Source organism: Blastococcus sp. SYSU DS0619 (assembly GCF_054051035.1).
In genome coordinates, this window is the sequence record NZ_JBJHAM010000002.1 from 340,570 (window position 1) to 397,186 (window position 56,617).

The 56,617-nt window shown below is 74.6% G+C and carries 54 protein-coding genes and 1 tRNA gene (2 of these 55 running past the window's edge); 11 read left to right on the forward strand and 44 right to left on the reverse strand.

Annotated elements, in window-relative coordinates:
* Positions 1-1,083, reverse strand: the beginning of a protein-coding gene (locus ACI79T_RS04185) for a putative bifunctional diguanylate cyclase/phosphodiesterase (RefSeq protein ID WP_456608788.1). The gene continues 1,452 nt to the left of window position 1, outside the view; the window shows 1,083 of its 2,535 coding nt (coding positions 1-1,083); it begins with the start codon at positions 1,081-1,083; its stop codon lies off the left edge, out of view.
* Positions 1,084-1,717: 634 nt separating this feature from the next.
* Here ACI79T_RS04185 and ACI79T_RS04190 point away from each other — a divergent pair.
* Positions 1,718-2,149, forward strand: coding sequence for a pilus assembly protein TadG-related protein (locus ACI79T_RS04190; RefSeq protein ID WP_456608789.1), 432 nt, complete (start codon positions 1,718-1,720; stop codon positions 2,147-2,149).
* Between the two features lie 59 nt (positions 2,150-2,208).
* Here ACI79T_RS04190 and ACI79T_RS04195 read toward each other — a convergent pair.
* Positions 2,209-2,290, reverse strand: a tRNA-Tyr gene (locus ACI79T_RS04195).
* A 105-nt stretch (positions 2,291-2,395) separates the two neighbouring features.
* Here ACI79T_RS04195 and ACI79T_RS04200 point away from each other — a divergent pair.
* Positions 2,396-2,887: a YajQ family cyclic di-GMP-binding protein gene (locus ACI79T_RS04200; RefSeq protein WP_456608790.1), complete on the forward strand. Its 492-nt coding sequence runs from the start codon at positions 2,396-2,398 to the stop codon at positions 2,885-2,887.
* A 71-nt stretch (positions 2,888-2,958) separates the two neighbouring features.
* On the opposite strand, the gene htpX is transcribed toward ACI79T_RS04200, so the two are convergent.
* The gene (gene htpX, locus ACI79T_RS04205) at positions 2,959-3,837 is read right to left on the reverse strand and encodes a zinc metalloprotease HtpX (RefSeq protein ID WP_456608791.1); all 879 of its coding nucleotides are present in this window, start codon (positions 3,835-3,837) and stop codon (positions 2,959-2,961) included.
* Positions 3,838-4,017: 180 nt separating this feature from the next.
* Here htpX and ACI79T_RS04210 point away from each other — a divergent pair, with 180 nt between their 5' ends.
* Positions 4,018-5,988: a 2-oxoacid:acceptor oxidoreductase subunit alpha gene (locus ACI79T_RS04210; protein ID WP_456608792.1), complete on the forward strand. Its 1,971-nt coding sequence runs from the start codon at positions 4,018-4,020 to the stop codon at positions 5,986-5,988.
* On the forward strand, positions 5,985-7,076 hold the full coding sequence (locus ACI79T_RS04215) for a 2-oxoacid:ferredoxin oxidoreductase subunit beta (protein ID WP_456608793.1): 1,092 nt from the start codon (positions 5,985-5,987) through the stop codon (positions 7,074-7,076). The genes ACI79T_RS04210 and ACI79T_RS04215 overlap by 4 nt, the downstream gene beginning before the upstream one ends.
* A 150-nt stretch (positions 7,077-7,226) precedes the next feature.
* Here ACI79T_RS04215 and pdxR read toward each other — a convergent pair whose 3' ends face one another.
* Complete coding sequence (gene pdxR / locus ACI79T_RS04220) at positions 7,227-8,714, reverse strand: MocR-like pyridoxine biosynthesis transcription factor PdxR (RefSeq protein ID WP_456608794.1); 1,488 nt, start codon at positions 8,712-8,714, stop codon at positions 7,227-7,229.
* A gap of 80 nt (positions 8,715-8,794) precedes the next feature.
* Here pdxR and ACI79T_RS04225 point away from each other — a divergent pair, with 80 nt between their 5' ends.
* Complete coding sequence (locus ACI79T_RS04225; protein WP_456608795.1) at positions 8,795-9,481, forward strand: pyridoxamine 5'-phosphate oxidase family protein; 687 nt, start codon at positions 8,795-8,797, stop codon at positions 9,479-9,481.
* Here ACI79T_RS04225 and ACI79T_RS04230 read toward each other — a convergent pair.
* The 20 genes from ACI79T_RS04230 to ACI79T_RS04325 all read right to left on the reverse strand — a co-directional run bounded on the left by ACI79T_RS04230 (position 9,465) and on the right by ACI79T_RS04325 (position 32,955).
* A complete protein-coding gene (locus ACI79T_RS04230; RefSeq protein ID WP_456608796.1) occupies positions 9,465-10,652 on the reverse strand; it encodes a PQQ-dependent sugar dehydrogenase in 1,188 nt (395 codons plus the stop codon). The genes ACI79T_RS04225 and ACI79T_RS04230 overlap by 17 nt on opposite strands.
* Positions 10,653-10,674: 22 nt before the next feature.
* Complete coding sequence (locus tag ACI79T_RS04235) at positions 10,675-11,730, reverse strand: polyprenyl synthetase family protein (RefSeq protein WP_456608797.1); 1,056 nt, start codon at positions 11,728-11,730, stop codon at positions 10,675-10,677.
* The gene (gene nuoN / locus ACI79T_RS04240; RefSeq protein WP_456608798.1) at positions 11,730-13,271 is read right to left on the reverse strand and encodes an NADH-quinone oxidoreductase subunit NuoN; all 1,542 of its coding nucleotides are present in this window, start codon (positions 13,269-13,271) and stop codon (positions 11,730-11,732) included. The genes ACI79T_RS04235 and nuoN overlap by 1 nt, the downstream gene beginning before the upstream one ends.
* Positions 13,268-14,872 carry an NADH-quinone oxidoreductase subunit M gene (locus tag ACI79T_RS04245; protein ID WP_456608799.1) on the reverse strand — a complete coding sequence of 535 codons (1,605 nt, stop codon included), beginning with the start codon at positions 14,870-14,872 and terminating at the stop codon, positions 13,268-13,270. The genes nuoN and ACI79T_RS04245 overlap by 4 nt, the downstream gene beginning before the upstream one ends.
* A 124-nt stretch (positions 14,873-14,996) precedes the next feature.
* Positions 14,997-16,892: an NADH-quinone oxidoreductase subunit L gene (nuoL, locus tag ACI79T_RS04250; protein ID WP_456608800.1), complete on the reverse strand. Its 1,896-nt coding sequence runs from the start codon at positions 16,890-16,892 to the stop codon at positions 14,997-14,999.
* A 16-nt stretch (positions 16,893-16,908) separates the two neighbouring features.
* A complete protein-coding gene (gene nuoK / locus ACI79T_RS04255) occupies positions 16,909-17,208 on the reverse strand; it encodes an NADH-quinone oxidoreductase subunit NuoK (protein WP_269192765.1) in 300 nt (99 codons plus the stop codon).
* Positions 17,205-18,059: an NADH-quinone oxidoreductase subunit J gene (locus ACI79T_RS04260; RefSeq protein ID WP_456608801.1), complete on the reverse strand. Its 855-nt coding sequence runs from the start codon at positions 18,057-18,059 to the stop codon at positions 17,205-17,207. Before ACI79T_RS04260 ends, nuoK begins: the two co-directional genes overlap by 4 nt.
* Positions 18,056-18,700 (reverse strand): NADH-quinone oxidoreductase subunit NuoI, encoded by a 645-nt coding sequence (gene nuoI, locus ACI79T_RS04265; protein ID WP_456608802.1) that lies wholly within the window; start codon positions 18,698-18,700, stop codon positions 18,056-18,058. Before nuoI ends, ACI79T_RS04260 begins: the two co-directional genes overlap by 4 nt.
* Positions 18,693-20,180, reverse strand: a complete 1,488-nt coding sequence (gene nuoH, locus ACI79T_RS04270; protein WP_456608803.1) for an NADH-quinone oxidoreductase subunit NuoH — start codon at positions 20,178-20,180, stop codon at positions 18,693-18,695. The genes nuoI and nuoH overlap by 8 nt, the downstream gene beginning before the upstream one ends.
* Positions 20,177-22,672 (reverse strand): NADH-quinone oxidoreductase subunit G, encoded by a 2,496-nt coding sequence (locus ACI79T_RS04275; protein ID WP_456608804.1) that lies wholly within the window; start codon positions 22,670-22,672, stop codon positions 20,177-20,179. The genes nuoH and ACI79T_RS04275 overlap by 4 nt, the downstream gene beginning before the upstream one ends.
* Positions 22,669-23,997, reverse strand: coding sequence for an NADH-quinone oxidoreductase subunit NuoF (nuoF, locus tag ACI79T_RS04280; protein WP_456608805.1), 1,329 nt, complete (start codon positions 23,995-23,997; stop codon positions 22,669-22,671). Before nuoF ends, ACI79T_RS04275 begins: the two co-directional genes overlap by 4 nt.
* Before the next feature lie 3 nt (positions 23,998-24,000).
* Positions 24,001-25,020: an NADH-quinone oxidoreductase subunit NuoE gene (gene nuoE / locus ACI79T_RS04285; RefSeq protein WP_456608806.1), complete on the reverse strand. Its 1,020-nt coding sequence runs from the start codon at positions 25,018-25,020 to the stop codon at positions 24,001-24,003.
* Positions 25,020-26,351 carry an NADH-quinone oxidoreductase subunit D gene (locus ACI79T_RS04290; protein WP_456608807.1) on the reverse strand — a complete coding sequence of 444 codons (1,332 nt, stop codon included), beginning with the start codon at positions 26,349-26,351 and terminating at the stop codon, positions 25,020-25,022. Before ACI79T_RS04290 ends, nuoE begins: the two co-directional genes overlap by 1 nt.
* A gap of 76 nt (positions 26,352-26,427) precedes the next feature.
* The gene (locus tag ACI79T_RS04295) at positions 26,428-27,177 is read right to left on the reverse strand and encodes an NADH-quinone oxidoreductase subunit C (RefSeq protein WP_456608808.1); all 750 of its coding nucleotides are present in this window, start codon (positions 27,175-27,177) and stop codon (positions 26,428-26,430) included.
* Between the two features lie 100 nt (positions 27,178-27,277).
* Positions 27,278-27,952 (reverse strand): NuoB/complex I 20 kDa subunit family protein, encoded by a 675-nt coding sequence (locus ACI79T_RS04300; RefSeq protein WP_456608809.1) that lies wholly within the window; start codon positions 27,950-27,952, stop codon positions 27,278-27,280.
* A gap of 13 nt (positions 27,953-27,965) precedes the next feature.
* Positions 27,966-28,331 (reverse strand): NADH-quinone oxidoreductase subunit A, encoded by a 366-nt coding sequence (locus ACI79T_RS04305; protein WP_456608810.1) that lies wholly within the window; start codon positions 28,329-28,331, stop codon positions 27,966-27,968.
* Between the two features lie 90 nt (positions 28,332-28,421).
* Positions 28,422-29,693, reverse strand: coding sequence for a geranylgeranyl reductase family protein (locus ACI79T_RS04310; protein ID WP_456608811.1), 1,272 nt, complete (start codon positions 29,691-29,693; stop codon positions 28,422-28,424).
* Between the two features lie 87 nt (positions 29,694-29,780).
* Positions 29,781-30,440 (reverse strand): phosphoribosyltransferase, encoded by a 660-nt coding sequence (locus tag ACI79T_RS04315; RefSeq protein WP_456608812.1) that lies wholly within the window; start codon positions 30,438-30,440, stop codon positions 29,781-29,783.
* Positions 30,441-30,633: 193 nt separating this feature from the next.
* Entirely contained in the window at positions 30,634-32,160 is a 1,527-nt protein-coding gene (locus ACI79T_RS04320; protein ID WP_456608813.1) for a DUF222 domain-containing protein, read from the reverse strand.
* A 75-nt stretch (positions 32,161-32,235) separates the two neighbouring features.
* Positions 32,236-32,955 carry a demethylmenaquinone methyltransferase gene (locus tag ACI79T_RS04325; RefSeq protein ID WP_456608814.1) on the reverse strand — a complete coding sequence of 240 codons (720 nt, stop codon included), beginning with the start codon at positions 32,953-32,955 and terminating at the stop codon, positions 32,236-32,238.
* Between the two features lie 35 nt (positions 32,956-32,990).
* Between ACI79T_RS04325 and ACI79T_RS04330 the strand changes: the two genes are divergently transcribed.
* Both ACI79T_RS04330 and ACI79T_RS04335 read left to right on the forward strand, forming a co-directional pair.
* Complete coding sequence (locus tag ACI79T_RS04330; protein ID WP_456608815.1) at positions 32,991-34,235, forward strand: isochorismate synthase; 1,245 nt, start codon at positions 32,991-32,993, stop codon at positions 34,233-34,235.
* Between the two features lie 513 nt (positions 34,236-34,748).
* The gene (locus ACI79T_RS04335; RefSeq protein WP_456608816.1) at positions 34,749-34,886 is read left to right on the forward strand and encodes a hypothetical protein; all 138 of its coding nucleotides are present in this window, start codon (positions 34,749-34,751) and stop codon (positions 34,884-34,886) included.
* 106 nt (positions 34,887-34,992) lie between these two features.
* Here ACI79T_RS04335 and ACI79T_RS04340 read toward each other — a convergent pair whose 3' ends face one another.
* The 3 genes from ACI79T_RS04340 to ACI79T_RS04350 all read right to left on the reverse strand — a co-directional run bounded on the left by ACI79T_RS04340 (position 34,993) and on the right by ACI79T_RS04350 (position 38,054).
* Positions 34,993-35,199: a hypothetical protein gene (locus ACI79T_RS04340; protein ID WP_456608817.1), complete on the reverse strand. Its 207-nt coding sequence runs from the start codon at positions 35,197-35,199 to the stop codon at positions 34,993-34,995.
* Positions 35,200-35,400: 201 nt separating this feature from the next.
* Entirely contained in the window at positions 35,401-37,092 is a 1,692-nt protein-coding gene (gene menD, locus ACI79T_RS04345) for a 2-succinyl-5-enolpyruvyl-6-hydroxy-3-cyclohexene-1-carboxylic-acid synthase (protein ID WP_456608818.1), read from the reverse strand.
* Positions 37,089-38,054 (reverse strand): o-succinylbenzoate synthase, encoded by a 966-nt coding sequence (locus ACI79T_RS04350; RefSeq protein ID WP_456608819.1) that lies wholly within the window; start codon positions 38,052-38,054, stop codon positions 37,089-37,091. Before ACI79T_RS04350 ends, menD begins: the two co-directional genes overlap by 4 nt.
* A 41-nt stretch (positions 38,055-38,095) precedes the next feature.
* On the opposite strand from ACI79T_RS04350, the gene menE reads away from it, so the two are divergent.
* The gene (gene menE, locus ACI79T_RS04355; RefSeq protein WP_456608820.1) at positions 38,096-39,247 is read left to right on the forward strand and encodes an o-succinylbenzoate--CoA ligase; all 1,152 of its coding nucleotides are present in this window, start codon (positions 38,096-38,098) and stop codon (positions 39,245-39,247) included.
* 2 nt (positions 39,248-39,249) lie between these two features.
* Positions 39,250-40,119, forward strand: a complete 870-nt coding sequence (locus ACI79T_RS04360; RefSeq protein ID WP_456608821.1) for a 1,4-dihydroxy-2-naphthoate polyprenyltransferase — start codon at positions 39,250-39,252, stop codon at positions 40,117-40,119.
* A 4-nt stretch (positions 40,120-40,123) separates the two neighbouring features.
* Here ACI79T_RS04360 and ACI79T_RS04365 read toward each other — a convergent pair whose 3' ends face one another.
* Together ACI79T_RS04365 and ACI79T_RS04370 are read right to left on the reverse strand one after the other, a co-directional pair.
* Positions 40,124-40,447: a DUF4229 domain-containing protein gene (locus ACI79T_RS04365; protein WP_456608822.1), complete on the reverse strand. Its 324-nt coding sequence runs from the start codon at positions 40,445-40,447 to the stop codon at positions 40,124-40,126.
* Positions 40,440-41,000, reverse strand: a complete 561-nt coding sequence (locus ACI79T_RS04370; protein ID WP_456608914.1) for an Lrp/AsnC family transcriptional regulator — start codon at positions 40,998-41,000, stop codon at positions 40,440-40,442. The genes ACI79T_RS04365 and ACI79T_RS04370 overlap by 8 nt, the downstream gene beginning before the upstream one ends.
* On the opposite strand from ACI79T_RS04370, the gene ACI79T_RS04375 reads away from it, so the two are divergent.
* On the forward strand, positions 40,975-41,187 hold the full coding sequence (locus ACI79T_RS04375) for a hypothetical protein (RefSeq protein ID WP_456608823.1): 213 nt from the start codon (positions 40,975-40,977) through the stop codon (positions 41,185-41,187). The two genes, ACI79T_RS04370 and ACI79T_RS04375, sit on opposite strands and share 26 nt — an antisense overlap.
* 51 nt (positions 41,188-41,238) lie before the next feature.
* On the opposite strand, the gene ACI79T_RS04380 is transcribed toward ACI79T_RS04375, so the two are convergent.
* From ACI79T_RS04380 to ACI79T_RS04450, 15 genes are all read right to left on the reverse strand, one after another.
* Positions 41,239-41,529 carry a hypothetical protein gene (locus tag ACI79T_RS04380; RefSeq protein ID WP_456608824.1) on the reverse strand — a complete coding sequence of 97 codons (291 nt, stop codon included), beginning with the start codon at positions 41,527-41,529 and terminating at the stop codon, positions 41,239-41,241.
* A gap of 124 nt (positions 41,530-41,653) precedes the next feature.
* Positions 41,654-42,610, reverse strand: coding sequence for a c-type cytochrome biogenesis protein CcsB (ccsB, locus tag ACI79T_RS04385; protein ID WP_456608825.1), 957 nt, complete (start codon positions 42,608-42,610; stop codon positions 41,654-41,656).
* Positions 42,603-44,222: a cytochrome c biogenesis protein ResB gene (resB, locus tag ACI79T_RS04390; RefSeq protein WP_456608826.1), complete on the reverse strand. Its 1,620-nt coding sequence runs from the start codon at positions 44,220-44,222 to the stop codon at positions 42,603-42,605. The genes ccsB and resB overlap by 8 nt, the downstream gene beginning before the upstream one ends.
* Positions 44,219-45,058, reverse strand: coding sequence for a cytochrome c biogenesis CcdA family protein (locus ACI79T_RS04395; protein ID WP_456608827.1), 840 nt, complete (start codon positions 45,056-45,058; stop codon positions 44,219-44,221). Before ACI79T_RS04395 ends, resB begins: the two co-directional genes overlap by 4 nt.
* A gap of 3 nt (positions 45,059-45,061) precedes the next feature.
* Positions 45,062-45,691: a TlpA family protein disulfide reductase gene (locus ACI79T_RS04400; RefSeq protein WP_456608828.1), complete on the reverse strand. Its 630-nt coding sequence runs from the start codon at positions 45,689-45,691 to the stop codon at positions 45,062-45,064.
* Positions 45,688-46,320, reverse strand: coding sequence for a histidine phosphatase family protein (locus ACI79T_RS04405; RefSeq protein ID WP_456608829.1), 633 nt, complete (start codon positions 46,318-46,320; stop codon positions 45,688-45,690). Before ACI79T_RS04405 ends, ACI79T_RS04400 begins: the two co-directional genes overlap by 4 nt.
* The gene (gene hemL / locus ACI79T_RS04410; protein WP_456608830.1) at positions 46,317-47,684 is read right to left on the reverse strand and encodes a glutamate-1-semialdehyde 2,1-aminomutase; all 1,368 of its coding nucleotides are present in this window, start codon (positions 47,682-47,684) and stop codon (positions 46,317-46,319) included. Before hemL ends, ACI79T_RS04405 begins: the two co-directional genes overlap by 4 nt.
* Positions 47,681-48,163, reverse strand: a complete 483-nt coding sequence (locus ACI79T_RS04415) for a hypothetical protein (protein WP_456608831.1) — start codon at positions 48,161-48,163, stop codon at positions 47,681-47,683. The genes hemL and ACI79T_RS04415 overlap by 4 nt, the downstream gene beginning before the upstream one ends.
* Positions 48,164-48,186: 23 nt before the next feature.
* Complete coding sequence (gene hemB / locus ACI79T_RS04420; RefSeq protein ID WP_456608832.1) at positions 48,187-49,191, reverse strand: porphobilinogen synthase; 1,005 nt, start codon at positions 49,189-49,191, stop codon at positions 48,187-48,189.
* A complete protein-coding gene (locus ACI79T_RS04425) occupies positions 49,188-50,732 on the reverse strand; it encodes a uroporphyrinogen-III synthase (protein ID WP_456608833.1) in 1,545 nt (514 codons plus the stop codon). Before ACI79T_RS04425 ends, hemB begins: the two co-directional genes overlap by 4 nt.
* Before the next feature lie 121 nt (positions 50,733-50,853).
* The gene (gene hemC, locus ACI79T_RS04430; protein ID WP_456608834.1) at positions 50,854-51,834 is read right to left on the reverse strand and encodes a hydroxymethylbilane synthase; all 981 of its coding nucleotides are present in this window, start codon (positions 51,832-51,834) and stop codon (positions 50,854-50,856) included.
* Entirely contained in the window at positions 51,831-53,183 is a 1,353-nt protein-coding gene (locus ACI79T_RS04435; RefSeq protein ID WP_456608835.1) for a glutamyl-tRNA reductase, read from the reverse strand. The genes hemC and ACI79T_RS04435 overlap by 4 nt, the downstream gene beginning before the upstream one ends.
* Positions 53,180-53,839: a redox-sensing transcriptional repressor Rex gene (locus ACI79T_RS04440; RefSeq protein ID WP_456608836.1), complete on the reverse strand. Its 660-nt coding sequence runs from the start codon at positions 53,837-53,839 to the stop codon at positions 53,180-53,182. The genes ACI79T_RS04435 and ACI79T_RS04440 overlap by 4 nt, the downstream gene beginning before the upstream one ends.
* A 231-nt stretch (positions 53,840-54,070) precedes the next feature.
* Positions 54,071-54,319, reverse strand: a complete 249-nt coding sequence (locus ACI79T_RS04445; protein WP_456608837.1) for a glutaredoxin family protein — start codon at positions 54,317-54,319, stop codon at positions 54,071-54,073.
* Positions 54,312-55,970 carry an AMP-binding protein gene (locus ACI79T_RS04450; RefSeq protein ID WP_456608838.1) on the reverse strand — a complete coding sequence of 553 codons (1,659 nt, stop codon included), beginning with the start codon at positions 55,968-55,970 and terminating at the stop codon, positions 54,312-54,314. Before ACI79T_RS04450 ends, ACI79T_RS04445 begins: the two co-directional genes overlap by 8 nt.
* A gap of 201 nt (positions 55,971-56,171) precedes the next feature.
* Here ACI79T_RS04450 and ACI79T_RS04455 point away from each other — a divergent pair, with 201 nt between their 5' ends.
* A protein-coding gene (locus ACI79T_RS04455) for a sigma-70 family RNA polymerase sigma factor (RefSeq protein WP_456608839.1) crosses the window boundary here: on the forward strand, positions 56,172-56,617 show its 5' portion. It continues 322 nt past the right edge of the window; 446 of the gene's 768 nt are visible here — the first part of the coding sequence; it begins with the start codon at positions 56,172-56,174; its stop codon lies beyond the right edge, outside the window.

The window sequence follows — 56,617 nt, forward strand, 5'->3', positions numbered from 1 at the left end:
ATAGCCCGGTTCACCGGCGGCCGTGGTCACCGGCGCGCCCAGCAGCTCGGACACGCCCCGGCGGGCCAGCGCGGCGGTCTCGCCCTCGTCGGCGCGGCCGACCGAGACGCGGATCGCCCCGCCGGTGGAGGCGACCGCGCGGCGGCGCAGCGGGTCGTCGGAGTCGCCGGGCCCGTCGTACCAGTCGGCGCCGTCCTCGGTGGCCACCACGAGCCGGGGCCCCTCGTCGAGGTAGGGCGGCAGCCAGAGGGCCACCCGCTCGGCGTTGAGCAGCTCGCGCACGGCCTGGACGATCTGCCGCGTGCCGGCGTCGTCGGGCTCCACCTGCTCGACCCGGCGGGCGAACTCGTAGACCCGCTCGAGGGAGTGGCTCTCGCGGGTCACCCCGGCGAAGCGGCGGTAGACCAGCACCAGCGCGAGGGCCAGGGGGGCGATGAGCACCCAGGACCACAGGGTGGCGTGCAGGAGCAGCAGGATCGCCAGGCCCACGAGCACGGCCACCGGCCCGACCACGAACACCGGGATGGTGAGGCTGCTCCAGTACCGCCGTCCCGGATAGCCCTGGGTCGCGGTGATGGCCGCGGCGATCAGCGCTGCGGAGGCGAGGTTCGCGGCCAGGACGGCCACCAGGCAGGAGAGCCACGTGGCCGGCGACGTCACCGCCGGGGTGGGGAGGACGGCCAGGACGCCGACGGCCACGGCCGTCTCGATGATCGCCACGGCGACGTTGAAGACGATCTTCGCCGAGGGGAGGCGCTGGGCGAGCAGGAAGACCGCCACCGCCACCGCCCGGGTGACCGCCGTCCAGGTCCCGCCCACCTCGAGCAGCGCGATGACGAAGGTGAGCTCGCTGGCCGAGCTGTGGAAGCTCTGCCGCCGGAACTCGACGTGCACGTTGATCGACTCGGCCGCGATGGCCGCCAGGAGGACCGCGACGAGCACGGGGACGGCCGTCTCGCGCACGCCGGACCCGAGCAGCGCGACGAACAGCGGCAGGGCCAGGCCGAGGCCGAGCGCGGCCACGGTCCAGGGGCTGCGCACGGCACGCGGCCGACGCGGCACACGGACGTCCTGCTCAGCCACCTGCAACTGCTCTCTCCCGGGTCATAGGGCGGGCGAAGGCTAACAGCGACATCAGTCACCACCAGCCCCATCCGCCCCGGAAGAGTCAGTAGGCCCAGGAGCGAAACACGCCGTTCACCGGGGGGGACGGCGCAGGGCAGCCGTTCCGCGGAACGACTGCCCTGTGCCGGTGCACGTGGGGACGGTCAGGCCGCCTGACGCGTCCACTTCAGACCACGGGTCCACTTGAGTCCACGAGCTCGCTGATCGGTGCTGTTCATGGCGCCTCCCTCTGGGCATGACTGATTGGCTGTAGCGGCAGCCATCCACGCGCGGGGGCAGAGCGTCGTCGAATACGGACCGCGCGGGAGACACTCCTTCCCGTCACGACCGGCCACAAGCATGTCGCGGCTGACACGCCGTGCTCGTCGTCATGTCGTGACCAACCGCCACAGTCGTCACACGATTAGTGATATGGGCGCGCGACAGGGAGGGGTCTCATGCGGGGTTGCGCCACCCTGCCGCCGTCCTGCCCTGGGCCGTCGTCCACAGGCATCCCCCGGGCGTGCGCCGGACGGGTGAACCGCCGTCCACAGTGTCCACAGATCGTGTCCACAGGTGGTGGACGACGGTCGCCGGGTGCTTACGCTGCCGCGTGCACCCCGGCCAGGACGACCGCGAACGCGGCTCGACGCTGCCCTTCGTCCTGGTGTGCTGGCTGATCGCCGCGCTGATGACCTTCGGCGCCATCGCCGCCTCCGACGCCTTCCTGGAGCAGCAGGAGGTCCAGTCGGTGTGCGACGGCGCCGCCCTCGCCGCGGCGAACCAGGCCGACGAGGCCGTCGTCTACGCCCGGGGGGTCGGTACGGAGCTGCCGCTCACCCGCGCCGCGGCGCAGGCCGCCGTCGCCGACCAGCTGGCCGACGGCGGGCTGCGGCTGGACAGCTGGGGGGCCGAGACCGACGGCGCCGAGGTGACCGTGCGGTGCACCCGCTACGTCGACATCGCCTTCGGCTGGCTGTTCCTCGGCGGGCAGCAGCTGGAGCGGACCGCCGTCTCCAGCGCCCGGGCGCCCACGCTGCCCTGACCCCGGGCCGGAACGGCGACGGCCCCCGACCTGGTGGTCGGGGGCCGTCGTACCGGGCGTGGCGGGTGAAGGATTCGAACCTTCGTAGGCTAAGCCGACGGATTTACAGTCCGCTCCCATTGGCCACTCGGGCAACCCGCCGCGATTGGTACGCGGGAGAGAGTAACAAGACGAAGGGCCCCGGCACGGAACGGGTCCCCACCGACGGGCCGCTGCGGCGGGCCGTCCCGCACGGAGAGGAACGACATGGCCGACGCATCCTTCGACGTCGTGAGCAAGGTCGACCGGCAGGAGGTCGACAACGCCCTCAACCAGGCGGGCAAGGAGCTCTCCCAGCGCTTCGACTTCCGCGGCACCAACGCCACCATCGCCTGGGCCGGGGAGGAGGGCGTCACCCTCCAGGCCGACACCGAGGAGCGGGTCGCCGCGGCGCTCGAGGTCTTCAAGGAGAAGCTGATCAAGCGCGGCATCTCGCTGAAGGTGCTCGACGCCGGCGAGCCGCAGTCCTCGGGCAAGGGCTACAGGATCGGTGCGACGATCAAGCAGGGCATCGAGTCCGACACCGCCAAGAAGATCGCCAAGCTGATCCGCGACGAGGGCCCCAAGGGCGTCCAGGCGCAGATCCAGGGCGACCAGCTGCGGGTGAGCGGCAAGAAGCGCGACGACCTGCAGGCGGTGCAGCAGCTCCTGCGCGGGGCGGACCTCGACGTCGCCCTGCAGTTCGACAACTACCGGTGACCTGACGGGACGGCCCCCGCCCGGAGTCCCACCACGAGCGTGCGAGTGGTGCGCGGGACGGGGGTCCTCCCTCAGCGCTGGCCGAGCTCGCGGGCCATCTGCTCCAGGCGGGCGATCCGCTCCGGCATCGGCGGGTGGCTGGCGAACATCGACGCCATCCCCTGACCGCGGAACGGGTTGGCGATCATCAGGTGGCTCTGGGTGACCAGCCGCTCCTCCTGCGGCAGCGGCCGGGCGGCGGTCCCCCGCTCGATGATGCGCAGCGCGTCGGCCAGCGCCAGCGGGTCCTGCGACAGCGCGGCGCCCGACGCGTCGGCCTGGAACTCGCGGCTGCGGCTGACCGCCATCTGCACCAGCCCGGCGGCGAGCGGGCCCAGCAGCATGAGCAGCAGCCCGCCGATCATGTTGCCGCCGCCGCGGTCCTCGTCCGACCGCCCGCCGAACAGCGACGCGAACATCGCCATGTGCGCCAGGTAGGTGATCACCGTGGCCATGGCGGCGGCGACCGAGCTGATCAGGATGTCGCGGTTGTAGACGTGCGAGAGCTCGTGGGCGAGCACACCGCGCAGCTGCCGGCGGTCCAGCAGCTCCAGGATTCCCTGGGTGACGCAGACGGCGGCGTTGCGCGGGTTGCGACCGGTGGCGAAGGCGTTGGGCTGCGCCGTCGGGCTGACGTAGAGCCGCGGCATCGGCTGCCGCGCCTCGGTGGCCAGCTCGCGGACGATCGCGTAGAGCGCGGGCGCCTGGGTCTGCGTGACCGGGAAGGCCCGCATCGACCGCAGCGCCAGCTTGTCGGAGTTGAAGTACGCGTAGCCGTTGACGCCGAGCGCGATCACCAGCGCGATGAGCAGGCCACCGCGCCCGCCGATGAGCGCACCCGCCATCAGGATCAGCCCACCCATGAGGCCCAGGAGCAGGGCGGTCTTCAGTCCGTTGTTCCAGCGATGCACGTCCGCTCCAACGTCGTCCTCCGGGCCCCCGTTCCCGCCGTCCCCCGGTGGAATGACGGGGCCACCGGCACGGTTGTCACCCCCGAACGCGGTGAAATCGTCGCCGCTGCAGCGTGTCCGGTTGCACAGCCCGGCCGCCGACACACGCACGTAACCTCGCCCGGTGGAGGTAGACCGCTGATGACTGGCACCAACCCGACCGTCGCGCCCTCGGACTCGAACGGCGCCCTGGCCACCACGGTGTCCAGCTCGGCCCCCGGCGGGCTCCTCAAGAGCGTCGTGGAGCTCGACCGCGTCGTCATCCGGCTGGCCGGTGACTCCGGCGACGGCATGCAGCTGACCGGCAACCGCTTCACCAGCGAGACGGCGTCCTTCGGCAACGACCTGAAGACGCTGCCCAACTTCCCCGCCGAGATCCGGGCGCCGACGGGCACCCTGCCGGGTGTCAGCTCCTTCCAGCTGCAGTTCGCCGACCACGACGTCATGACGCCGGGCGACGCCCCGGACGTCCTCGTGGCGATGAACCCGGCCGCGCTCAAGGCCAACCTCGGCGAACTCCCCGGTGGTGGCCTGCTGATCGTCGACTCCGACGAGTTCACGCCGCGCAACCTGGCCAAGGTCGGCTACGCCACCAACCCGCTCGACGACGGCTCGCTCGAGGGGTGGCAGACCGTCAGCGTGCCGCTGACGTCGATGACCCTGGACGCGCTCGCCGACTCCGGCCTGGGCAAGAAGGAGGCCGAGCGCAGCAAGAACATGTTCACGCTCGGCCTGCTCTCGTGGATGTACCACCGCCCCACCGAGGGCACGATCCGCTTCCTCGAGCGCACCTTCCGCCGGAAGCCGGAGATCGCCGCGGCCAACATCGCCGCGTTCCGCGCCGGCTACAACTACGGCGACACCACCGAGGCCTTCGCCGTCTCCTACGAGATCAAGCCGGCCCCGATGAAGCCGGGCCGCTACCGGAACATCTCGGGCAACCAGGCGCTCGCCCTGGGGCTCGTGACCGCCGGCCAGCGCGCCGGGCTGCCGGTGTTCCTCGGCGCCTACCCGATCACCCCGGCGTCGGACATCCTCCACGAGCTGTCCCGGCACAAGGCGTTCGGCGTGCGCACCTTCCAGGCCGAGGACGAGATCGCCGGCATCGGCGCGGCCCTCGGCGCCTCCTTCGGCGGCGCGCTGGGCATCACGACGACGTCGGGTCCCGGGGTGGCGCTCAAGGCCGAGACGATCGGCCTCGCCGTCATGACCGAGCTGCCGCTGGTCATCGTCGACGTGCAGCGCGGTGGCCCCTCCACCGGTCTGCCGACGAAGACCGAGCAGTCGGACCTGCTGCAGGCGATGTTCGGCCGCAACGGCGAGGCCCCGGTGCCGGTCATCGCCCCGCGCTCCCCCGGCGACTGCTTCGACGCCGCCGTCGAGGCGGCGCGGATCGCGCTGACCTACCGGACGCCGGTCATGCTGCTCTCGGACGGCTACCTCGCCAACGGCGCCGAGCCGTGGGCGATCCCGGCCACCGACTCGCTCCCCGACCTCAGCGGCGCGGCGGGCTTCGCCACCGAGCCCAACGGCGAGGACGGCGAGTTCCTCCCCTACCTGCGCGACCCCGAGACCCTGGCCCGGGCCTGGGCCATCCCGGGCACCGCGGGCATGCAGCACCGCATCGGTGGGCTGGAGAAGGCCGACCGGACCGGCAACATCTCCTACGATCCGGCCAACCACGACTTCATGACCCGCACCCGGCAGGCCAAGATCGACGGCATCGCCGCGTCCATCCCGGCCACCGACGTCGAGGACCCCGACGGCGACGCGCGCGTCGCCGTCATCGGGTGGGGCTCCACCTACGGCCCCATCGGCGCCGCCTGCCGGCGGATCCGGACCTCCGGCCGGAAGGTCGCCCAGATCCACCTGCGGCACATCAACCCGTTCCCGGCCGACCTCGGCGAGGTCCTGGCCCGGTACGACCGGGTGATCTGCCCGGAGATGAACCTGGGCCAGCTGGCGCTGCTGCTGCGCGCCAAGTTCCTCGTCGACGTGCAGAGCCACACCCAGGTGCGCGGGATGCCGTTCCGCTCCGCCGAGTTGGCCGCCGTCATCCAGGACGCCATCGACACCGGAAAGCCCGCCGCTGCGAACGGAGCACCCCAGTGACCACCATCGACCTCGGCATGCCCACCGAAGGCCCGATCGCGGACGCCATCGCCGCCTCCGTCGAGAGCCAGGGCGAGAAGCAGACCACGCTCAAGGCCAAGGACCTCAAGACCGACCAGGAGGTCCGCTGGTGCCCCGGGTGCGGTGACTACGTCATCCTCAACGCGGTCCAGAGCTTCCTGCCCAGCCTCGGCATCGCCCGCGAGGACATGGTCATCGTGTCCGGCATCGGCTGCTCGTCGCGCTTCCCGTACTACATGAACACCTACGGGATGCACTCGATCCACGGCCGCGCGCCGGCGATCGCCACCGGCCTGGCCGCCTCGCGCCCCGACCTCTCGGTCTGGGTCGTCACCGGGGACGGCGACGCGCTCTCCATCGGCGGCAACCACCTGATCCACGCGCTGCGGCGGAACGTGAACATGACGATCCTGCTGTTCAACAACCGGATCTACGGGCTGACCAAGGGCCAGTACTCGCCCACCTCCGAGGTCGGCAAGGTCACCAAGTCCACCCCGATGGGCTCGCTGGACCACCCGTTCAACCCGGTCTCGCTGGCCCTCGGCGCCGACGCCACCTTCGTGGGCCGGGCGATGGACTCCGACCGCAAGGGGCTCACCGAGGTGCTGCGGCAGGCCGCCGAGCACCAGGGCACGGCGCTGGTGGAGATCTACCAGAACTGCAACATCTTCAACGACGGCGCGTTCGACCTGCTCAAGGACTCCTCCACGGGCCCGATGTGGACGATCCCCCTGGAGCACGGCAAGCCGCTGGTGTTCGGCCCGGACGGCGCCTCCTGCGTGGTCCGCGACGACTTCGGTGGCCTGCGGATCGCCGAGAGCAACCAGGTCGACGCGAGCGAGATCGTCGTCCACGACGCCACCCGTGAGGACCCGTCCTACGCGTTCGCGCTGTCCCGGCTGTCCTCGCAGGACCTCCGCTACAGCCCGATGGGCGTCTTCCGGTCGGTGCGCAAGCCGACCTACGAGCAGATGATGGCCGAGCAGCTGCACGAGGCGCGCCTCCAGGGCCCCGGCGACCTCGACGCGCTGCTCGCCGGCGGCGACACCTGGACCGTCGGGCAGTAACACCGTCGTCCTCCGGACGACAGCCGTCGGGCCCGTCTCCTCCCCAGGAGGCGGGCCCGACGCCGTTGCGAGGATGCTGGTGGCATGGAGCGGTACGAGCGGGAGCCCCTCTCGCCCGCCGGTCAGATCGACCAGTGGGGCGACCTGGCGTCAGGGCTGCGGTCGAACAGGCGCGGCAGTCGTCGTGCCCTGCGCATGCTGCTGTGGCTCGCGGTGGTCGTCCTGCTCGGCACCGGGTTGGTCGCCCTGCTGACCTGACCCTCGCCCGGCGTGCTCGGCGAGCAGCGCGGTGAGCACGGGCAGCACCCGGCGCAGCTCCGCCCGGGTCGGCGCCGCGAAACCCAGCACCAGCCCCGCCCGGCGGCCGTCGTCGCCGTCGAGGTGGTGCCGGCCGAGACCGTCCAGGGCCACGCCGTGCCGCGCGGCCGCCGCCAGGACGGCGTGCTCCACGGTGACGCCCCGCAGCGGCACGAGCACGTGGGCACCGGCGGGGTCGCCCTCGGCGACGACCCCGGCCGCGGCCACCGCCGCCCGGACCTCCGCCCGCCGTCCCGCCAGCTCCTTGCGCAGCCGGCGCAGGTGGCGGGCCAGGTCGCCGGAGGTGGCGAGCGCGGTCAGCACCCGCTGCCCGGCCCGGGACGGGCGGATACCGGTGGCGGTGCGGCGGGCCAGCAGGTCCACCCGGAGCGCATCCGGCGCCACGAGCCAGCCGATCCCGAGCGTGGGGCTGAGGATCTTGCTCGTCGTGCCCAGGTGGACCACGACGTCGGGGCCGAGCGCACCCAGCAGCGGCAGCGGGGCGACGTCGTAGCGCAGCTCGCCGTCGTAGTCGTCCTCGAGCACCCACCACCCCTCGGCGCGGGCCCGGGCCACCAGCTCCAGCCGTCGCGCGGCGGACATCCGCCGACCGAGTGGGTACTGGTGCGCCGGCGTGCAGTAGACCGCGGCCAGGCCGGCGGGCAGCGCGTCGACGACCAGGCCGTCGTCGTCGACGGGGACCGGCACGACCTGCACGCCCGTGGCGCGGAGCGCGCCGGCGACCCGCTGGTAGCCGGGGTCCTCCACGGCCACCCGGCTGCCCGGCGGCAGCGTGCGCGCCACCTCGCCCACCGCCGCCGAGGTGCCCCCGGTCGCGAGCACGTCGTCCGGGCCGGCGACCAGCCCGCGGTGCCGGAGCAGGTGCTCCCCCACCGCCCGCCGGAACGCCGGATCACCCGCGGCGTCCGAGCCGGCGTCCGGCGGCGCGTCGCCGGCCGCCCGCCAGGCACGCCGCCAGACCGCCCGGTCCAGCACCTCGAGGCAGGGCGACCCGGCGCGCAGGTCGACCAGCGCAGGGACGGCGGGCCCCCGTCGCGGCGGGGGCGCGGCGGCCGCCGGCGACGACGGCGCCGCGCCCAGCACGAACGTGCCCACGCCCCGCCGTCCTCCGGCCCATCCCTCGGCCAGCAGCTGGTCGTAGGCGGCGGCGGTGACCGTGCGGCTGACCCGGAGCGCACCGGCGAGCTCACGCGTCGACGGCAGCCGGTCACCGGGGCGCAGCGTCCCCTCGGCGGCGGCGGCCCGCAGGGCGTCGGCGAGCTGCACCGACAGCGGGGTGCCCGACGCGCGGTCCAGCAGCAGGGGCGGGATGCCGCTCACGGTCCTCCTCCAGGTGGCCTGCCGGAAAGCTAGCGCATTGGCCGTTCCGGAGGGCCACCACGGGGACGCAGGATCGACGCATGGACGCCGCCACCCCGCTCTCCCCCACCGCCCGCAGCACCGTGCGCCGCGGCAGCAAGCGTGCGCGCATCGACCGCGCCGACCTGCACGCCGTGCTCGACGCCGGGCTGATCGGCCACCTCGGGATCGAGCTCGGCGGGGCGCCGGTCGTGCTGCCCACCGGCTACGGGCGGCACGGCGACACCCTCTACCTGCACGGCTCGACGGGCGCCGCGACGCTGCGGGCGGCCGCGGCCGGGGCGCCGGTGTGCTTCACCGTCACCCACCTGGACGGGGTCGTGTACGCCCGCTCCGCCTTCCACCACTCGGTCAACTACCGGTGCGCCGTCGTCCACGGCCGCGCCCGGCTGGTCGAGGACGACGACGAGCGGCTGCTCGGCCTCCGGGTGCTGACCGAGCAGCTGGCCCCCGGCTCCTGGACGGCGACCCGCCTGCCCGACCGCAAGGAGCTCGCCGCGACCGCGGTGCTCGCCCTCGACCTCACCGAGGCCAGCGTGAAGATCCGCACCGGCCCGCCCGGCGACGACGAGCGCGATGTCGAGGGCCCCGAGGTGCCGGACCCGGTCTGGGCGGGGGTGCTGCCGCTGCGCACGGTGGCCGGGGAGCCGGAGCCCTGCCCGCTGCTGCCCGCCGGCGTCCCCGTGCCGGCGCGGGTCCGCGACCGGTTGCTCAGCCGGCCGGCGTGACGCGGAGCAGCCGGTCGTCGTCGCCGTTGTCGGTGGTCACGTACAGCGCACCGTCGGTGCCCTGCTCGACGGTGCGGATCCGCCCGTAGGTGCCGTCCAGCTCCGGCAGCCTGAACTGCTCGACCAGGGAGCCGGACTCGTCCAGGCGGAGGGCCACGACGTGCTGCCCCCGGAGCGCACCGAGCAGGAGGAGCCCGTCGTAGTCGCCCCACCGGTCGCCGTCGAGGAAGGTGCCGTCGCTCGGCGCGATGGGCGGAGCGCCGGAGTCCCAGACCGCCGGCACCGCCGCCTCGATCTCCGGGTCGGTCATCGGGACGCTCTCGTCGTAGACCCCACTGCCCACCGGGTCCCAGCCGTAGTTGCCACCGGGTCGCAGCAGGTTGACCTCGTCGTTGCGGTCGGGGCCGTGCTCGACCGAGTAGATCTGCTCCGTGCCGGGCCGGACGGCCAGCCCCTGCACGTTGCGGTGCCCGTAGGTGTAGATCAGGTCGTCCGCGCCGTCGTCGGGGGCGGCGAACGGGTTGTCCGGCAGCGCCTCCCCCGTGGCCGGGTCCGCGCGGAGCACCTTGCCGGCCAGCGAGCCGAGGTCCTGCGGCGTGGTGCCGACCGCGTTGTCGCCGGTGCCGACGAGCAGCGCGCCGTCCGGGCCGAACTCGAGCCGGCAGCCGCCGTGCCGCCCGGAGCCCTCGTTGACCGGGATGCCGCCGATCAGCGGGTCCTGGACCCGGGTGGCCGAGGTCCAGTCGTCGGCGACGGTCCAGGAGATCACCTCGATCCCCGCGCCGTCGCCGTCCTCGACGCCCTGGCACGTGTAGAAGGTGCGGTTCGCGGCGAAGTCCGGGTCCAGCGCCAACCCCATCAGGCCGGTCTCCCCCGTCGCGAACAGGTCGCCGAAGTCGGCCCGCACCTCCTGGACGGTGCCGTCGGGGAGCACCGCGGTGAAGCCACCCGCGCGCTCGTCGACCAGCAGCGTGCCGTCCTCGGTCTGCGCGACGTCCCACGGGTGGTCGAGCCCGTCGGCCACCACCTCGACCTCCAGCGCGGGCGCCCCGGTGGGGGCCGAGGTCGTCGGCGGCACCGCGACGGAGCCGGCGTCCTCGTCCGACGCCCCGCTCGAGCAGGCGGCGAGCAGAAGGGTCGGCGCCAGGATGCCGGCGAGGGGGGACCGCATGCCTTCCCGGTGCCCACCTCGCTCAGCTGGTACGCGTCACCACGTAGTCGCAGAGCGCGGACAGCGCCTCCCGGACGTCGCCCTCCGGAACGGCGTCCAGCCGCGCCCGGGCCCGGTCCGCGTACTGCCGCAGCACCTCGGTGGCCCGCTCGAGCGACCGGGACGCCCGCAGCAGCGTCAGCGCCTCGGCGTGCTCGGCGTCGTCGGTGACGGGCCCGGCCACCAGCTCGCGCAGGCGGGCCTCCGCGGGGTCGTCGCCGGCGAGCGCGAACAGCACCGGCAGCGTGGCGATGCCCTCGCGCAGGTCGGTGCCGGGCGACTTCCCCGAGACGCCGACGCGGCTGACGATGTCGATCAGGTCGTCAGAGATCTGGAAGGCGACGCCGACCTCCTCGCCGAACTCGGTCAGCGCGGACACCAGTCCGGCGTCCACGCCGGCGAAGGAGGCGCCGAAGCGGGCGGACGTCGCCACCAGCGAACCGGTCTTGTCGGCCAGCACGTCGAGGTAGTGGGCGATGGGGTCCTCGCCGGGCTGCGCGCCGACGGTCTCCTTGATCTGCCCGGTGACCAGCCGCTCGAAGGTGCGGGCCTGCACCCGCACGGCCTCGGGGCCGAGGTCGGCCAGGATGTCCGACGCCCGCGCGAAGAGCAGGTCACCGGTGAGGATCGCGATGCTGTTGCTCCACCGGCTGTTGGCGCTCGGCGCCCCGCGGCGGACGGCGGCCTCGTCCATGACGTCGTCGTGGTAGAGCGTCGCCAGGTGGGTGAGCTCGCAGACCACCGCGCCCTGGGTCACCTCCGGGGCGGCCGGGTCGCCGAGCTGGGCGGCGAGCAGCGCCAGCATCGGGCGGAACCGCTTGCCCCCGGCGGCCATCAGGTGACCGGCGGCCTCCCGCACGAACGGGTGCTCGCTGCCCACGGCCCGGGCCAGCTCGGACTCCACTCGGGAGAGCCCGTCCGCCAGCGCCTCCCCGAGCTCGCCCTCGGGCAGCCATGGGCCGATGGTCGACGCCGGCGTGGAGCTCCGGTGCCAGACCTCGGTGGGAGTGCCGTCGACTGCGGCACGGGCTCCGGTCATCAACCGACGAAGATAGCCGCCTGCCGCGCGAGGTCGAGCACCGCCCCGGGCAGGATGCCGAGCGCCAGCGTCGCCGTGGCCGTCACCGCCAGCACCACGGTCGTGGGCAGGCCGGGCACCCCCACGGTGGGCCCGTCCGCGGCCGGCTCGGAGAAGTACATGAGCACGATGACCCGCAGGTAGAAGAAGGCGGCCACCGCGCTCGCCAGCAGGGCCACCACGACCAGCGGCCACGCCCCCTGCTCGATCGCCGCCCGGAAGACGGCGAACTTCCCGGTGAACCCGGCGGTGAGCGGGATGCCGGCCAGCGCGAGCAGGAACAGGGTCATCACCGCGGCGGTGACCGGGGACCGGGCGCCCAGACCGGCCCACTGCGAGAGGTGGCTCGCCTCGCCGTCGCCGTCGCGCACGAGCGTGAGGACGGCGAACGCCCCGAGCGTGGTGAAGCCGTACGTGAGCAGGTAGAACATCGTCGCCGAGAGGCCGGAGCCCCCGCCGTCGGCGCCGAGCCCGATGACGCCGGTGAGCAGGAAGCCGGCGTGCGCGACCGAGGAGTAGGCGAGCAGCCGCTTGAGATCGGTCTGGGTCAGGCCGAGGACCGCGCCCACCACCATCGAGACGATGGCCACGGCGTAGACCAGCGGCCGCCAGGTCCACTCGGCGGTGCCGAACGCCACGTAGAGCAGCCGCAGGATCGCGCCGAACGCCGCGACCTTGGTGCAGGCGGCCATGAAGGCGGTGACCGGGGTCGGGGCGCCCTGGTAGACGTCCGGCGTCCACGAGTGGAACGGCGCGACGCTGGCCTTGAAGAGCAGCCCGACGATCAGCAGGGCGAGGCCGAGGACCAGCAGCACGCCCCCGCCGTCGACGGTGACCGCCGCGCGGATGTCGGCGAGCCGCACGCTGCCGGTGGCGCCGTAGACCAGCGCGAGCCCGTAGAGGAAGAACGCCGAGGCGAAGGCGCCCAGCAGGAAGTACTTGACGGCCGCCTCCTGGGAGAGCAGCCGGCGCCGCCGGGCCATCCCGCTGAGCAGGTACAGCGGCAGGCTCAGCACCTCCAGCGCCACGAACATGACCAGCAGGTCGTTCGCCGCGACGAACAGCATCATGCCGCCGATGGCGAACAGCGCCAGCGGGTAGACCTCGGTCTGCACCCGGGGCACCGTCGTCAGCTCGCGGTCCCGCGGGCTGCCGGCCGGGACGGCGGCGCTCACCACGAACGCCGACCGCGCGGGGTCCAGCGCACGCTCGGCGAACAGCAGCATCGCCAGCGCGCCGAACCCCGCGATCATGGCCTGCAGGAACAGCGCGGGTCCGTCGACGGCGAGCGCACCCACCGCGGTCACCTCGTCCGGCTCGCCGGCGAGCAGCAGCGTCGCGACGAGCCCGCCGACGGTGCCGGCCAGGGCCAGGCCCACCTGCACCGGGTGCCGCGACTCGCGGGGCACGAATGCCTCCACCAGCACCCCGACGCAGGCCGCGCCGAAGACGATCAGCAGCGGCGCGAGCGCCGCCCAGGAGAGGTCGGGCGCCTCGATCATCGGTCGGTCCCTCCGGGGACGCCCAGGTCGCCGAGGGTGGCGACGACGGCGGGTTCGATCAGGTCGATCAGCGGCTGCGGGTAGACGCCCAGCGCGATGATCAGCGCCACCAGGGGCGTGACCACGGCCAGCTCGCGCCGGCTCAGGTCGAGCACCCGGAGCGTGCGGTGCGGCGCGGTGCGCGTGGCGGTCGCGGTGGCGCCGCCGCCACCGGGCAGGGGGTCCGCGCGCAGGGGCTCGGCGGGGTCCTCCTGCAGCAGCACGCCGCGGGCCGGCCCGTGCATGGTCCGCTGGTACATCAGCAGCACGTAGAGGGCGGCCAGGATGATGCCGAGCGTGGCCAGGATGGTGAACACCGGGCGCTCGGGGAACGAGCCGATGAGCACGAGGAACTCGCTCACGAAGCTGTTGGTGCCGGGCAGCGCCAGCGACGCCAGCCCCGCCACCAGGAAGGCGCCGGCCAGCAGCGGCGCCTTCGCCGCGACGCCGCCGTAGTCGCGGATCTGGCGCGAGCCGCCCCGGCTGATCAGCATGCCGACGACGAGGAACAGCAGACCCGTCGCCAGGCCGTGGTTGACCATGTAGAGCACCGCGCCGGTGGCCGCCTCGGTGGTGAAGGCGAAGATGCCCAGCGCGATGAAGCCGAAGTGCGAGATCGAGGTGTAGGACACCAGCCGTTTCATGTCGCTCTGCCCCATGGCCAGCAGCGCGGCGTAGAGGATGCCGACCACCGCCAGGACCAGCACGAACGGCGCGAGGTCACGGGAGGCGTCGGGGAACAGCGGCAGGCAGTAACGCAGGAAGCCGAACGTGCCGACCTTGTCGAGGACGCCGACCAGCAGCACCGCCCCGCCGATCGGCGCCTCGGCACCGGAGTCGGGCAGCCAGGTGTGGAACGGCACCAGCGGCGCCTTGATGGCGAAGGCGATGAAGAAGCCGAGGAACAGCAACTTCTGCACGTCGGGGTCGATGTCGAGCTGCCGGAGGGCGTCGAAGGCGAAGGTGCCCTCCCCCAGCTGGCTGGTGCTCACCACGTACAGCCCGATGACCGAGGCGAGCATCACCAGCCCGCCGACCAGGCTGTACACGAAGAACTTCACCGCGGCGTACTGCCGGCGAGGCCCCCCGAAGCTGCCGATCAGGAAGTACATCGGGACGAGCATCGCCTCGAAGAAGACGTAGAAGAGCAGCACGTCGGTCGCGGCGAAGACGCCGACCATCATCGCCTCGAGCAGCAGCAGCCAGGCGAAGAAGATCCGGACCGGCCGGGCCCCGGCGTCGGCCTCGTGCCAGGAGGCGGCGACCACCAGCGGCACCAGCACGCCGATGAGCAGCAGCATCACCAGCGCGATGCCGTCGACACCGAGGGCGAACTCGGACCCGAAGTCGGGGATCCAGGACACCGACGTCGTCAGCTGGAACCGCTCGCCGTCGACGTCGAACGCGACCGTGGTGAGCACCGCCAGCAGCAGGACCACGAGGCTGACGCCGAGCGCCACCTGCTTCGCCAGCAGGTCGCGCCCGCGGGGCAGCGCGGCGACGACCGCGGCACCGACCGCCGGGACCGCGATCATCGCCAGCAGCCAGGGGAAGTCGCTCACCGCAGCACGTCCTCTCCGAAGGTGTGACTCGTGGCCATCGGCCCGCTCATCGTCATCGGCTCGCTCCCGCGGAGCGCTCCGCTCCTCGCTCGTTCCTCGCTGCGATGCTCACGCCCCTGCCCGCTCATCCCGTCGTCACCGCCAGCAGCGCACCGGCCACGACGACCGCGCCGCCGAGCATCCCGAGCGCGTAGGTGCGCACGAAGCCGGTCTGCGCGCGGCCCAGCCGGGACGACGACCCGCCGAGCCCGGCGGCCAGGCCGTTGACCGCGCCGTCGACGCCGCGGTTGTCGACCCAGACCAGGGCGCGGGTGAGCCACTGGCCCGGGCGCATGAACAGCGACTCGTTGACCGCGTCGGCGTAGAGGGCGTTGCGGGCCGCCCGCGTCACCGGGGAGACCCGGACCGGTGCGGTCACCGGCACCTCGCGACGGCCGACGAACAGCCACGCGACCAGGACGCCCAGCACCATCACGGCGGTCACGACCAGCCCGACGACCGCCGGGGCGACGACGTGCACGGCCTCCTCCGGCTCGCCGAACACCGGCGCCAGCCAGCCCGAGAGCGGGAACACCGAGACCAGCAGCGCGCCCGCGAACACCGAGCCGAACGCCAGCACGACCATCGGCGCGGTCATCACCGCGGGCGACTCGTGCGGGTGCACGCCGTCCTCCCACCGGGCCCGGCCGAAGAAGGTCATGAGCATCAGCCGGGTCATGTAGAAGGCGGTCAGCCCGGCGCCGAGCACCGCCACGCCGCCGAGCACCCACCCCCAGACGTCGTCGCGGTCCAGCGCCACCTCGATGATCGCGTCCTTGGTGAAGTAGCCGGACAGGAACGGGAAGCCGATCAGCGCCAGGTAGCCCAGCCCGAAGGTGACGAAGGTGACCGGCAGCCGCTTCCAGAGCGCGCCGAACCGCCGCATGTCCACGTTGTCGTTCATGGCGTGCATGACCGATCCGGCACCGAGGAACAGCCCGGCCTTGAAGAAGCCGTGGGCCAGCAGGTGCGCCAGCCCGGCCACGTAGCCGGCGGGGCCGAGCCCCACGGCCAGGAACATGTAGCCGATCTGGCTGACCGTCGAGTAGGCCAGCACCTTCTTGATGTCGTCGTAGGCGCACCCGGCGATCGCACCGATCAGCAGGGTCACCGCGCCGACCGCGAGGACGACGGCCCGCGCCGTCGGCGTCAGGTCGTAGATCGGGGCGGAGCGGGCGATCAGGTACACGCCCGCGGTGACCATGGTCGCGGCGTGGATGAGCGCCGAGACCGGGGTGGGGCCCTCCATGGCGTCCGGCAGCCACGCCTGCAGCGGGAACTGGCCCGACTTGCCGCAGGCGCCCAGCAGCAGGAGCAGCCCGATGGCGGTGATCGTCCCGCCCGCGAGGGTGCCCACGGAGCCGAAGACGCCGGCGTAGGACGTCGTCCCGAGCTGGGCGAACATCAGGAAGATCGCCAGGGCCAGACCGACGTCGCCGACCCGGTTCATGATGAACGCCTTCTTCGCCGCCGTGGCCGCGGCCGGGCGGGTGTACCAGAACGCGATGAGCAGGTAGGACGCCAGGCCGACGCCCTCCCAGCCCACGTAGAGCGCCACGAAGCTGTTGCCGAGGACCAGCAGGAGCATCGCCGCGACGAAGAGGTTCAGGTAGGCGAAGAACCGGCGGCGCGCGGGGTCGTGCGCCATGTAGCCGATCGAGTAGACGTGGATGAGCGAACCGACGCCGGTGATCAGCAGGACGAACACCGCCGCCAGCGGGTCGTAGAGCAGGCCGGCGGTGACGTCGAGCTCGCCGGTGGAGATGAACGTGAACAGCTCGACGTCGGCCGCGCGCTCGTCGAGGCCGGCCAGCTGGGCGGTGCACGCCACGGCGAGGACGAAGGCCGCGACCACCGTCGCCGTCCCCAGCCAATGACCCCAGCGGTCGGTGCGCCGGCCACCCAGCAGCAGCACCGCGGCACCGGCCAGCGGCAGCGCGATCAGCAGCCAGGAGGCGGCCAGGAGCCCTTCAGCAGGCACTGCAACCCCGTCCCGGTCAGTACTTCAGCAGGTTGGCGTCGTCGATCGACGCGGACCGGCGGGTCCGGTAGATCGACATGATGATGGCGAGGCCCACGACCACCTCGGCGGCGGCGACGACCATCACGAACAGCGCGATGATCTGGCCGTCGACGGTCCCGGTGGACCGGGCGAAGGTGATCAGCGTCAGGTTCACCGCGTTGAGCATCAGCTCGATGCACATGAAGACGACGATCGCGTTGCGCCGCACCAGGACGCCGACGGCGCCGATCGTGAACAGGATCGCGGCCAGCACCAGGTAGTAGGACAGCGTCATCGGTGCTCGCCTCCCCTCCGGCCGCCCGGGGTGTCGCTGAGCGTGGGCTCGAGGGACCCGAGCGCGGCGTCCGGGGAGCCGAGCTGCTCGCGGCCGGTCGGTCGGGGCATCTGCTCCACCTGCTCCGGCTCGATCCCGGTGCCGAAGCTGTCCTCGGCGAGGCTGCCGTCGGGCAGCAGCGCCGGCGCACCCACGGAGGTGGCGCGGGCGTGCACGCCGGGGCCGGGCAGGGTCTGCGGGCGGTCGGTGAGGAAGCGGGCCCGGGACCGTTCCTTCTGCGTCTGCTTGGTGCCCGGTTCCCGCTCCACGTGGGTGAGCAGCAGCGCGCCGACCGCCGCGACGATGAGCAGCGCGCCGGTGACCTCGAAGGCGAGCAGGTAACGGGTGTAGAGCAGCCCGGCGATCGCCTCCACGTTGCCCGACGCCGGGCCGCGCACCCCGCCCTGCACCGCCTCGAGGCCCGCGACGGGCAGGTCCTGGGTGGCGCGGGCGATGCCGGCGCCGACCAGGGCGGCGAAGCCGGCGCCCAGCGCCAGGGCCGCCACCCGCTGCCCGCGCAGCGTCTCGACCACCGAGTCGGAGGAGTCGCGGCCGACCAGCATCAGCACGAAGAGGAACAGGATCATGATCGCCCCGGTGTAGACGATCACCTGCACCGCACCGAGGAAGGGCGCCTCCTGGACCACGTAGAAGACGCCCAGCGAGAGCATCGTCAGCACCAGCCACAGCGCGGAGTGCACCGCGTTGCGGCTGAGCACCATGCCCAGCGCCCCGGCCAGGGCGAGCGGGCCGAGGATCCAGAAGACGACGGCCTCGCCGGTGCCGATGACGACGGTCTCCAGCCCGTTCACACCGTCTCCTCGACGACCGGTTCCGCGGTCGAGCCCTTCTCGGGCACGCGCACGTAGTAGTCCTTCTCGTCGTCGCCGAGCCGCATGGGGTGCGGCGTGGGTTCCATGCCGGGCAGCAGCGGAGCCATGAGCTGCTCCTTGGTGTAGATCAGATCCTGCCGGTTGTCGTCGGCCAGCTCGAAGTCGTTGCTCATCGTCAGCGACCGCGTGGGGCAGGCCTCGATGCACAGCCCGCAGAAGATGCAGCGCAGGTAGTTGATCTGGTAGACCGCGCCGTACCGCTCACCGGGCGAGAAGCGGGCGTCCTCGGTGTTGTCGCCGCCCTCCACGTAGATGGCGTCGGCCGGGCAGGCCCACGCGCAGAGCTCGCAGCCGACGCACTTCTCCAGGCCGTCGGGGTGCCGGTTGAGCACGTGCCGGCCGTGGTAGCGCGGCTTGGTGACCTTCGGCTCGAACGGGTACTGCTCGGTGGTCACCGTGCGGAAGATCTGCGCGAAGGTGACGCCGAATCCCTGCACCGCGGCGGGCAGCAGGCTGTCGCGGACCGCCGGGCGCTTCCGGCCGCCCCCGGGCGAGCGCTCGACCTCACCGGCCGTCCGGCGCACCATGTCCTGCTCGCCGGGCTTGCTGGGCTCAGACATCGCCGTCCTCCTGTGAGCTGCTGGTGGCGCCGCGCCGTCCGGTGCCGACGACCGTTCCCGGGACCGGCTCGCCGTCGGGGGCCACCGGCTGCCGGCGCAGCCGCGGCGACGGCGGGACGACGAGGTCCATCGGCGGGACCGGGAAGCCGCCCTCGGCCCGGCTGGGACCTCCGGTGGGCCGCCGGCGCGGCCCGGCCGGGGGCAGCACCTCGGGTTCGGTCTGCGTCGGGTGGTTGGAGCCGGCGGCCGCCTCGACCGCGGCCAGCCGGGTGTCGCGGTGGCCGGCGCGGCCGGCCAGCCAGAGGCCCACCAGCAGCACGATCGCGATCGGCACCCCCACGTAGAGCGCCACCTCTCCGGCGGTGAGGTCGGCCTCGCGGGACACGGTCCGCATCGTGGCGACGACGAGGATCCACACCAGCGAGACCGGCACCAGCACCTTCCAGCCGAACCGCATGAACTGGTCGTACCGGAGCCGGGGCAGCGTGCCGCGCAGCCAGATGAAGACGAACAGCGCGGCGACGACCTTGAGGAAGAACCACAGCAGCGGCCACCAGCCGCTGTTGGCGCCGTCCCAGATGGAGATCGGCCAGGGCGCCCGCCAGCCACCCAGGAAGAGGGTCGCGGCCAGCGCGGAGACGGTGACCATGTTGATGTACTCGGCCAGGAAGAACAGCGCGAACTTCAGCGACGAGTACTCGGTGTGGAAGCCGCCGACCAGCTCGCTCTCGGCCTCCGGCAGGTCGAACGGCGCGCGGTTGGTCTCCCCCACGACGGCGATCGCGTAGATGACGAAGGAGACCGGCAGCAGCACGATGTACCAGCTGGGGCCGGTGAACTCCCACCCGAAGAAGGACAGCTGCGACCCGTCGGCCTGGGCGGCGACGATCTCCGACGTCGACATCGTCCCGGCGTAGAGGAACACCGCGACCAGGGACAGCCCCATCGCGATCTCGTAGCTGATCATCTGGGCAGCGCTGCGCAGGCTGCCCAGCAGCGGGTACGTCGAGCCGGAGGCCCAGCCGCCCAGGACGATGCCGTAGATGCCCATGGCCGACATCGCCAGGATGATCAGCACCCCGATCGGGGCATCGGTGAGCTGCAGCGGCGTCTGCTGGCCGAAGATGCTCACCACCGGTCCCAGCGGGATGACCGAGAAGGCGACGAACGCCGGGATCGTGGCGATCACCGGGGCCAGGAAGTACACCGGCTTGTCCGCGAGCGCCGGCATGATGTCTTCCTTGAACGCCAGCTTCAGCCCGTCGGCGAGGCTCTGCAGGTAGCCGCGCGGCCCGACCCGGTTGGGGCCGATCCGCTGCTGCATGCGCGCGACGACCTTGCGCTCGAACACGATCGCGAACAGCGTCATCAGCACCAGCACCGCGAAGACGCCGACGACCTTGATCAGGACGATCCACCAGACGTCCTGGCCGAAGTCGGCCAGCGTCGGCTGGTCGGCCTCGAGGGCCCACACGGTCATCGCCCGCCCTCCCCTGCGCCGGCGCCCGTGCGGGACAGCCGCACGACGCTCCCGGGTCCGGCGCCCAGCGCCGTCCGGATCTCGCTGCCGGGCGAGCGCATCGGCAGCCACACCACCTGGTCGGGCATCGGGGTGATCCGCACCGGCAGGCTGACCGAGCCGGTGGCCCCGCTGACGGTGAGCCGGTCGCCGTCGGCGAGGCCGAGCCGGGCGGCCGCCTCGGCGCCGATCCGGGCGACCGGGTGCCGGGCGGTGCCGGCGAGCTCGGGCTCGTCCCGCTGCAGCGTGCCGACGTCGAGCAGCTGCCGCCACGACGCGAGGACCGCCTCGTCGGCGCGCAGCACCGGCGCGGCCGGCGGCGCGACGTCCGGCGCGGGCCCCTCGGCGGCGGACCGCCGGGCGCCCAGGGCGGCCAGCGCGGCGCGGGCGACCTCGGGCGTGGGCAGCCGCAGGTCGACGTCCATCTCGTCGGCCAGACCGTGCAGCACCCGGCCGTCGGAGAGCCGGCCGGTGTCGTGGAGGGTGGCGTCGAAGGGGCGCAGCCGGCCCTCCCAGTCGAGGTAGCTGCCCGCCTTCTCCGACGCCGCGGCGACCGGCAGGACGACGTCGGCGCGCTCGGTCACCTCGCTGGGGAACATCTCCAGGCTGACGACGAACGCCGCGGCGTCCAGCGCCGCCCGCGCCAGCGCGGGGTCGGGCAGGTCGGCCGGGTCGACGCCACCGACCAGCAGCCCCGGCAGCCGGCCGGCGCGGACCGCGGTCAGGATGCCGGTGACGTCCCGGCCGGGGGCGGCGGGCACGTCGGCGGGGTCGATGCCCCACACCCCGGCCACCTCGGCGCGGGCGGCGTCGTCGTCGACGGCGCGGCCGCCGGGCAGCAGGGTCGGCAGCGCACCGGCCTCGACGGCGCCCCGCTCACCGGCGCGGCGCGGCACCCAGGCCAGCCGGGCGCCGGTGGCGCGGGCGAGCTCGAGCAGCGCGGTGAACGCGCCGGGCACCTCGGCCAGCCGCTCACCGGCGAGGAGGACGGCACCGGGCCGGCGCAGCGCCTCGACGGCGGGCCCGCCCCAGCTGCCTTCGGCGAGCGCCAGCAGCGACCGGGCCTCGGCGCCGGGGAACGTGGTCAGCACGGTGGCCTGCAGCTTCTCGGCCGCGCGAGTGGCGAACGGGGCCAGGTCGAACACCGCGAGGTCGCCGGTGCGCACCGCCCGGCGCAGCCGCAGGAACAGGATCGGCGACTCCTCCTCCGGCTCCAGGCCGGCGAGCAGCACCGCGGGCGCGGAGCCGACGTCGTCGTAGGTGACGCCGCCGGTCGCCGGGCCGGTGCCGGCGATCGCCGTCCCGAGGAAGGCCAGCTCCTCGGCCGAGTGCGCGCGGGCGCGGGCGTCGACGTCGTTGGTGCCCAGCGCCACCCGGGCGAAGGTGGCCCAGGCGTAGGCGTCCTCCAGCGTGAGCCGGCCACCGGGGAGCACGCCGACGCCGCCCTCGGCCCGCGCCTGGAGCAGACCCGCGGCGGCCGCGGCCCAGGCCTCGGGCCAGGAGGCGGGCGCCAGCCGGCCGTCGGCCCCCCGCACGAGCGGGGTGGTCAGCCGCTCGTTGGCGGTGACGTAGCGGAACGCGTAGCGGCCCTTGTCGCAGGTCCACTCCTCGTTGACCGCAGGGTCCTCCCCGGCCAGCCGCCGGGTGACCTTGCCGCGCCGGTAGTCGGTGCGCATCGCGCAGCCCGAGGCGCAGTGCTCGCAGACGCTCGGCTCGCTGCGCAGGTCGAACGGGCGGGCGCGGAACCGGTACTGGGCGCTGGTGAGGGCGCCGACCGGGCAGATCTGGGTGGTGTTGCCGGAGAAGTAGGACTCGAACGGCTCGTCCTCGTAGATCGCCACCTGCTCCAGCGCGCCGCGCTCAAACAGCTCGATGAACGGATCGCCGGCGACCTGCTGGGAGAACCGGGTGCACCGGGCGCAGAGCACGCACCGCTCCCGGTCGAGCAGGATCTCGCTGCTGATCGGCAGCGGCTTGGGGTAGGTGCGCTTCTCGTCGACGAACCGGCTCTCGGCACGGCCGTTGCTCATCGCCTGGTTCTGCAGCGGGCACTCGCCGCCCTTGTCGCAGACCGGGCAGTCCAGCGGGTGGTTGATCAGCAGCAGCTCCATCGTGCCCTGCTGCGCCTTGTCGGCCACCGGGCTGGTCAGCTGCGTCTGCACGACCATGCCCTCGGTGACCGGCATGGTGCAGGAGGCGGCCGGCTTGCGCTGGCCCTCCACCTCGACCAGGCACTGACGGCAGGCGCCGATCGGCTCCAGCAGCGGGTGGTCGCAGAACCGCGGGATCTGGATGCCGACCATCTCGGCGGCGCGGATGATCAGCGTCCCCTTCGGCACGGCGACGTCGAAGCCGTCGATCGTGCAGTGGACGGCGTCCGGCGGGGTGTGCGGTCCGGGGGCGCCCGGGGGCACCGCGGGGGCGGGTGGCGGGTTGGTGGGCGTGAGCGTCATGACGCGGCTCCGACCGGCTCGAGGCGGAGGGAGCGGCCGAGCCGGGCCTGCTCCTCGGGTGGCAGCAGGGCGATGTAGTCGTCCTTGAAGTACTTGAGCGAGCTGGTGATGCAGCTGGTGGCGCCGTCACCCAGGGCGCAGAACGAGCGGCCGAGGATGTTGTCGCAGGTGTCGACCAGGACGTCGAGGTCCTGCGCGGTGCCCCGGCCGTGCGCGATCCGCTCCAGGATCTGCACGAGCCAGTAGGTGCCCTCCCGGCAGGGGGTGCACTTGCCGCAGCTCTCGTGCGCGTAGAACTCGGTGAACCGCAGGGTGGCCTCGACGATCGAGTCGGTCTCGTCGAACACCATGAGCGCGGTGGTGCCGAGCATCGAGCCCGCGGCGGCCACCGAGTCGAAGTCCAGCGGGACGTCGAGGTGCTCGGCGGTGAAGTACGGGGTCGACGAGCCGCCCGGCGTCCAGAACTTCAGCTCGTGGCCGGGGCGGACGCCGCCGGCCATCTCGAGCAGCTCGCGCATCGTCGTCCCCATGGGGGCCTCGTACTGGCCCGGCCGGACGACGCGGCCTGAGAGCGAGTAGATCTTCGGGCCGGGCGACTTCTCCGGGCCAAAGGCCTTGAACCACTCGGCCCCGCCGCGGACGACGAACGGCACGCTGGCCAGCGTCTCGACGTTGTTGATGACCGTCGGTGCGCCGTACAGGCCGGCGACGGCGGGGAACGGCGGCTTGAGCCGCGGCTGGCCGCGGTAGCCCTCGAGCGAGTCGAGCAGCGCCGTCTCCTCGCCGCAGATGTACGCGCCGGCGCCGGCGTGCACGATCAGGTCGAGGTCGTAGCCGGAGCCGAGGATGTCCGAGCCGAGGTAGCCGGCGGCGTAGGCCTCGCCCACGGCATTGAGCAGCCGCCGGTGGGCGTGCACCGCCTCACCGCGGACGTAGATGACGGCCAGCTTCGACCGGATCGCGTAGGACGAGATGATCACGCCCTCGATCAGCGAGTGCGGGTCGGCCATCATCAGCGGGAGGTCCTTGCAGGTGCCCGGCTCGCCCTCGTCGGCGTTGACCACGAGGTACTTGGGCATCGCCGCGGGGCCGGTGGGCTCCTCCCCCGGCTTCGGCTGCGGGATGAAGCTCCACTTCATGCCGGTCGGGAAGCCGGCGCCGCCGCGGCCGCGCAGGCCGGAGTCCTTGACCAGGGTGACCAGCTCGTCGGGCTGCATCGACAGCGCGGTGCGCAGCGCGGCGTAGCCGTCGAGCCGCTCGTAGGTGGACAGCCGCCACGAGTGCTCGGCGCCCCAGCGGGTGGTGAGGACGGGGGTGAGGGGCATGGCTCAGGCCTTCCCGGGACCCTGGCCGGAAGTCCCCGGCTCGGACCCCGCAGGGGTGTCGGTGCCGTCGTCCTGGTCGGCCAGCGACCGGCCGGACGGCTCGGGGGCGTCGGGGTGCGAGCCTGCGGCGCCCGCCTTCTCCGCCGGGCTGTCCGCGGCGGCGACGCGGGCGTCGGCCGCCTCCTGACCGGGCGTCTCGCCGGTGGTCCCGGACGGCCGCACCGTCTCGCGGGGCTCACCGGTGTCGGCCGGCTCCGGCTCGGGGCCGCGCATCGGCGGCGCCGAGTCACCGCGCTCGGCGGCCAGCCGCAGCCCGCGCAGCGTCGGCCCGTAGTCGCCCGGCGCGTCGACGGCGGCGGCCGCGGCTTCGACATCCGGGTGCTGGGAGAACCCGGCCAGCTGGCGGGAGATCCCGCGGAAGTCCGTCAGCGGTGCACCGCGGGTGGGCAACGGCTTCTCGCCGCGGCGCAGCGCCGCCACGAGCTCGCGGGCGCTGCCGACGTCCTGCTGGTCGTAGAACTCGTAGTCCACGGTGACCACCGGCGCGTAGTCGCAGGCGGCGAGGCACTCGGCGTGCTCGAGGGTGATCGAGCCGTCGGCGGCGGTCTCGTCGTGGTGGACGCCGAGGTCCGCCGACAGGGCGTCCATGATCCGCTGCCCGCCGAGGACGGCGCACAGCGTGTTGGTGCAGACGCTGACCAGGTGCCGCCCGGTCGGCCGGCGCTTGTACATCGTGTAGAAGGTCGCGACCGCGCCGACCTCGGCCTTGGTCAGCCCGAGCTCCTCGGCGCACAGCGCTACGCCCTCGGGAGTGACGTAGCCCTGGTAGCTCTGCACCAGGTGCAGCATCGGCAGCAGCGCCGACCGGGCGACCGGGTAGCGGGCGATGATCTCCCGCGCCTCGATGCGGGCCTGCTCGGTCAGCGGCGGCAGCTGCGCCAGCGTCTCGGGCGAGGCGTCGACCGGGGTCGAGACGAGCCCGGTGACGGCGGTGCCTTCTGCGGATCCGGGAAGCGCACTCATCAGCGATCCACTCCCCCCATGACGGGGTCGATCGAGGCGATCGCGGCGATGACGTCGGCGATCATGCCGCCCTCGCTCATCGCCGCCGTGGCCTGCAGGTTCACGAAGCTGGGGTCGCGCACGTGGACCCGCCACGGACGGGTGCTCCCGTCGCTGACCACGTGGTAGCCGAGCTCCCCGCGGGGCGACTCGATCGGCACGTAGACCTGCCCGGCCGGCACCCGGAACCCCTCGGTGACCAGCTTGAAGTGGTGGATCAGGGCCTCCATCGACTGGCCCATGATGTGCCGGACGTGGTCGAGCGAGTTGCCCATGCCGTCGGGGCCGAGGCTCAGCTGCGCGGGCCAGGCGATCTTCTTGTCGTCGACCATCACCGGGCCGGGCTCGAGCCGGTCCAGCGCCTGGGCGATGAGCTTCAGCGACTCGTTCACCTCGGCCATGCGCACCAGGTAGCGGCCCCAGGCGTCGCAGGTGTCGGCGGTCGGCACCTCGAAGTCGTAGGACTCGTAGCCGAGGTAGGGCTCGACCTTGCGGAGGTCCCACGCCAGCCCGGTGGCGCGCAGGACGGGCCCGGTGATGCCGAGCGCGACGCAGCCGGTCAGGTCCAGGTAGCCGGCGTCCTTGAGACGGTTCTGCCAGATCGGCTGGCCGGTGAGCAGCCGGTGGAAGTCCGCGACCCGCTTCGGCATGACCTCGAGGAACTCGCGGATGTGCTCGACCGCGCCCTCGGGCAGGTCCTGGGCCAGCCCGCCGGGCCGGATGTAGGCGTGGTTCATCCGCAGCCCGGTGATCTCCTCGAGCAGGTCGAGGACCATCTCGCGCTCGCGGAAGCCGTTGGTCATGCCCGTGAGGGCGCCCATCTCCATGCCGAAGGTGGCGAGCGCGACCAGGTGCGAGGCGATCCGGTTGAGCTCCATGACGAGCACGCGGATCGTGGCCGCCCGCTGCGGGATGTCGATGCCGAGCAGCTTCTCGACGGCCATGCAGTAGCCGGCCTCGTTGAACAGCGGGGCCAGGTAGTCCATCCGCGTCACGAAGGTCGTGCCCTGCACCCAGTTGCGGTACTCGGTGTTCTTCTCGATGCCGGTGTGCAGGTAGCCGATGACCACCCGGGCCTTGGTCACCGTCTCGCCCTCGAGGTCGAGGACCAGCCGCAGCACGCCGTGGGTCGAGGGGTGCTGCGGGCCCATGTTGACGACGAGGCGCTCCTCGCCGTGCGGATCGGCCCCCAGCGTGAGGTCCCAGTCCCCGCCGGTGACGGTGTAGACGCGGCCCTCGGTGGTCTCGCGCGAGCCGGCGTAGGGGTCGCTCGGGTTGTACGTGGTGCTCATCTCTGCCCCTCCTCGACTCCGGACTCGTTCCGCTCCTCGGTCGCCGGCGCTCCCTGCGATGCTCGCTCGCCCGTCGTCATCGGTAGGCCCTCCGGGTGTCCGGCGGCGGGATGGTCGCGTCGTGGTACTCCACCGGGATCCCGCCCAGCGGGTAGTCCTTCCGCTGGGGGTGGCCGTCCCAGTCGTCGGGCATGAGGATCCGGGTCAGCGCCGGGTGGCCGTCGAAGACGATGCCGAACATGTCCCACGTCTCGCGCTCGTGCCAGTCCGCCGTCGGGTAGATCCCGGTGACCGACGGGACGTGCGGGTCCTCCGCGCTCACCGCCACCTCCAGCCGGATGCGGCGCCGGTAGGTCATCGACGTCAGGTGGTAGACGACGTGCAGCCGCGGCCGGCCGGGGTCGACGGCGGGTCCACCGCTGTCGAGGTAGTCGACGCCGGAGACGCTGCTGCACAGTTCGAAGCGCAGCGCCTCGTCGTCGCGGAGGGGCTGCACCAGGGTGAGCAGGTGCTCGCGGGCGACGAAGTAGGTGATCTCGCCCCGGTCGACCAGGACGCGCTGGACGGCGGCTGCGTAGGTGCCCTCGCCCACCGCCTCGATCAGGGCGTCGGTGACCTCGTCGAAGTAGCCGCCGTAGGGGCGCTCGGTGGAGTGCAGGGCGACCGCTCCGCCGGGCTCGACACGCACCAGCCCGCCGAAGCCCGAGGTGTCGCCGCTGCCGCTGACGCCGAAGGCGCCCTTCCGGAAGCCGCCCGAGGGCGCCGTGCTGTCGTCATACCCGGCCTCCTCGCGCCCCGGGACGACCGCACCGCCGTCGTTGCTCACGATGTCCTCCGCTCGACTCCGGGCTCGTTCCGCTCCTCGGTCGCTGTCCCCCGCAAGCGGGAGGTGCCCCCAGCCTGGAGTGATGCTCGCTCGCCCGTCGTCATCGCCGGTCCCCCGCTCCCGGCAGCAGCACCGCGTTGCCCTCGCGCTGCTCCATGAGGAACTGACCGGTGCGGCCCTCGGCGGCGGCCTGCTCGTAAGCCCGGCGGGCGGCCTTGTCGACGCGGACCGTCGAGGGCATCTCGACGTGCAGCTCCTTGGCCGTGCCGTCCTGTCGAGCCTGCTGCTGCTCGCGGGCGCGCTTCTCGCCGAGCGGCTCGTGCTGGATCTTGTGGTGCAGCTTGAGGATCGCGTCCATGAGCATCTCCGGCCGCGGCGGGCAGCCGGGCAGGTACATGTCCACCGGGACGACGTGGTCGACGCCCTGCACGATCGCGTAGTTGTTGAACATGCCGCCCGAGCTGGCGCACACACCCATCGCCAGCACCCAGCGGGGCTCGGGCATCTGGTCGTAGATCTGCCGGAGGACCGGCGCCATCTTCTGGCTGACCCGGCCGGCGACGATCATCAGGTCGGCCTGCCGCGGCGAGGCGCGGAAGACCTCCATGCCGAACCGGGCGAGGTCGTACCGGCCGGCCCCGGAGGCCATCATCTCGATGGCGCAGCAGGCCAGGCCGAAGGTGGCCGGCCACAGCGACGACTTGCGGGTCCAGTTGACCAGCTTCTCCACGCTGGTCAGCAGGACCCCGCTGGGGATCTTCTCCTCGAGTCCCATCAGGTGCTCCCTGTCAGTCCCACTCGAGCCCGCCGCGCCGCCACTCGTAGGCGAAGGCGAGGAAGACGGTGCCGATGAAGACGACCATCGCGACCAGACCCCACACGCCCAGCGCGTCGTTCGCGACGGCCCAGGGGTAGAGGAAGACGATCTCGATGTCGAAGACGATGAACAACATCGCGGTCAGGTAGTACTTGACCGGGAAGCGGCCACCGGTGAGCGGCTGGTCCACCGGCTCGATGCCGCACTCGTAGGCGGCCAGCTTGGCGGTGTTGTAGCGGCGCGGCCCCACGAAGGGGGCGACGGCGACCGAGAACAGCGCGAACGCCGCGGCGAGCAGGAACAGCCCGACGATCGGTACGTAGGTCGACAGCATCATCGCCACCCTAGGGTGATCCCGGTCACGCACAGGTCACGCTTCGGCCACGGAGCGTCCGTGTCGGGTCGACATGTCGTCACAGCAGCCACCTCACGTCGCCGGCGTCAGTCGGAGGAGGACGGTCAGCGCGCGGTCGACCGCGTCGCCGTCCCGGCCGTCGGTCAGGTTGCCCAGCACCCGCAGCGCCGCGTCGGTCAGCGCAGGCCGGCGCAGCCCGCGGCCGGCGACCAGCCGGACGACCGCCGGGCGGGTCAGCAGCGCCAGGAAGCCCAGGCCCAGGCGGTGGTGGCGGCCCAGCTCGTCGCGCAGCCGCTCGGGGTAGCGCTGCAGCGCCGCCTCGCGCGCGGCACCCTCGGGCAGCCGGAGCGCGGCGACGGCGGCCTCGGCGGCCATGCGCCCGCTCTCGACGGCGGAGCTGATGCCCTCGCCGTTGCAGGGGTTCACCGTCCCGGCGGTGTCGCCGGCGAGCAGCAGCCCGCGGGTGTAGGCCGGGCCCCGGCTCAGCGCCATCGGCAGGCCCGCGCCGCGGAGCGGGGTGACCGCGTCGTCCTCCCCCAGCCCGTCCTCGGCCGGGAAGGTGTCCAGCCAGCGCCGGAGGACCATCCGGCGGTCGGCGCCGGTGCCGCGGCGGGTGTCGAGGAGGCCGTACCCGACGTTCGCCGTCCCGTCGCCCATGCCGAAGATCCAGCCGTAGCCGGGCATCGCGTCGCGGGGAGGGCCCTGCGCCGTGAGGTCGAAGGCGATGTCGAGGTACTCGTCGTCACTGCGGCGGCTGCGGACGTACCGCCGGAGGGCGACGCCGAGCGGCCGGTCGGTGCGGCGCAGCAGGCCGAGGGTCTTGGCGAGGCGCCCGGAGAGCCCCTCGGCGGAGACCACGAGCGGGGCGCACCAGGTGACCGGCTCGCCGTCTTCGCCGGCCTCGCCGCGGACGCCGACCACCCGGCCGGCGTCGTCGAGCAGCGGCTCGGTGACCGTCGTCCCGGTGACCAGGCGGGCGCCGGCCCGCACGGCGTGGTCGGCCAGCAGCGCGTCCAGCTCCCGGCGGGTGCGGACCAGCCCGTGGTCGGGCCAGGAGTCCAGCCGCGGCCAGTCGATCTCGGCCACCCGGCCACCGCCGTGCACCCGCAGCCCGCGGCGGCGCACCCAGCCCGCGCCGGAGGTGTCCACGCCCATGTCGTGCAGTGCGCGCACCCCGCGCGGGGTCAGCCCGTCGCCGCAGACCTTCTCCCGGGGGAAGGCGGCCTTCTCGAGGACCGCCACGTCCACACCGGCGGAGGCGAGGTGCCAGGCGGCGCTCGACCCGGCCGGTCCGGCGCCGACCACGACGACGTCGGCCGTGTGCTCGATCGAGGCCTGCGCCACGTCGTCACCTCCGGTCCGTCGCCCGAGTCCGGTCACCTTGTGAAAAGGTTCACAAAGTGGTCGGTCCGAGTCTAGGCGCCGTGTGATCTAGCCGACAGTCCCCCCTCGGGACAGAGCGGCCAGGACGTCGTCGTCCGGGGTGTCGGAGAACTCCGCGTAGGCCTGCCCGACCGAGCGGAAGCCGGCGGGCACCTCGAGGCAGACCACCTCGTCGACGTCCCCGGCCAGCTCGGCGACGGGCTCCGGTGCGCCGACCGGGACGGCGACGGTGATCCGCGCGGGCTCGCTGCGCCGCAGCGCGCGGACGGCGACGCGCATGGTCGCCCCGGTGGCCAGGCCGTCGTCGACGAGGAGGACGTGGCGCCCGGCGACCGTGGGCGCGGGCCGGGTGCCGCGGTAGGCCGTGGTGCGCCGGCGGAGCTCGGCGAGCTCCCGGTCGTGGACCTCGGACACGGCTGCCGGGTCGGGCGCGGCCCGGTCGAGGACGGTCCGGACCCACACCGTCTCGACGGCGTCACCGACGGCCGCGATGGCGCCCATCGCGAGCTCCGGGTGTCCGGGGACGCCGAGCTTGCGGACGACCAGGACGTCGAGCTCGGCGCCGAGGGCGGCGGCCACCTCGGCGGCGACGACCACGCCCCCGCGTGGGAGACCCAGCACGAGGGCGCCGTCGCCTGCCCGCTCGCCGAGCGCGGCGGCGAGCGACCTGCCGGCGTCTCGCCGGTCGGCGTAGCGGGCGGGCGTCACGGTGCGGTCACACCACCGGGACGGGGTCCGACTCCGGACGCGGGGTGTTCGGGTCGTCCGGGTCGGGCTTCGGGATGGGGTCCGGCAGTGGCTGCACGGGGTCCGCCGGCGTCGAGCCGGGATCCTGGGGCTGCGGCGTGGCTGGTGTCGTCATGCATTGACGCTTGCCCCTCGGACCCGGCGGGAAACCCGCTCAGAACGGCGGCGGCTCATCGTCGGGGACGGGATGTGGCGGCGCCGGGAGCCCCAGCTGGCGGTCGAGGTCGCGCAGACCCGGTGGCCGGGTGGTGCGGGTGATCCCGCTCGGGGTGGTCACCTGCAGAGTGCCGTCGGGGCACAGCTCGAAGCGCCAGTGGCGGGCGAACGTCTTGAGCCGGTGGTGGCTGCGGCACAGGCAGCAGAGGTTGTCGCAGGCGGTACGCCCGCCGCAGTCGTAGGGCACCACGTGGTCGGCGTCGGTGCGCCCCGCCGGCCGGGAGCAGCCTGGATGCCGGCAGGTGCGGTCCCGCAGCCGGAGGAACCGCTCCTGCGCGGCGGACGGATCGTGGCCGGCCACCTCCGCCGGGGGTCCTACCAGTGGGCAGTCGCAGTCGGCCTCCCGATGGCGTGGGCAGCCACGCACGGCCGCCCGGCGCAGCTCCGCCGCACCGAGGGCCGCCAGCAGTGCGCCGTCCTCGCCGGTGACCGCCACCGCCAGGCTGCCGCCCTCCGGCGCCCGCATGCCCAGGGCGTCCAGCTGGGCGAGCAGCTCGCGCAGGTGCGCCGCCGTGACGGGTGTGCCGTCGATGCTCGGCCCCAACTCACCGTCGAGACCGGTGGACGCATCGCCAGGCGGACCGGGACGGTCCTCCGCCGGCCGCTGCAGCGCCGACAGCGGGGCCAGCACGGTGACGTGGCCGGTCAGCGCGGGCCGGGAGGTGTCCCACGGCCGCAGGACCAGCGCCGCGTGGGCCTCGGCGCGCAGCATCCCGATCGGCCGGTCGTCCCCCGCCGTCCGCGCCAGCTGCGCGGCCTGGTCGATCGTCGACCACATCGCCGCGGCCACCGGCGAGGGCAGTTCGGTGGTCAGCGCGGACAGGCCGTCCGCCGTCGCCTGCAGGCGCACGTGGGCCCGCGCCTCGGCCTCGATGCGCCGCCGCTCGGCGAACTCCTCGTCCGCGGCGATCGCCGCAGCCACCAGCCGCCGGCGCAGCCGGCCCGACGACGAACCGGCCGCCGCGGGCAGCACCGCAGGCACCACCGCGGCGATCACCGCGTCGGAGGCGTGCCCCAGCACGTCGGCGAACACCCGCGCCCGGAACCAGTCCAGCGCCCCGGCCGCGCACGCCGCCCACACGGCCGGCATCCGCTCGATCAGCGCGTAGGCGTCCGAGAGCACGCCCACGGCGAAGACGCGCGAGCAGTTGAGCACCATCGCCAGCTCGTCGGGCAGGAACTCGCTCGTGCCAGGTACCGGCGAGCCCGCTCCCCGTCGCCGCGCCCCCGGGTGACCGGGCGGCGGATCGTCGTCGTCCGGCCGGTCGCCCGCCAGACCCATCACCAGCTCGGCCTCGTAGGCGGCGTCCATCGCCCGGCGCGCCTGCAGCCGCCGCAGCTCCGCAGCCTTCTCCGCCGCGGACAGGAGCCCCACCGGCAGGCGGTCCACCGCCGGCGGCCGCTCCAGCAGCAGGCCCACCAGCGCGCCCTCGACGGCGCTGCGGGTCAGCTCGGCGGTGGCCACGGATCGAACGTACGTACGGGGTACGACAGTTCTCGCCGCTCACGACGGTGGCGCGGCTACGCGGCCGTCAGTCGGTCAGCCCTTGCGGCCCCGGTGCAGGGCGACGATCCCGCCGGTCAGGTTGTGCCAGGCGACGTCCGCCCAGCCGGCGTCCTGCAGCCGGCCGGCGAGCGCGGCCTGGTCGGGCCAGGCGCGGATCGACTCGGCGAGGTAGACGTAGGCCTCGGGGTTGCTGCTCACCGTCCGGGCGATGCGGGGCAGCGCCTTCATCAGGTACTCGGTGTAGACGGTGCGGAACGGCGACCAGGTCGGGCTGGAGAACTCGCAGACCACCAGCGTCCCGCCGGGCTTCGTCACCCGGGAGAACTCGCGCAGCGCGGCGTCCGGGTCGGCCACGTTGCGCAGCCCGAAGGAGATGACGACGCCGTCGACGCTCTCGTCGGCCAGCGGCAGGGCCATCGCGTCACCGGCGACCTTGGGCACCGGCCGCGATGCCCCGGCCCGCAGCATCCCCTGCGAGAAGTCGCAGGCGATGGCGTGCACGCCACCGGCCGCGAGCTCGACGGTCGAGACGGCGGTACCGGCCGCGACGTCGAGCACGGTCTGCCCGGGCCGGGCCCCCAGCGCCTCCCGGGTGGCCCGTCGCCAGCCGGCGTCGAGGCCGCCGGAGAGCACCGTGTTGGTGACGTCGTAGCGCTCCGCGACCCGGTCGAACATGGCGGCGACGTCGGCCGGTCGCTTGTCCAGCCCGGCCCGCAGGCCGGCGGTGTGCGGGGAGTCTCGCCGGTCTGCCACGGCATCGACGCTACTAGGGCTCCTACTCTGATCACGTGACTGCCGCTGCCCTCACCTCCCCGGCAGCGGCGTCGCGCACCGTCACCACGGTCCGGTCGGACGCGGCCGCCGAACTGCTGGACCTGCTCCCCGCCCGCGGCGGACTCTCCTGGGTACGCCACGGCGAGGGCCTGGTCGGCTGGGGCGAGGCGGCGCGGCTGGAGGTCTCCGGGCCCCGCGCGCTGGCCGAGGCCGCCGAGTGGTGGGACGGGTACGCCGCCGATCTGGACGTCGCCGACGAGCTGGGCGTACCCGGCACCGGGGCGGTCGTCTTCGCCAGCATCGCGTTCGACCCCGTCCGCGGGACGTCGGTCTTCGTCGTCCCCGAGGTGGTCGTGGGACGGCGGGACGGCGTCGGCTGGATCACCGCCGTCGGGGCCGCCCCGGAGCTGCCCGAGGCGGCGCGCGCCGACGACGGCCCGGCTCCCCGGTTGCGCTACGCCGACGGCGCCCTCGACCCCGCCAACTGGTGCGCCGCCGTCTCCGCCGCCGTCAGCCGCATCGACGCCGGCGAGCTGGAGAAGGTCGTGCTCGCCCGCGACCTGCTGGTCTCCGCCGACGCCCCGCTCGACCCGGGGCGGATGCTGCGCCGGCTGGCGGCCCGCTTCCCCGGCTGCTGGACCTTCGCCGTCGACGGCCTGCTGGGCGCCACCCCGGAGCTGCTGCTGCGCCGCACCGGCCGGCAGCTGTCCTCCCGGGTGCTGGCCGGCACCGCGCCCCGCGGGGCCGGCGCCCAGGACGAGCGGCTGGCCGAGGCGCTGCTGAACTCGGAGAAGGACCGCGGCGAGCACGCGCTCGCCGTCGACTCCCTCGTGCGGGCGCTGGAGCCCTACTGCCGGGAGCTGACGGCACCCGCCGAGCCCGAGCTGCTCACCCTGGCGAACGTGCGGCACCTGGCCACCGACGTCGTCGGCACTCAGCGCGGCTCCGCCGGCCTGCTGGAGCTGGTCGGCGCGGTGCACCCCACGGCCGCCGTGTGCGGCACCCCGACCCCGGACGCCGCCGCGCTGATCGGCGAGCTCGAAGGCATGGACCGCGGCCGGTACGCCGGGCCGGTCGGCTGGCTGGACACGACCGGCGACGGCGAGTTCGGGCTCGCCCTGCGCTGCGCCGAGCTGGTCGGCGACGACGGCGCGCGGCTGTTCGCCGGCTGCGGCATCGTCGCCGGCTCCGACCCGGCCGCCGAGCTGGCCGAGACGCAGTCGAAGTTCGCCGCGTTCCAGGCGGCCCTCGAGGGCTGAGACGTCGGGCGAGCGCGTCGTCCGCCCGATCTCCGGCACACCCCCCCGTCACCCAACGGAGGAGGGCCCCGCATGACCCTGACCGGCGCGCCCCGCCGCCGGCTGCTGCCGGTGACCCCCCTCGACCTCCTCGTCCCCGTGCTGGGGGGGTACCGGGACGGGGGCCTTCGCCGCCTGGGCGTACTACGACGACCTGCTGCGGCCGCTCGCCCACACGTTCCTGCTCTGGACGGTACTGCTGGCCGGACTGGCCGCCCGGCGCACGCGGGCGGCGGGAGCCGTCGTCGGTGCGGTGGCGCTCAGCGCCGCCGTGGTGGCCTTCTACGTCGGCAAGGACGTCGTGTACGGCATCGAGTACCCCCGGGATGCCCTACGAGCTGAACACCTCCCAGCTGACCCTCTGGCTCGTGCTCGCGCTGGCCGCCGGGAGCCTGCTCGGAGCCGTGTTCGCCCCGATCGAGCGCCTACCCGGCAGAGGGCGGGGTCGTCTGGGCTGCCGCCGGGGTCGGCGCCGTGTCGCTGCTGGTCGCGTACGTGTCCTCGTGGCGGCAGCTCGCCGCCGTCCTCGCCTGGGCCGTGCCGCTCACCGCGCTCGGGCTCGTGCTCGTCTCCGCGCCGGACGCGCTCGAGCAGGTGCTGGTAGGCCTCTAACCCTGCGGCGGCCGGAGTCTCGCACCTCCGCGGGGAGCCGAGAAGTTGTCCCTCGAGCCGGCGAGCGACCGCCTGTGGGTACACAAACGCCCAGCCCGTCCGCCAACTATCTCGGCTCGTCCTTCGCGTAGAGCTTCTCGTCCACGAGAGCCAGGATCTGGTTCATGGCGACGTTCGCCCACGATCGGATACTGCGGTCTTCGAGCTCGCTCATCTCTTCCAGCTCGACGTCGACGTCGACGTGTACTGATTCTGTTGCCTTGGACGCCGACACCCTGGCGATCAGTGGCCACTCACTGCCCACGACGCTCACGTCATGGATCGTGACTCCCCATTGCCGGGCGTGTGTCCCCAAGGAGCCCTGAACTGCGTCGATGTAAGGCTGAAGCGACCCCGCAGAACGACCATCTGACTCAACAACCATCTGATGCCTTTCGCGACAGCTGCATCGTGCGGGCAGTGATGATGCCGTCAGCTCTTCCGTCGCGGGCATGAGCCGGACGGCTGACCCGCGTCAGGACGACGCCAGGGCCTGCGCCGCCGCGATGCGCAGGTCGGCCGCCAGCGCGGCCTCGGCGCGCTGGTCGGTGCGGGCGACGACGACCCGCGGTCCGCCGAGCCCCAGCGCGGCCGGTAGCTCCTCGGCCGAGTCGATCCGCGATGCGGCCCACCCCAGGGACGACGCAACCGCCACCAGGTCGCGGCCGTGCGGCGTGCCGAACACCCGGCGGTAGTCGCGGGCGTGCCGGTCCTGCCCCGGCTCGAGCTGGGCGAAGATGCCGCCGCCGTCGTTGTCGGGGACGACCACGGTGAGATCGGGCCGCCGCTCCCCCTCGCCCAGCAGCAGCCCGGTGAGGTCGTGCAGGAACGTCAGGTCGCCCATCAGCGCGAACGCCGGGCCGCGGTGCACCAGCGCCGCGCCCACGGCCGTCGAGATCGTGCCGTCGATCCCGGCGACCCCGCGGTTGGCGAGCACGGTGAGGTCGGCGCGCGGCACGGCGAGCCGGTCGACGTCCCGCACCGGGGTGGACGACCCGAGCACGAGCAGCGCGCCGGCGGGCAGGGCGGCGACGACGTCGCGGGCCAGCCGGGCAGCGGTGAGCGCCGGTGCGCCGTCGAGCACCGCGTCGACGGCGGCGCCCACCCGTCCGGCGGCCGCGGACCAGGCGGCGGCCCACTGGGCATCGACGCGATCCTCGGGGTCGGCACCGGCGAACAGCCGCGCGACCCGGCTGCTCGACCGGCCGGCGTCGGCCCACCGCGGCGAGGCGCTCACCGTCTCCACGGTGACGGCGGGGTCGGCGAGCAGGGCGCTGACCGGCCGGGAGAGCGTCGGCCGCCCCACGACCACGACCCGCTCGGGCCGGTGCGCGGCCAGCCAGCCGGGCGCCCCGAGCGCCAGCACGCCACCGCGCACGCTGCCCGGCAGGCCCCAGAACGCGCTGCTCGGCTCGGCGACGACGGGCCACGCGGAGCCCTCCGACAGCGCCGGCGCGGCGTGCAGCGGCCCGTCGCCGGCGATCACCAGCGTCCGCGGCGGCAGCCGGTGCGCCTGCGCCGCCCACCCGGCCGACGGCTCGGCCGCCGTCCACGGCCGCCCGCCCGGACGGCCCGCCCAGCGCGCCGGCAGCCCGGCCGGGAGCTGCTCCTCGGGCAGCAGCGGCTCGCGCAGCGCCAGGTTCAGCTGCACCGGCCCGGGATCCGCCGACAGCGTGCCCGCGGCGATGGTCAGCGCCTTGCCCACCACGGACCGCCAGTAGCGGTTCTGCTCGGCCTCCCGGCCGGCCTCGGGGACGCCGACGTCGGCCGACCAGCGCACGGCCGCCCCGTACAGCCCGGCCTGCTCGATCGTCTGGTTGGCGCCGGTGGCCCGCAGCTCCGGTGGCCGGTCGGCGGTCAGCGCCAGCAGCGGTACCCCGCTCGCATCGGCCTCCAGGACGGCGGCGTGCAGGTGCGCGGTCGCCGTCCCGGACGTGGTGAGGACCGGCACCGGCCGGCCAGAGGCCTTCGCCAGGCCGAGCGCCAGGAACGCGGCCGTCCGCTCGTCGATGCGCACGTGCAGCCGCAGCCGGCCGTCCCGCTCCGCCGCGGCCAGGGCCAGGGCCACGGGGGCGGACCGGGAACCGGGCGAGAGGACGGCGTCGGTGACGCCGCCGCGGACCAGCTCGTCGACCAGCACGCGGGCGAACGCGGTGGCGGGGTTCACGTGGCCCGCACCTCGGCGATCCGGGCCAGCCAGCGGCCGGTGGTCGCCGGGTCGGCGGCCACCGCGGACAGCCGGTCGGGTTCGGCGCGGCCGACCGGCAGCACGCCGTCGACCGGCAGCAGCGGAGCGCCGCTGACGTCGTCGGCGAGCAGCGCGACCGTGGCCAGCCCGCAGGCGAACGGCAGCTCCGGCAGGGCGGCGGCCAGCGCGACGCCGGCGGCGATCCCGACCGAGGACTCCAGCGCCGAGGAGACGACGCACGGCAGGCCGTGCGCCTCGGCGACCCGCAGCGCCGCCCGCACCCCGCCCAGGGGCTGCACCTTGAGGACGACGACGTCGCAGGCCGCGCGCAGGTCCACCCGCAGCGGGTCGTCGGCCCGGCGCACCACCTCGTCGGCGGCGATCCGCACGTCGACCCGGCGGCGCAGCGCGGCCAGCTCGTCGAGGGACGCGCACGGCTGCTCGACGTACTCCAGGCCGACGCCGTCCAGCTGGCGGATGCGGGCGACGGCGGTGTCGACGTCCCAGGCGGCGTTGGCGTCCACCCGGATCGCGCCGGACGGGCCGAGGGCGTCGCGGACGGCCTCCACGCGGGCGACGTCGTCGGCGGCGACCTGCCCGGGCTCGGCGACCTTCACCTTCGCCGTCCGGCAACCGGAGGCGCGGACGATCGCGTGCGCCCGCTCGGGACCGACCGCCGGCACGGTGACGTTCACCGGCACCGAGTCGCGCAGCGGCGCCGGCCAGCCCTCGACCGCGGACTCCACCGCCGAGGCCCACCAGCGGCGGCTCTCGGCGGCGTCGTAGTCCCAGAACGGGGAGAACTCGCCCCAGCCGGCCGGGCCGCGCAGCAGCACGCCGTCACGGACGTCGATGCCCCGGAACCGGGTGCGCATGGGCACCTCGTAGACGGCCAGCTCGGTGATCCCCGCCGGCAGTGCGGCGGCGGGGGCGGCGGTCATGCCGATCAGCGTAGTTCGGCAGGGTCGTAGGCTTGCGCGTCGTGGCGGGAACGGGAGGGGCGGGCGCGGCCCGACGTCTCACCCTGGTCCCCGCGGCCGAGCTCTCCGACGACGACCTCCGTGCCGCCCTCGACGGCGTCCGCCCGCTCGCCGTGCTGCCGGCCGGCCCGCCCGCGGTGGTCGAGGCCGCCCGCGCGCTGCTGCGTCCCGACGAGCCGCTGGAGCCGGGCGCGGACCTCGTCGTGGTCACCTCCGGCTCCACCGGGGACGGCCGCGGGGTGCTGCTGCCCGCGGCGGCCCTGCGGGCGTCGGCGGCCGCCACGCACGACCGGCTCGGCGGCCCCGGCAGCTGGCTGCTGGCCCTGCCGGTGTCCGCGATCGCCGGGCTGCAGGTGCTCTGCCGCGCCGCGCTCGCCGGACGGCCGGCGATCCGGCTCGGGGCCGGGGAGGCGCTCGCCGACGCCGTCGCCCGCATGCCGGCCGACGCCCGGCGCTACACGTCGATGGTCCCCACCCAGCTGCGCCGCGCCCTGGACACCGAGCCCGGCACCCTCCGCGCCTTCGACGCGGTCCTGGTCGGCGGCGCGGCTGCCGACCCGGCGCTGCTGGACCGGGCCCGCGCCGAGGGGGTCGCCGTCGTCACCACGTACGGGATGACCGAGACCGCCGGGGGCTGCGTCTACGACGGTCGGCCGCTGGACGGCGTCGGCGTGCGCGTCGCCGACGGAGGCGTCGAGTTGGCCGGACCGACGCTGGCGCTCGGCTACCGCGGCGACCCGGAGGCGACCGCGGCGGCGTTCGCCGACGGCTGGTTCCGCACCCGCGACGCCGGCACGCTGGACGCCGACGGCCGGCTCACCGTGCACGGCCGGCTCGACGACGTCGTCATCACCGGTGGGGTGAACGTGGCGCCCGCCGCGGTCGAGGCGGCGCTGCGCGAGCACCCCGACGTCGCCGACGCCGTGGTCCTCGGCCGCCCCGATCCGGAGTGGGGGCAGCGCGTCGTCGCCGCCGTCGTCCCCTCCCCCGGCGCCTCCCCCGACCTGGCCGTGCTGCGGCCGTGGGTGAGCGAGCGGCTGGGTGCGCCCGCCGCCCCGCGGGAGCTGCACCTCGTCAGCGCCGTCCCCCTCCTGCACACCGGCAAGCCCGACCGCCGCGCGGTCGCCGCCTCGATCCCCCAGGGAGCGCACTGACCATGGCCACCCCCGCCCAGTGGCTGGCCGGCGCCCGCCCGCGCACGCTCCCCGCGGCGCTCGCCCCGGTCCTCGTCGGCACCGGCGCCGCCGTCGCCCTCGACGGCTTCCGGCCCGGCCCGGCGCTGCTCGCCCTGCTGGTCGCCCTGGCGCTGCAGGTGGCGGTCAACTACGCCAACGACTACTCCGACGGGAAGCGTGGCACCGACGCCGACCGGGTGGGCCCCATGCGGCTGGTCGGCTCGGGCGCGGCCACCCCTGGGCAGGTGCTGGGCGCGGCGCTGCTGTCCTTCGCCGTCGCCGGCGTGGCCGGGCTGGCGCTGGCGGCGCTGTCCAGCTGGTGGCTGGTCGCGGTGGGCGCCGTCTGCATGGCCGCCGCGTGGACCTACACCGGCGGCCCGCTGCCCTACGGCTACCGGGCCCTCGGCGAGGTCTTCGTCTTCGTCTTCTTCGGGCCGGTGGCCGTCGTCGGGACGACCTTCGTGCAGACCGGCACCCTGCCGGGCCTGGCCTTCGCGGTGTCGGTGCCGATCGGCTTGCTCATCGTGGCGATCCTGGTGGTGAACAACCTGCGCGACATCGAGGGCGACGCCCAGGTCGGCAAGCGCACCCTCGCGGTCCTGCTCGGTGACCGCGCCACCAGGATCACGTTCGCGGCGCTGCTGGTCGTGCCGTTCCTCCTGATCGCCGCCGTCGGCGTCGCCCGGCCGTGGGCGCTGCTCGGCCTCGCCGCCGCGCCGCTGGCGCTGTCCCCGATCCGGACCGTGCTGGCCGGGGCCCGCGGACCCGCGCTCATCGCGGTGCTCCAGGCGACCGGCGTGCTCACCCTCGCCACCGGCGTGCTGCTCGGCGCCGGCCTCGCCCTGGCCTGAGCGGCTACTGCGCGCCGTCGCCGCTCAGCCGGTTGCGCAGGTCCTCCTTGGCCGTGCGCCGGGTGACGCTGCGGGCGACCAGCGCCTCGTTCAGCCGCTCGCGCGACGGGCGCAGCAGCAGGTAGGAGACCGGCATCGACAGCAGCAGCCCGAAGAGCAGACCGGGGAAGCTGCCCAGGCCGGCCCACCAGAGGATCAGCACCAGCGCGGCGGCGATCGCCAACCGGCCGACCGTGTAGACCAGCAGCCAGGGCAGCACCTTCGGCGGGGTCGCGGTGCCCCCCGCCGGGCTCACCGGTGTGCCGGCGGTCGGGTTGTTCTCAGCCATGACGGCCCTCCCACTTGGTCGAGAGAACGACCGTCGTCCTCGTGCGTGCGACCCCTCTTATCCGGTTCAACGCGTCGATGGCCGCTTCGAGTGCCGGGATGTCGGTCACGCGCACCTTGAGCACGTACGCCTCGCTGCCGGCGACGCGCCAGCAGTCCTCCACCTCGGGGATCTCGCGCAGGCCGGCCTCGAGCCCGGTGTCGTCCACCGCGTCGCTGTCGATGACGCTCACCAGCGCGGTGACCTCCAGACCCACCGCCGAGGGGTCGACGACGGCGCGGTACCCGGTGATCACCCCGGCGGTCTCGAGCTTGCCCACCCGCTCGTGCACGGCCGGCGAGGACAGCCCCACCTGCCGGGCGAGCTCGGCGTAGCTGGCCCGGCCGTTGGCGCGCAGCAGCTCGATGAGCTGCTGGTCGACGGCGTCGATGGGAGTTCTCCGTCCTGCCCCGGATCGGGGATCGTCCGATTCTCGGCACCGAGTATCGCCGCGGACGTACGCTTGGTACCGACGAGGGGGTGGGCCCGTGTTGTTCCTGGTGGTTCTCGTGATGGCAGTGGTGGTCGTGGGCCTGGTGGTGCGCGCCGCGGCGAACGCCGACCCGGAGGGGCGGGCGCGTCCGGCGACCCGTCCGCAGCGGCCGCGTGGCCCGGTGCGCATCGTCGCCCCGGACGACGACCCGGAGTTCCTGCGCGAGCTGGAGCGCCGGGCGCGCCGGGACGACGGCTCCCCGGCCTGACGCAGAGCGCGCGGGCCGGCTGACCCGGGCCGCCCGCGCGGCTCGGTGACCTCAGGCCGCTCGCGCGGCTCCGAACAACCGGCGCCACCCGCGGCGGGGGCGCTCCTCAGCGGTGCCCTCGGCCGGATCGACGGCCGGCGCCGCTCCGTCGGCGTCCCCGGGCCAGCCCAGGCCGCCGCCGCCCTGGCGGGTGGGGCCGCCCGGCCAGCCGAGCTCGCCCTCCTCCGCGGCGCCCTGCGCGCTCTCGCGGTGGGCGCCGGGGCCCTCGGCCGCCCGGCCGGCGAGCGCCGCCTCGACGAGCGGGTGCGGCGACGCGTCGTCGGCCGCCGTGTGCCTACCCACGGGGCATCTCCCGCCGGGCCCGTGCGCTGCTGGTCAGCTCCATGGGGGCATGGAAGCACGCCGGTCCGACACCGGTCACCCGAGCGCGCCGCGTCCTTCCCCGGACGGGGGAGGACGCGGGCCGTCAGACGCCGCCGTAGCTGTGCAGGCCGGTCGAGACCATGTTCACGTAGAGCAGGTTGAACAGCACGACGGCGAACCCCACCACGTTGATCCAGGCCGCCGGCCGGCCCCGCCAGCCCGCCGTCGTCCGGGCGTGGAGGTAGGCGGCGTAGACGACCCAGGAGATGAACATCCAGGTCTCCTTGGGGTCCCAGCCCCAGAACCGACCCCAGGCGCTCTCCGCCCAGATCGCGCCGGCGATCATGGCGAAGGTGTAGATCGGGAAGCCGAACACGGCCGTGCGGTGCGCCACCCGGTCCAGCCCGGCGGCGGACGGCAGCCGGTCGATCAGCCCGCCACCGGACCCCGGCTCGCCGGTGGTGCGGCGGGTGCGGACCAGGTACAGGGCGCTGGCGATGCCGCTCACCAGGAAGATGCCGGAGCCCAGGATCGCGCTGGTCACGTGGATGCCCAGCCAGCTCGACCGCAGTGCGGCGACCAGCGGCCCCGCCTCCGCGTAGAGGAACAGGCCGATGCCGACCATCGCGAGGATCACCGGGCCGAGCACGAAGACGCCGATGTGCCGCAGCGAGGGCTGCCGCACGGCCAGCACGAAGTAGGCGACCACGGCGACCAGCACGACGGCCGTGGCGAACTCGTACATGTTGCCCCAGGGCAGCCGGTCGGTGGCCATGCCGCGGGCGACGAGGACGCCGGCGTGGGCGACCACGCCCAGCGCGGTCAGCGCCATGCCGAGCAGGCCCCAGCGGGTGCCCTGCGCCGTCTCCGGCTCCTCCTGCCCGGGAACCGGGGCCTCGGGCACGACCGGGCCCCCGCCGACCCCGGCGAGCTCGCGGCTGGGCACGCGCCGCCGCCCGAAGGCCAGCTGGGCGCAGAAGGCGAGCAGCGCAACGGAGTACAGCGCGACGCTCACCGAGAAGAGGGTGTCGGACAGCTCGGCCAGCGAGGAGTCAGTCACGCGGGGGGACCTCCGGTTCAGGTGCGGTGCGGGCGGCGGCCGGGGCGCGCAGCGCGTCCCGCAGGTCGTCGGACAGGGTGGCGAACCGGGAGCCGCTCTCGCCGCCGCCCCGCGTGAGCGAGGCGAGCGTCAGCACGGTACCGCCGCCGTCCCGGGCGGGCTCGGCCCGGGCGAAGACGCGCTCCCGGCGCAGCAGGAGCATGCCGAGCAGGCCGGCGAGCAGGGTGATCGCCGAGCCGAGCACCCACACCTGACCGGGGTCGTGGGAGAACTGCATGGCGGCGAACTCCTTGACCCCGCTGAAGGTGATGCGGGTGCCGTCGGGCAGGTCCAGGGACTCCCCCACCGACAGGTTCGCCGAGCCGACCTCGGTGAGCCGGCCGCGCTCGATCTGGCTCTCGTCGAGGGAGTACACCGACTGCGGCAGCCCCGAGTCCAGGCCGAGGTAGCCGGAGAAGGCGATGACCGCCACCTGCGGGGCCAGGGGGCGCGGGTCGACCGACGTCAGGATGCCGCCCTGCACCAGCCCGGTGGGCGCGAAGAAGCCCTTCAGCGCCAGCTGCTCCTCCTGCCCCGGGATGTCGGGCAGCTTGAGCGCGCCCTCGCTGGACATCATCTGCTGGTCGGTGGGCAGGAAGGGGACGGTCAGGTCCTCGAACGTGGTCCCGTCCGGGACGGTGACGGTGAACGTCGGGCTGAAGCCGTGCCCGGTCACGTAGACCCGGTCGCCGTCGATCCGCAGCGGGTCGTTGACGCCGATGGTGGTCGCCCGCCCCTCGGCGGAGGGGGCGCCGTAGCGGATGTCGGCGGTGAACGAGGCGGCGGTGAGGTTCTCCTCGTACTCGGCCCGGAACTGCTCGAGGTCGACGCAGAGCGCGCTGAGGTCGCCGCTGTCGACCAGCGCGCCCGCGGAGTAGGTGTCGTACTGCTGGAACGAGTTGCAGAAACCCTGCCCCTCGGTGACCAGGATGCTGCCCTCGTAGCCCCACAGCTTCCCGCCGGCCAGGCCGAGCAGGAGGGCGAGCAGGGAGAGGTGGAAGACCAGGTTGCCGGTCTCCTTCAGGTGCCCCTTCTCCGCCGAGAGCTCGGGGCCGCGCGCGCTGTCGCGGCGGACCACCCGGTAGCGCCGCACCCGCAGCTCCTCCTCGACGGCGTCGAGCGCGGCCGCTCCGGCCAGCGGGCTGCGCAGCTCCCCGGAGTCGGGCAGCCGCAGCAGGTTCCGCGGGACGGGAGGCGGCGGGGTGCGCAGGGCGCGGGCGTGCTCCATCGCCCGGGGCACCACGCAGCCGATCAGCGACAGGAACAGCAGGAGGTACACCGCGGCGAACCAGGGCGAGCTGAAGACGTCGAACAGGTACAGCCGGTCCAGCCACGGCCCCAGCTCGGGGTGGTCGGCGAGGTACTGCCGCACGTTGTTCTGCGACAGCGACCGCTGCGGCAGCAGCGAGCCGGGCACCGCCGCCAGCGCGAGCAGGAACAGCAGGATGATCGCCGTCCGCATCGCGGTCAGCCGCCGCCACCAGCGCAGCAGCAGCCCGGCCAGCCGGCGGCCCGCGGAGGGGCCCGCTGGCGGCACCGGCGTCGCCGGCCGCGGCGGTGCCTCGACGCTCACAGCGAGGTCTCCGCCAGGCCGGTGGCGGCGAGCCAGGACCGCAGCCAGCCCATCATCTCGGTCCAGGCACCGGTGAGCAGGAGCAGCCCGATGACGACGAGGACGACGCCGCCGATCCGGGTGACCAGCGCCGCGTGCCGGCGCAGGAAGGCCGTCGCCCCCACCGCCCAGCGGGCGCCGAGCGCGACCAGCACGAACGGCACGCCGAGGCCCAGGCAGTACGCGGCGCCGAGCACCGCGCCCCGCCCGGCCGAGGCCTCGCTGACCGCCAGGGAGTAGACCGCCCCGAGGGTGGGTCCCAGGCACGGGGTCCAGCCCACCCCGAACACGACGCCCAGCAGCGGTGCGCCCGCCAGGCCGGCCGCGGGGCGGACGGACAGCTTCTTGGTGCGCTGCAGCAGCGGCAGCCAGCCGAGGAAGGCCAGCCCCACGACCACGGTGATCAGCCCGAAGACGACGTCCACGGTGCGCGCGTACTGGAGGGCCAGCCGGCCGAGGCCGCCGAAGGCCGTCGCGAAGGCGATGAAGACGGCGCTGAAGCCCAGCACGAAGAGCAGCGCACCGAGGACCACCCGGCCGCGGGGGGCGCGCTCGTCGACCGGCGCGCGGACCGCCGTCGCGGTGCTGCCCGAGCCGTCGCCGACGGGCGGGGGCGGAACCGCCGGCACGCGCGTGGCGGCGCCGCTGCCGACGAGCCCGGTGACGTAGGACAGGTAGCCGGGCACCAGCGGCAGGACGCAGGGCGAGGCGAAGCTGATCAGCCCGACGAGCGCGGCCACGGCCGCCGCCACGAGCAGCGGGCCGTCGTTCACCAGGCCGGCGAAGGTCTCCCCCATCGGTCAGGCCTCTTCCGCCATCAGCAGGTCGAGGGTGCTGCGCAGGTCCTCCTGCGGCACCTCGGCGGTGAAGACGGCGGCCACGCGGCCCTCCCGGTCCAGCACGATGGTCGACGGGATCGCCGTCGCCGGGTAGTCGCGGAAGGCCAGGGCCACCTCGCCGCGCGGGTCGTAGATCGAGGGGAACTCGATGCCGAAGCGCTCCACGAAGGCCAGGGCGAACTGGTCGTCGGGCTCCTTCACGTTCAACCCGAGGAACTGCACCCCCTCGTCCCGCACGTCGGCGTAGACCTCCTGGAACTCCGGCGTCTCGACCCGGCAGGGCGCGCACCAGGAGCCCCAGAAGTTGAGCACCGCGATGTCGCCGGCGAGCTCGGCGGAGGAGAACTCCCCACCACCGAGCAGCGTGCCGGAGAACTCCGGCGCCGAGGCCCGCTCGTCCTGCGGGATCACCTCACCGCGCGGCGTGCCGGCGACGAACCGGAACTCGCCGCCGTTGTTGACGTCCACCGCGCCGGAGCCGGTGCTGCACCCGGTGAGCAGCGCCGCCGCGAGGACGGCCGTGAGCACCCGCCTCGCGGGGCCCCGGAGGAGACGTGCGGCGCCGGCGGAGCGCTGCTGCGGGGTGGTCATGCGCCCGGCACCGCGTCGGGATCGGTGGCGCCGGCCGGCTCGGCGTACGAGACGCCCACCAGCCGGTCGCCGTCGTAGGTGATCGACGTGACGCTGGCCAGCGCGCACTCCCGGCGGCGCGGGTCGTGGGCGAACCGGCGGCCCTCCACGTGCAGCCGGGTGGTCCAGATGGGCAGCTGGTGGCTGACCAGCACGGCCTCGTGCCCCCGGGCCTCGTCGCGCGCGGCCTCGACCGCGGCGAGCATCCGCGCCGCGATCTCCACGTACGGCTCGCCCCAGGAGGGCTGGAGCGGGTTGCGCAGCTTCCACCAGTTGCGCGGTGCCCGGAACACCCCGCCGGCGCCCCCGACGACCCGCCCCTCGAAGGCATTGCCCGCCTCGATGATCCGCTCGTCGATCCGGACCTCCAGCCCGGTCGCCTCGGCGAGCGGTCGCACGGTCTGCTGCGCCCGCTCCAGGGGGCTGGACACCAGGTGGGTGACGTCGTGCCCGGCGAACCACTCCGCGGCGCGCCGGGCCATGGCCTCACCGGCGGTGGACAGCCGGAAGCCGGGCAGCCGGCCGTAGAGCACGCCGCCGGGGTTGTGCACCTCGCCGTGCCGGAGCAGGTGGACGGTCGTCTCGGTCACGAGGACCGCTCGCTGTCCAGCGCGCCGGTGCGGTGGGTCTCCACCTCGGCGGCCGCCCGTGCGGCGGCGGGCAGCGCCTCGAGCACCTGGTCGAGGGCCTCGCCGGAGAGCTGCGCGTTGACGAACCACGCCTCGAACGCCGAGGGCGGCAGGTACACCCCGCGGGCCAGCAGCGCGTGGAAGAACGCGGTGTAGCGGGAGACGTCCTGCGTGCGGGCGTCGTCGTAGTCGCGCACCTGGCGCTCGTCCGGCACGAAGAAGATCGAGAACATGTTGCCGGCCTGCTGCACGCGGTGCGGCACCCCCTCGGCGAACAGCGCCGCGCTGGCGGCGCCGCGCAGGACCGCGGACACCTCGTCGCAGTGCGCGTAGACCTCGTCGGTGCAGTGCCGCAGCGTGGTCAGGCCGGCGGCCACGGCCACCGGGTTCCCCGACAGCGTGCCCGCCTGGTAGACCGGCCCGAGCGGTGCCAGCTGGTCCATGAGGTCGGCGCGCCCACCGAACGCCGCGGCGGGCAGCCCGCCGCCCATGACCTTGCCGAAGGTGAACAGGTCGGCGTCGACCGGGTCGAGGCCGTACCAGCCCGAACGCGAGACGCGGAAGCCGGTCATGACCTCGTCGAGGACCAGCAGCGCACCGTGCGCGGCGGTGATCCGGCGCAGCTCGGCGTTGAAGCCGTCCAGCGGCGGGACGACCCCCATGTTGCCCGGGGCGGCCTCGCTGATGACGCAGGCGATCTGGCTGCCGCGCTCGGCGAAGACGGCCTCGACGGCGGCGACGTCGTTGTAGGGCAGCACGACCGTGTCGGCGGCGGCCCCGGTGGTGACCCCCGGGGTGTCCGGCAGCCCGAGCGTCGCCACCCCTGACCCGGCGGAGGCCAGGAGCGCGTCGACGTGGCCGTGGTAGTTGCCGGCGAACTTGACGACGACCGGGCGGCCGGTCGCGCCGCGGGCCAGCCGGACGGCCGACATGACCGCCTCGGTGCCGGAGCTGACCAGCCGCACGCGCTCCACGGGGGCCACCCGGTCGCGGATCTCCTCGGCGAGGTCGAGCTCACCCTCGGTCGGGGCGCCGAACGACAGCCCCCGCCGGGCGGCGGTGGCGACCGCGTCGACGACGGCGGGGTGCGCGTGCCCCAGGATCATCGGGCCCCAGGAGCTGACCAGGTCGACGTAGCGCCGGCCGTCGGCGTCGGTGATCCACGGGCCGGAGCCCTCCACCATGAACCGCGGGGTGCCACCGACGGCGCGGAACGCGCGGACGGGCGAGTTCACCCCGCCCGGGGTGATCTCCTGCCCGCGGGCGAAGAGGCCGGCCGAGACCGGGGCCTCGTAGGTGTAGGGCGAGCTGTCCAACGAGGTCACGACCCCAGTGTCCCCTCTGTTCCCCGGGTCCGGTCGGAGGCATCGCGCACACCTGCCAGGAGCGCGGCCCGCAGGGCGGCGGGATCACGGGTGGGCACCAGCACGGTGCGCCCGTCGGTCAGGCGGAGCGGCAGGCCGGTGCGCCCGCGGGGCAGCGACCAGCCGCCGCCCAGCACCGGCGCGCCGGCGTCCACGCCCCGGTCGGCGTCGCGGAGCGCGGCGGCGTCGACCTCCCGCAGCGGCACCTGCTCCCGCCCGACGGCCAGCCCGTCGTCGTCGACCCGCACCGTCCAGACCCGCCGGGCGGCCAGGCAGCCCAGGGCGACGGCCCCCGGCGCCCCGACCAGCGCCACCACCCACAGCACCGGGGGCACGTCGGGCCCGGGCAGGACGAGGTCCCAGACGAGGAAGAGCCCGAGGACCCCGACGACCGTCCAGAACGGCCGCCAGGAGCCCCCGGGCTCGACGTACGGGTCCACCGTGCTGTCCCCCGACCGGCCGATCAGCGCGCGACGAGCCGCGCGGCCTCGACCGCCCAGTACGTGAGCACCTGGCCGGCGCCGGCCCGGCGGATGGCGATCAGCGTCTCCAGGATGGCCCGCTCGCGGTCCACCCAGCCGTTGGCCGCGGCGGCCTCGACCATCGCGTACTCGCCGCTCACCTGGTAGGCGCTCACCGGCACCTGCACCGCGTCGGCGACCCGGGCGATGATGTCCAGGTAGGCCAGCGCCGGCTTGACCATCACCGCGTCGGCGCCCTCGGCGAGGTCCTGCGCCACCTCGCGCAGCGCCTCGACGGCGTTCGGCGGGTCCATCTGGTAGCTGGCGCGGTCGCCGAACTGCGGCGCCCCCTCCGCCGCCTCGCGGAACGGGCCGTAGAAGCCCGAGGCGTACTTGGCGGCGTAGGCGAGGATCGGCACCTCGGTGAACGCGGCGCTGTCCAGCCCGGCGCGGATCGCCGCCACCTGGCCGTCCATCATCCCGCTGGGCGCGACCAGGTGGGCACCGGCCTGCGCCTGCGCGATCGCCACGGCCGCGTACCGGTCCAGCGTCGGGTCGTTGTCCACGACCCCCGCCGGGGTGACGACACCGCAGTGCCCGTGGTCGGTGTACTCGCACAGGCACAGGTCGGCCATGAGCACCAGCTCGTCGCCGAGGTCCGACCGCAGCTGCTGCAGCGCCACGTTGACGATGCCGTCGGCGGCATCGGCCTGGGAGCCCACCGGGTCCTTCTCCGCGGGGATGCCGAAGAGCATCAGCCCGCCGATGCCGGCCTCGGCCGCCTCCTGGGCGGCCTTCCGCAGCGAGTCGGGCGTGTGCTGGACGACGCCGGGCATCGAGCTGATCGGGACCGGGGAGTCGATGCCCTCCTTGACGAAGACCGGTAGCACCAGGTCGGCCGGGGCCAGCCTGGTCTGCGCGGTCAGCCGCCGGAGCGCGGGCGTCGACCGCAGCCGGCGCCCGCGCGCGAAGCCCGGGTTGGCACCCCCGCCCACGTCGCCGGTCACTTGCCCTCGCCGTCCTCCGCCTCGCGCAGCGACAGGGCGTACTCGGCGAGCGCGTCGACCAGCGGGGCGACCGCGGCGGTCTCCGGCTGGACGTCGACGCGCAGGCCGAACTCCTGCGCGCTGGCCGCCGTCGCCGGGCCGATCACCGCGACGACGGTCTTGGCGTGCGGCTTGCCGGCGATGCCGACCAGGTTGCGCACCGTGCTCGAGGAGGTGAAGCAGACGGCGTCGAAGCCGCCCCCCTTGATCGCCTCGCGCACCGAGGCGGCCGGCGGCGCGGCGCGCACCGTCCGGTAGGCGGTGACGTCGTCGATCTCCCAGCCACGCTCGACCAGGCCGGCCGCCAGCGTCTCGGTGGCGATGTCGGCGCGCGGCAGGAGGACGCGGTCGATCGGGTCGAACACGTCGTCGTAGGGCGGGAAGTCGGCCAGCAGGCCCTGGCTGGACTGCTCACCGGTCGGCACCAGCTCGGGCTGGATGCCGAAGTCGCGCACGGCCTCGGCGGTCTGCTCGCCGACGCAGGCGACCTTGACCCCGGCGAAGGCGCGGGCGTCGAGGCCGAGCTCGACGAACTTCTCGCGCACGGCCTTCACCGCGTTCACCGAGGTGAACACGATCCAGCCGTAGCGGCCGGTGACCAGGCCCTTGATGGCGCGGTCCATCTGGGCGGGGCTGCGCGGCGGCTCGACGGCGATCGTCGGCACCTCGACCGGCACCGCGCCGTAGGCCCGCAGCCGGTCGCTCATCTCGCCGGCCTGGTCCTTGGTGCGCGGCACCAGCACCCGCCAGCCGAACAGCGGGCGGCTCTCCCACCAGGACATGCGGGCCCGCTTGTCGACGGCGGCGCCGATCGTGGCGACCACGTGCCCGCTGAGCGGGTCGAGGCCGGCGGTCTTCTCCGCCACGGCCGAGAGCTTGGCGACGATGCTCTTCTGACTGGTGCCGGAGCCGCCGGTCGTCACCACGACCGGGGTGCTGCCGGACAGCCCTCCCTCGACCAGCCGCACGGCGGCGTCGGGGAGCTCGTCGGCGGTCCCCTGGAGGACCAGCGTGCCGCCGGCCGCGGCGGCCGCACCGGCCAGCGCGGTGACGTCGACGCCGCTGCGCAGGTCGGCGGTCACCGCGGTGCTGCCCAGCGCGACCCCGGCGAACGCGGGGACGGCGGTGGCGGTGGCGACGCCGGGCACCACGTCGAAGGGCACCGAGGTGCGCCCGACGGCGAGCACCTCCTTGACCACCTCGTCGGAGGTGTAGGGGTCACCGGTCACCAGCCGGACGACCACCGAGCCGTTCTTGGCCGCGGCGACGGCGCCCTTGGCGACGTCGGCGGGCTCGCCGGACACCGGGGTGAGGTCGGCCTCGGGGTTCGTCTCGCGGACGGCATCCTGGACGGCGGGCGGCACGTCGGGGTCGACGAGGACCACCGCGGCCTCGGCCAGCGCCGCGGTGGCGCGGGCGGTGAGCATGCCCGGGTCGCCCGGGCCGGCGCCGACGAACACGACCCGGCCGGACTGGCCTGCGGTCTTGCGCAAGCGCGTCATCGCGTGCTCCTGATCCTGGCCCGGGAGTCCCGGGCGTCTCTCGTGGCCCGGTTCCGGGCCGTTGGGGGGGTCTGGGGGTGGGGTGCGGTGGCGGGCGCCGCCGGGGACCTCGCGGGCCCGGTCACTCCCGGGCCGCCATGAGCGCGGCCGCGCCGCGGTCCAGCAGCTCGGCGGCGAGCGTGCGGCCGAGCGCAGCGGCGTCGGCCGGCGAGCCGGTGAGCGAGCCGCGGACCGAGTCGCTGCCGTCGATCGCGGTGACCGAGGCGCGCAGGTACAGCTCCGGGCCGGCCTCGCCCTCGGCGACCTCCGCGTAGGCGGCGACCGGCGCGCTGCAGCCGGCCTCGAGCGCGGCGAGCGTGGCCCGCTCGGCCACCACGCAGGCGCGGGTGGCGGTGTCCTCGAGCCGGCCCAGCAGCTCCCGCGTACGGGCGTCGCTGGTGCGGCACTCCACGGCGAGGGCGCCCTGCGCGGGGGCCGGCAGCACCTGGAGCGGGTCGAGGGTCTCGGTGATCCGCTCCGTGCGGCCGATCCGGCTCAGCCCGGCGCGGGCCAGCACGACGGCATCCAGGTCACCCGGGCCGCCGGACGAGCCGGCCACCCGGCCGAGCCGGGTGTCCACGTTGCCGCGGATCGGGACGATCTCCAGGCCGAGCCCGAGGGCCCGCAGCTGGGCGACCCGGCGGGGTGCGCCGGTGCCGATCCGCGAGCCGGGCCGGAGCTCGCCGAGGGTGAGCCCGTCCCGGGCCACGAGGGCGTCCCGGGGGTCCTCCCGCGGCGGTACCGCGGCGAGGCTCAGGCCGGGCTCCGGCGCCGTGGGGAGGTCCTTGTAGCTGTGCACCGCCAGGTCGACCTCGCCGGCGAGCAGGGCCCGGCGGATCGCCGCGACGAACACGCCGGTGCTGCCCATCTGGGCGATCGTGGCCTGCGAGCGGTCACCCTCGGTGCTGATCAGCACCAGCTCGACCGGCACGCCGGTGGCGGCGGTGAGGGCGTCGGCGATGGCCTGCGACTGGGTGCGGGCCAGGACGCTGGCCCGGGTGCCCAGCCGGAGCGGGACGGGGGTGCCCGCAGCGGTCGTCGTCTGCACGTCGGTGGCGGTCATGCCGATCCTCCCGAACGGTCGGGGTCGACGGTGACGGCGTCGGCCAGCCGGCCGGCGCCGGGGGTGACGTCGGCGTCGATGCCCAGCCCGAACAGCGCCCGGAGGGCGCCCGCGTAGTCGGTCCCGCCCGGCGTGGCGGACAGCTCCTTCACCCGCACGGTCGGCTCGTGCAGCAGCTTGTCGACGACGCGGCGCACGGTGCGGGCGATCTCGGCGCGGGCCCGCGCGTCCAGGTCGGGCAGCCGCCCCGAGAGCCGGAGCAGCTCGGCGTCGACGACCTCGGCGGCCTGGGTGCGCAGCGCGGAGACCGTCGGCCCGACCTCGGCGGCCTGACGCTCGGCACGCAGCAGGGCGGCCTCGGCCTCGATCATGGCGCGCGCGGTGGTGATGTCGTCGGCGGCGACCGGGCCGGGCCCGTCCTCGCCGTCGCGCCGCTCGCCCTGCAGCAGGGCGAGGTCGACGACGTGCACCCCGGGGAGCGCGGCCACGCCCGGGTCGACGTCCCGGGGCAGCGCCAGGTCGATGACGACGAGCGGCCGGTCGCCGCGCCCGGCCATCGCCGCGGCGACGACGTCGGTGGTCACGACCAGCCCGGTGGCGCCGGTGCAGGTGAGCAGCACGTCGGCCGCGGCCAGCTCGGCGGGCATCCGGTCCAGCGGCGCAGGCCGCCCGCCGACCGTGCCGGCGAGCCGCTGCGCGGAGCCCTCGGTGCGGCTGCTGACGACGACATCGGCGCCGCGGCGGGCCAGCGTGGTCGCCGCGAGCGCACCCATCGAGCCGGCGCCGACCACGAGCACGGGGCGCCCGGCGAGGTCGCCGATGCGGGCCTCTGCCCGGTCGAGGGCGACCGAGACCAGCGAGGCGCCGGCCCGGTCGATGCCGGTCTCGGAGTGCACCCGCTTGCCGACCCGCAGGGCGCGCTGCGCGACCGGGTGCAGCGCCCGGCCGACGGTGCCCTCCTCCCGGGCCAGCGCGTAGGCCGCGCGCAGCTGGCCGAGCACCTGTGTCTCGCCGACGACCATGGAGTCCAGCCCGGCGGCCACCGTGAACAGGTGGGCGACGGCCTGGTCCTCGTAGTGCACGGTGACGTACGGGGAGAGCTCCTCCACCGTCGCCCCGGCCTGCCGGGCGAGCACCCGGCTGACGTCGGTGACGCCGCCGTGGAAGCGCTCGACCTCCGCGAAGACCTCGACCCGGTTGCAGGTCGCCAGCACCAGGGCCTCGCTGACGTGGTCGCTGCCGATCAGTTCGTGCAGCGCCTTGACCCGGTCGTCGGCGCCCATCGCGAACTGCTCGAGCAGGGCGACCGGTGCGGTCTGGTGGCTCACGCCCACCGCGAGCAGGCTCATGCGGATTCCTCTCCCACGGTCGTGCGCTGCTGGCCCAGGAAGGCGAGCACCTGCAGCTCGACGGAGAGGTCGACCTGGCGGACGTCGACACCGGCCGGGGCCGACAGCGTCACGGGCGCGAAGTTCAAGATGCTCCTCACCCCGGCCGCGGAGAGCCGGTCGCAGACCTGCTGGGCGACGTCGGCCGGGGTCGCGATGACCCCGATGGAGGCCTGGGTGGCCGTCACGGTCGCCTCCAGGTCGGTGGTGTCCTGCACGGTCAGCCCGCCGATGCGCCGGCCGACCCGGTCCGGCGCGGCGTCGAAGAGGCCGACGAACTCGAAGCCCCGGCTGCCGAAGCCCGCGTAGTCCGCGAGCGCGGTCCCGAGGTTCCCGATGCCGACGAGCACGCAGGCGCGGGACTGCTCGGCGCCCAGCACCCGGGCGATCCGCTCGCGCAGTGCGCGCACCTCGTAGCCGACCCCGCGGACGCCGCAGGACCCGAGGTGGGACAGATCCTTGCGCAGGCCGGCCGGGTTGACGCCGGCCGCGGAGGCGAGATCGCCGGAGGAGACGGTGGTCCGGCCGCCGTCGGCGAAGCTGGTCAGCACCCGTAGGTACACGGCCAGGCGGGCGACGGTGGCCTCCGGGATGGTCCGGGGCCGCGGCTGGATCACGGGGCACTCCACAGCGGTCGCGCCCGGGAACCCGGCGGGCGCCGGGGGCGGGGCTACGACATCGGGACGCGAGCAGCACGTGCTCGCGTCCGCCACGGTAACCGCTTGTGAACGCTGGAACAAAGTCGCCGACCAGGCACCGGCCCGCTGACCTGGCCCGACGGGGCGACAGGTGTGGCGGAGACCACCGTAGCCGCCGCGCCGGGACCACCCGGACGGGGGGTCCGGGACTCAGCCCACCCCGAGGTCCCGCCGCAGGCGGGGGACGTCGAGCGTGAAGTAGGAGTGCTCGCGCCCGTCGAGCAGCAGCACCGGCACCCGGTCGCCGTACTCGGCCTGCAGCTCCGGGTCGGCGTCGACGTCGACCTGCTGCGGTTCGAGGCCCGCCCGGGCGGCGATCGGGGCGAGCTGCTCGGCGGCGGTGACGCAGAGGTGGCAGCCGTCGCGCACCAGCAGCTGCAGCCGCGGGTGCTCATCCACCGGCGGGCTCCCCCGTGCCGGCGGGGACCCCGGTGTCCAGCTCGGGATCGGCGTCGGGGTCGGCGTCGCTGAGCCCGAGCTCGCGCAGCCGGGCCCGGCTGACCTTGCCGGTCAGGGAGTGCGGCAGGGACGGGAGGAAGTGCACCGACCTCGGCACCTTGTAGCGCGCCAGGGACCCCGCCGCGTGCTCCTGCAGCTGCGCCACCGTGAGCTCCTCCCCCGGCGCCACGACGACGACGGCGCGGACCGCCGCACCCGTGCGCGGGTCGGGCACGCCGATGACCGCGCTCTCCACGACCGCCGGGTGCTGGTCGAGGACCCGCTCCACCTCGGCCGGGTAGACGTTGAAGCCGCTGACCAGGATCAGGTCGCTGCGCCGGTCGACCAGGTGCAGGTCGCCGTCCGCGTCGCGGTAGGCGAGGTCCCCGGTGCCGAGCCAGCCGTCGGCGTCGGGTCCGTCGACGCCGTCGGGCCAGTACCCGGAGAAGAGGTTGGGGCCGCGGACCCAGATCTCGCCCGGCCCCTCGTCGGCGTCGTCCGCGTCCCCGGCCCCGCCGGTGGACCGGTCGGCACCCCCGGCCTCCTCGTCCAGCCCCCCGGCGGCCGGCGGCTCCGCCGGGTCCGCACCGATCGAGGCGGTGTCGCGCAGCGCCAGCTCCAGGCCCGGGACGGGTCCGCCGATGCAGGCCGGCTTGGCGCGGCCGGTCGCCAGGGTGCTCGCGACCACGGGCGCCGCCTCGGTCAGGCCGTAGCCCTCCCACACGGTGACGGCGGCCCGCTCGCGCATCGCCGTCCACACGTCCTCGGGCAGCGGCGCGGCCCCGGCGGAGGCGATCCGGACCGCGGCGAAGCCCCGCCGCAGCTCGGCGTCGGGGTGGGCGGGGTCCTCGAGGTTGCCGGCGTCGGCCGCGGCGAGCCAGGTCTGGTACATCGGCGGCGCGCCCGGCACGGTCGTGACCCGCTCCTCGGCCATGACCGCCAGGGATCCCCGCGGGTCGAAGCTCTCCAGCAGCACGGCGCACGCACCGGTGGCGGCGACCAGGCCGAAGCCGGCGTTCAGGCCGTAGACGTGGAACAGCGGGAGGACCAGCAGCACCCGGTCGTCGGCACGGACCGGCGGCGAGGCCATGGCCAGGCACTGCTCCTGGTTGGCCCGCAGCGCGCCGGAGGTGAGCATCGCGCCCCGCGGACGACCGGTCGTGCCGCTGGTGTAGCAGAGGAACGCCAGCGCCTCGGGGTCGTCGGCGACGCCCGTCGCCGGCCCGTCGCCCTCGGGCGGCCCCGAGCGGACCGGCACGCCGGCCAGCGGCTCGCGGTCGGCGGCGGCCACGAGCAGCGAGGCACCGGAGTCGGTGAGGACGTGCTCGAGCTCGGGGTCGGTGTAGGCAGTGTTGACCGGGACGACGACCAGCCCCGCCCGGAGCGCCCCGAGCACCGCACGCAACCAGTCCAGCCCGTTGGGCAGCTGCACCGCCACGCGCTCCCCGGGGGTCAGCCCGAGTCCGGCGTACCCGGCCGCGACCCGGTCCACCGCGGCGTCCAGCTCGGCCCAGGTCAGCCGCCGGTCGCCGGCCACCACCGCGGGGGCCGAGGGGTCGCGCTGCGCGACGGCGCGGACCAGCGCGGCCAGCGAGGTGCCTGCCTCGGACACTGCCGTTTCTCCTGTCGTCGGTGCGGCGCAGCCGGGTTCCGCCGCGCGCTCGTGGACGCTTGGGGGCAGGCTGCCGTGGACGAGCTGGGCCGATGTTGTCACCATGGGCCCCGCGCCGCAGCCCGCGCGCGCCGTTCCGGCGCGCGCGGTGAACGAGGACGGTCCAGGCACAGCGGGCCGACGAGGAGGTCGATCGCCCGCATGCCGCACCCGCTGGACGCCGGTCGCCCGGCCGGCGCGACCGCCCTGCCCGGGCCCGGCCCACGCCCCACCCCGTTCCCCCGGTCGAGTGCCGAGGCGCTGCCCGCTCCCACCGGCGCGCCGGTCGCCGAGGTGCTCGAGGACCTGTCCCAGGAGACCACCGAGCTGCCCACCGAGGTGATCGCGGAGCTCGCCGCCCGCTCCGGTGCCGTCGCGGCCGGGGACGTCGACGTCTGGGCGCTCGTCCGGGCCGCCCAGGACGGGGACGCCGAGGCGTTCGGCCGCCTCTACGACCACTACGTGACGCTGGTGCACCGCTACGCCTACCACCGGGTCGGCGACCGGGCCACGGCCGAGGACGTCACGAGCGAGACGTTCGTGCGGGCGCTGCGGCGGATCGACTCGCTGTCGTTCCAGGGGCGCGACGTGGGCGCCTGGCTGGTCAC

Bases quoted from the DNA above. Each gene is read 5' to 3' on its own strand.
- ACI79T_RS04200 (WP_456608790.1), top strand. From the start codon at position 2,396: ATGGCCGACGCATCCTTCGACGTCGTGAGCAAGGTCGACCGGCAGGAG.
- ACI79T_RS04210 (WP_456608792.1), top strand. From the start codon at position 4,018: ATGACTGGCACCAACCCGACCGTCGCGCCCTCGGACTCGAACGGCGCC.
- ACI79T_RS04225 (WP_456608795.1), top strand. From the start codon at position 8,795: ATGGACGCCGCCACCCCGCTCTCCCCCACCGCCCGCAGCACCGTGCGC.
- ACI79T_RS04230 (WP_456608796.1), bottom strand. From the start codon at position 10,652: ATGCGGTCCCCCCTCGCCGGCATCCTGGCGCCGACCCTTCTGCTCGCC.
- ACI79T_RS04235 (WP_456608797.1), bottom strand. From the start codon at position 11,730: ATGACCGGAGCCCGTGCCGCAGTCGACGGCACTCCCACCGAGGTCTGG.
- nuoN (WP_456608798.1), bottom strand. From the start codon at position 13,271: ATGATCGAGGCGCCCGACCTCTCCTGGGCGGCGCTCGCGCCGCTGCTG.
- nuoK (WP_269192765.1), bottom strand. From the start codon at position 17,208: ATGACGCTGTCCTACTACCTGGTGCTGGCCGCGATCCTGTTCACGATC.
- nuoI (WP_456608802.1), bottom strand. From the start codon at position 18,700: ATGTCTGAGCCCAGCAAGCCCGGCGAGCAGGACATGGTGCGCCGGACG.
- nuoH (WP_456608803.1), bottom strand. From the start codon at position 20,180: ATGACCGTGTGGGCCCTCGAGGCCGACCAGCCGACGCTGGCCGACTTC.
- ACI79T_RS04275 (WP_456608804.1), bottom strand. From the start codon at position 22,672: ATGACGCTCACGCCCACCAACCCGCCACCCGCCCCCGCGGTGCCCCCG.
- nuoF (WP_456608805.1), bottom strand. From the start codon at position 23,997: ATGCCCCTCACCCCCGTCCTCACCACCCGCTGGGGCGCCGAGCACTCG.
- nuoE (WP_456608806.1), bottom strand. From the start codon at position 25,020: ATGAGTGCGCTTCCCGGATCCGCAGAAGGCACCGCCGTCACCGGGCTC.
- ACI79T_RS04290 (WP_456608807.1), bottom strand. From the start codon at position 26,351: ATGAGCACCACGTACAACCCGAGCGACCCCTACGCCGGCTCGCGCGAG.
- ACI79T_RS04300 (WP_456608809.1), bottom strand. From the start codon at position 27,952: ATGGGACTCGAGGAGAAGATCCCCAGCGGGGTCCTGCTGACCAGCGTG.
- ACI79T_RS04305 (WP_456608810.1), bottom strand. From the start codon at position 28,331: ATGATGCTGTCGACCTACGTACCGATCGTCGGGCTGTTCCTGCTCGCC.
- ACI79T_RS04350 (WP_456608819.1), bottom strand. From the start codon at position 38,054: ATGACCGCCGCCCCCGCCGCCGCACTGCCGGCGGGGATCACCGAGCTG.
- ACI79T_RS04360 (WP_456608821.1), top strand. From the start codon at position 39,250: ATGGCCACCCCCGCCCAGTGGCTGGCCGGCGCCCGCCCGCGCACGCTC.
- ACI79T_RS04365 (WP_456608822.1), bottom strand. From the start codon at position 40,447: ATGGCTGAGAACAACCCGACCGCCGGCACACCGGTGAGCCCGGCGGGG.
- ACI79T_RS04395 (WP_456608827.1), bottom strand. From the start codon at position 45,058: ATGGGGGAGACCTTCGCCGGCCTGGTGAACGACGGCCCGCTGCTCGTG.
- ACI79T_RS04400 (WP_456608828.1), bottom strand. From the start codon at position 45,691: ATGACCACCCCGCAGCAGCGCTCCGCCGGCGCCGCACGTCTCCTCCGG.
- ACI79T_RS04425 (WP_456608833.1), bottom strand. From the start codon at position 50,732: ATGACGCGCTTGCGCAAGACCGCAGGCCAGTCCGGCCGGGTCGTGTTC.
- hemC (WP_456608834.1), bottom strand. From the start codon at position 51,834: ATGACCGCCACCGACGTGCAGACGACGACCGCTGCGGGCACCCCCGTC.
- ACI79T_RS04435 (WP_456608835.1), bottom strand. From the start codon at position 53,183: ATGAGCCTGCTCGCGGTGGGCGTGAGCCACCAGACCGCACCGGTCGCC.